The 55672-nt window shown below is 70.6% G+C and carries 54 protein-coding genes, 1 tRNA gene and 1 pseudogene (1 of these 56 cut by a window edge); 29 read left to right on the top strand and 27 right to left on the bottom strand.

From position 1 onward, the window contains the following. A partial coding sequence (locus tag AXK60_RS26320) for a transposase family protein (protein ID WP_175399974.1) occupies positions 1 to 301 on the bottom strand: 301 nt, incomplete at its 3' end. Between the two features lie 139 nt (positions 302 to 440). On the opposite strand from AXK60_RS26320, the gene AXK60_RS09290 reads away from it, so the two are divergent. Next, positions 441 to 1085, top strand: coding sequence for an MFS transporter (locus tag AXK60_RS09290; protein WP_068570873.1), 645 nt, complete (start codon positions 441 to 443; stop codon positions 1083 to 1085). A 13-nt stretch (positions 1086 to 1098) separates the two neighbouring features. On the opposite strand, the gene AXK60_RS09295 is transcribed toward AXK60_RS09290, so the two are convergent. The 3 genes from AXK60_RS09295 to AXK60_RS09305 all read right to left on the bottom strand — a co-directional run bounded on the left by AXK60_RS09295 (position 1099) and on the right by AXK60_RS09305 (position 3750). Next, on the bottom strand, positions 1099 to 1671 hold the full coding sequence (locus tag AXK60_RS09295; RefSeq protein WP_068570874.1) for a TetR/AcrR family transcriptional regulator: 573 nt from the start codon (positions 1669 to 1671) through the stop codon (positions 1099 to 1101). Positions 1672 to 1721: 50 nt separating this feature from the next. Continuing rightward, a complete protein-coding gene (locus tag AXK60_RS09300; RefSeq protein ID WP_068570875.1) occupies positions 1722 to 2591 on the bottom strand; it encodes an esterase/lipase family protein in 870 nt (289 codons plus the stop codon). A 286-nt stretch (positions 2592 to 2877) separates the two neighbouring features. Next, positions 2878 to 3750, bottom strand: coding sequence for a LysR family transcriptional regulator (locus tag AXK60_RS09305; RefSeq protein ID WP_068570876.1), 873 nt, complete (start codon positions 3748 to 3750; stop codon positions 2878 to 2880). 70 nt (positions 3751 to 3820) lie between these two features. On the opposite strand from AXK60_RS09305, the gene AXK60_RS09310 reads away from it, so the two are divergent. Next, positions 3821 to 4180, top strand: a complete 360-nt coding sequence (locus tag AXK60_RS09310) for a nuclear transport factor 2 family protein (RefSeq protein WP_068570877.1) — start codon at positions 3821 to 3823, stop codon at positions 4178 to 4180. Between the two features lie 18 nt (positions 4181 to 4198). On the opposite strand, the gene AXK60_RS09315 is transcribed toward AXK60_RS09310, so the two are convergent. Beyond that, a complete protein-coding gene (locus tag AXK60_RS09315; RefSeq protein ID WP_068570878.1) occupies positions 4199 to 4807 on the bottom strand; it encodes a TetR/AcrR family transcriptional regulator in 609 nt (202 codons plus the stop codon). A 73-nt stretch (positions 4808 to 4880) separates the two neighbouring features. On the opposite strand from AXK60_RS09315, the gene AXK60_RS09320 reads away from it, so the two are divergent. The 4 genes from AXK60_RS09320 (at position 4881) to AXK60_RS09335 (ending at position 8466) form a co-directional block, all read left to right on the top strand. Beyond that, entirely contained in the window at positions 4881 to 5780 is a 900-nt protein-coding gene (locus AXK60_RS09320; protein WP_082777932.1) for an alpha/beta hydrolase, read from the top strand. After that, the gene (locus AXK60_RS09325) at positions 5749 to 6570 is read left to right on the top strand and encodes an SDR family NAD(P)-dependent oxidoreductase (RefSeq protein ID WP_244881077.1); all 822 of its coding nucleotides are present in this window, start codon (positions 5749 to 5751) and stop codon (positions 6568 to 6570) included. The genes AXK60_RS09320 and AXK60_RS09325 overlap by 32 nt, the downstream gene beginning before the upstream one ends. Further along, the gene (locus AXK60_RS09330) at positions 6567 to 7220 is read left to right on the top strand and encodes a TetR/AcrR family transcriptional regulator (protein WP_068570880.1); all 654 of its coding nucleotides are present in this window, start codon (positions 6567 to 6569) and stop codon (positions 7218 to 7220) included. The genes AXK60_RS09325 and AXK60_RS09330 overlap by 4 nt, the downstream gene beginning before the upstream one ends. A gap of 67 nt (positions 7221 to 7287) precedes the next feature. After that, positions 7288 to 8466: an oxygenase MpaB family protein gene (locus AXK60_RS09335; protein WP_068570881.1), complete on the top strand. Its 1179-nt coding sequence runs from the start codon at positions 7288 to 7290 to the stop codon at positions 8464 to 8466. A gap of 7 nt (positions 8467 to 8473) precedes the next feature. Here AXK60_RS09335 and AXK60_RS09340 read toward each other — a convergent pair whose 3' ends face one another. The 8 genes from AXK60_RS09340 to uraD form a co-directional block, all read right to left on the bottom strand. Continuing rightward, positions 8474 to 9592: a glycerate kinase gene (locus tag AXK60_RS09340; RefSeq protein WP_068570882.1), complete on the bottom strand. Its 1119-nt coding sequence runs from the start codon at positions 9590 to 9592 to the stop codon at positions 8474 to 8476. Between the two features lie 9 nt (positions 9593 to 9601). Continuing rightward, on the bottom strand, positions 9602 to 11410 hold the full coding sequence (gcl, locus tag AXK60_RS09345; RefSeq protein WP_068570883.1) for a glyoxylate carboligase: 1809 nt from the start codon (positions 11408 to 11410) through the stop codon (positions 9602 to 9604). Positions 11411 to 11452: 42 nt separating this feature from the next. After that, the gene (locus AXK60_RS09350) at positions 11453 to 12334 is read right to left on the bottom strand and encodes a 2-hydroxy-3-oxopropionate reductase (protein WP_068570884.1); all 882 of its coding nucleotides are present in this window, start codon (positions 12332 to 12334) and stop codon (positions 11453 to 11455) included. 27 nt (positions 12335 to 12361) lie between these two features. Further along, complete coding sequence (locus tag AXK60_RS09355) at positions 12362 to 13195, bottom strand: hydroxypyruvate isomerase family protein (RefSeq protein WP_068570885.1); 834 nt, start codon at positions 13193 to 13195, stop codon at positions 12362 to 12364. Between the two features lie 252 nt (positions 13196 to 13447). After that, complete coding sequence (locus AXK60_RS09360) at positions 13448 to 14830, bottom strand: nucleobase:cation symporter-2 family protein (protein ID WP_068570886.1); 1383 nt, start codon at positions 14828 to 14830, stop codon at positions 13448 to 13450. 14 nt (positions 14831 to 14844) lie between these two features. Beyond that, complete coding sequence (gene pucL / locus AXK60_RS09365; RefSeq protein WP_068570887.1) at positions 14845 to 15750, bottom strand: factor-independent urate hydroxylase; 906 nt, start codon at positions 15748 to 15750, stop codon at positions 14845 to 14847. 5 nt (positions 15751 to 15755) lie between these two features. Next, positions 15756 to 16103, bottom strand: a complete 348-nt coding sequence (gene uraH, locus AXK60_RS09370; RefSeq protein WP_068570888.1) for a hydroxyisourate hydrolase — start codon at positions 16101 to 16103, stop codon at positions 15756 to 15758. After that, a complete protein-coding gene (uraD, locus tag AXK60_RS09375) occupies positions 16100 to 16621 on the bottom strand; it encodes a 2-oxo-4-hydroxy-4-carboxy-5-ureidoimidazoline decarboxylase (RefSeq protein ID WP_068570889.1) in 522 nt (173 codons plus the stop codon). The genes uraH and uraD overlap by 4 nt, the downstream gene beginning before the upstream one ends. A 114-nt stretch (positions 16622 to 16735) precedes the next feature. Here uraD and AXK60_RS27365 point away from each other — a divergent pair, with 114 nt between their 5' ends. Then, on the top strand, positions 16736 to 16975 hold the full coding sequence (locus AXK60_RS27365; protein WP_068570932.1) for a thiamine-binding protein: 240 nt from the start codon (positions 16736 to 16738) through the stop codon (positions 16973 to 16975). Beyond that, on the top strand, positions 16972 to 17343 hold the full coding sequence (locus tag AXK60_RS27370) for a helix-turn-helix domain-containing protein (RefSeq protein WP_197466802.1): 372 nt from the start codon (positions 16972 to 16974) through the stop codon (positions 17341 to 17343). Before AXK60_RS27365 ends, AXK60_RS27370 begins: the two co-directional genes overlap by 4 nt. Here AXK60_RS27370 and AXK60_RS09390 read toward each other — a convergent pair. Then, the gene (locus tag AXK60_RS09390; protein WP_068570890.1) at positions 17324 to 17869 is read right to left on the bottom strand and encodes a TetR/AcrR family transcriptional regulator; all 546 of its coding nucleotides are present in this window, start codon (positions 17867 to 17869) and stop codon (positions 17324 to 17326) included. The genes AXK60_RS27370 and AXK60_RS09390 overlap by 20 nt on opposite strands. Positions 17870 to 17940: 71 nt before the next feature. Between AXK60_RS09390 and AXK60_RS09395 the strand changes: the two genes are divergently transcribed. The 3 genes from AXK60_RS09395 to AXK60_RS09405 are packed head-to-tail and all read left to right on the top strand — an operon-like array spanning position 17941 to position 19682. Then, on the top strand, positions 17941 to 18912 hold the full coding sequence (locus AXK60_RS09395; RefSeq protein WP_068570891.1) for an alpha/beta fold hydrolase: 972 nt from the start codon (positions 17941 to 17943) through the stop codon (positions 18910 to 18912). Between the two features lie 39 nt (positions 18913 to 18951). Then, a complete protein-coding gene (locus AXK60_RS09400; protein ID WP_068570892.1) occupies positions 18952 to 19236 on the top strand; it encodes a type II toxin-antitoxin system Phd/YefM family antitoxin in 285 nt (94 codons plus the stop codon). Further along, positions 19233 to 19682 (top strand): type II toxin-antitoxin system VapC family toxin, encoded by a 450-nt coding sequence (locus AXK60_RS09405; RefSeq protein WP_068570893.1) that lies wholly within the window; start codon positions 19233 to 19235, stop codon positions 19680 to 19682. Before AXK60_RS09400 ends, AXK60_RS09405 begins: the two co-directional genes overlap by 4 nt. 3 nt (positions 19683 to 19685) lie before the next feature. On the opposite strand, the gene AXK60_RS09410 is transcribed toward AXK60_RS09405, so the two are convergent. Both AXK60_RS09410 and AXK60_RS09415 read right to left on the bottom strand, forming a co-directional pair. Then, entirely contained in the window at positions 19686 to 20234 is a 549-nt protein-coding gene (locus AXK60_RS09410) for an isochorismatase family protein (RefSeq protein ID WP_068570894.1), read from the bottom strand. Then, a complete protein-coding gene (locus tag AXK60_RS09415) occupies positions 20231 to 21565 on the bottom strand; it encodes a nicotinate phosphoribosyltransferase (protein WP_082777926.1) in 1335 nt (444 codons plus the stop codon). Before AXK60_RS09415 ends, AXK60_RS09410 begins: the two co-directional genes overlap by 4 nt. An 18-nt stretch (positions 21566 to 21583) precedes the next feature. On the opposite strand from AXK60_RS09415, the gene clpS reads away from it, so the two are divergent. Genes clpS through AXK60_RS09465 form a run of 10 tightly spaced genes read left to right on the top strand, consistent with a single transcriptional unit; the run spans position 21584 to position 28483 of the window. Next, positions 21584 to 21931 carry an ATP-dependent Clp protease adapter ClpS gene (gene clpS / locus AXK60_RS09420; protein WP_082777927.1) on the top strand — a complete coding sequence of 116 codons (348 nt, stop codon included), beginning with the start codon at positions 21584 to 21586 and terminating at the stop codon, positions 21929 to 21931. Further along, the gene (locus AXK60_RS09425; RefSeq protein ID WP_068570897.1) at positions 21932 to 22540 is read left to right on the top strand and encodes a DUF2017 domain-containing protein; all 609 of its coding nucleotides are present in this window, start codon (positions 21932 to 21934) and stop codon (positions 22538 to 22540) included. It abuts the gene before it with no gap. Between the two features lie 28 nt (positions 22541 to 22568). After that, positions 22569 to 22991: a M67 family metallopeptidase gene (locus AXK60_RS09430; protein WP_269451168.1), complete on the top strand. Its 423-nt coding sequence runs from the start codon at positions 22569 to 22571 to the stop codon at positions 22989 to 22991. Next, a complete protein-coding gene (locus AXK60_RS09435) occupies positions 22991 to 23269 on the top strand; it encodes a MoaD/ThiS family protein (protein ID WP_068570898.1) in 279 nt (92 codons plus the stop codon). The genes AXK60_RS09430 and AXK60_RS09435 overlap by 1 nt, the downstream gene beginning before the upstream one ends. Before the next feature lie 45 nt (positions 23270 to 23314). Further along, complete coding sequence (locus AXK60_RS09440; protein WP_068570899.1) at positions 23315 to 24286, top strand: PLP-dependent cysteine synthase family protein; 972 nt, start codon at positions 23315 to 23317, stop codon at positions 24284 to 24286. A gap of 33 nt (positions 24287 to 24319) precedes the next feature. Further along, the gene (locus AXK60_RS09445) at positions 24320 to 24976 is read left to right on the top strand and encodes a rhomboid family intramembrane serine protease (RefSeq protein WP_068570900.1); all 657 of its coding nucleotides are present in this window, start codon (positions 24320 to 24322) and stop codon (positions 24974 to 24976) included. 28 nt (positions 24977 to 25004) lie between these two features. Beyond that, complete coding sequence (locus AXK60_RS09450) at positions 25005 to 25766, top strand: cyclic nucleotide-degrading phosphodiesterase (protein ID WP_068570934.1); 762 nt, start codon at positions 25005 to 25007, stop codon at positions 25764 to 25766. Positions 25767 to 25802: 36 nt separating this feature from the next. Further along, a complete protein-coding gene (gene rph / locus AXK60_RS09455; protein ID WP_068536789.1) occupies positions 25803 to 26585 on the top strand; it encodes a ribonuclease PH in 783 nt (260 codons plus the stop codon). Continuing rightward, positions 26582 to 27199: a non-canonical purine NTP pyrophosphatase gene (locus AXK60_RS09460; RefSeq protein WP_068570901.1), complete on the top strand. Its 618-nt coding sequence runs from the start codon at positions 26582 to 26584 to the stop codon at positions 27197 to 27199. Before rph ends, AXK60_RS09460 begins: the two co-directional genes overlap by 4 nt. Positions 27200 to 27226: 27 nt before the next feature. Then, positions 27227 to 28483, top strand: coding sequence for an LCP family protein (locus AXK60_RS09465; protein WP_068570902.1), 1257 nt, complete (start codon positions 27227 to 27229; stop codon positions 28481 to 28483). Here AXK60_RS09465 and AXK60_RS09470 read toward each other — a convergent pair. Next, positions 28372 to 29616 carry a GGDEF domain-containing protein gene (locus AXK60_RS09470; RefSeq protein WP_082777928.1) on the bottom strand — a complete coding sequence of 415 codons (1245 nt, stop codon included), beginning with the start codon at positions 29614 to 29616 and terminating at the stop codon, positions 28372 to 28374. The genes AXK60_RS09465 and AXK60_RS09470 overlap by 112 nt on opposite strands. Positions 29617 to 29731: 115 nt before the next feature. Between AXK60_RS09470 and AXK60_RS09475 the strand changes: the two genes are divergently transcribed. Further along, positions 29732 to 30010, top strand: coding sequence for a hypothetical protein (locus AXK60_RS09475; RefSeq protein ID WP_068570904.1), 279 nt, complete (start codon positions 29732 to 29734; stop codon positions 30008 to 30010). A 56-nt stretch (positions 30011 to 30066) separates the two neighbouring features. On the opposite strand, the gene AXK60_RS09480 is transcribed toward AXK60_RS09475, so the two are convergent. From AXK60_RS09480 to AXK60_RS09490, 4 genes and pseudogenes are all read right to left on the bottom strand, one after another. Beyond that, complete coding sequence (locus AXK60_RS09480) at positions 30067 to 30423, bottom strand: hemophore-related protein (RefSeq protein ID WP_068570905.1); 357 nt, start codon at positions 30421 to 30423, stop codon at positions 30067 to 30069. A 360-nt stretch (positions 30424 to 30783) separates the two neighbouring features. Next, positions 30784 to 30993 carry a cold-shock protein gene (locus AXK60_RS09485; protein WP_068570906.1) on the bottom strand — a complete coding sequence of 70 codons (210 nt, stop codon included), beginning with the start codon at positions 30991 to 30993 and terminating at the stop codon, positions 30784 to 30786. A gap of 605 nt (positions 30994 to 31598) precedes the next feature. Beyond that, positions 31599 to 31721, bottom strand: a pseudogene (locus AXK60_RS27595) (hypothetical protein); the annotation flags it as partial. 14 nt (positions 31722 to 31735) lie between these two features. Continuing rightward, positions 31736 to 31817, bottom strand: a tRNA-Leu gene (locus AXK60_RS09490). 85 nt (positions 31818 to 31902) lie between these two features. On the opposite strand from AXK60_RS09490, the gene AXK60_RS09495 reads away from it, so the two are divergent. Both AXK60_RS09495 and AXK60_RS09500 read left to right on the top strand, forming a co-directional pair. Beyond that, entirely contained in the window at positions 31903 to 32346 is a 444-nt protein-coding gene (locus tag AXK60_RS09495) for a hypothetical protein (RefSeq protein ID WP_068570907.1), read from the top strand. Further along, positions 32343 to 32720 (top strand): DUF3817 domain-containing protein, encoded by a 378-nt coding sequence (locus AXK60_RS09500; protein ID WP_068570908.1) that lies wholly within the window; start codon positions 32343 to 32345, stop codon positions 32718 to 32720. Before AXK60_RS09495 ends, AXK60_RS09500 begins: the two co-directional genes overlap by 4 nt. Positions 32721 to 32789: 69 nt before the next feature. On the opposite strand, the gene AXK60_RS09505 is transcribed toward AXK60_RS09500, so the two are convergent. Continuing rightward, a complete protein-coding gene (locus AXK60_RS09505; RefSeq protein ID WP_244881074.1) occupies positions 32790 to 34574 on the bottom strand; it encodes an AMP-dependent synthetase/ligase in 1785 nt (594 codons plus the stop codon). Between the two features lie 100 nt (positions 34575 to 34674). On the opposite strand from AXK60_RS09505, the gene AXK60_RS09510 reads away from it, so the two are divergent. Next, a complete protein-coding gene (locus AXK60_RS09510) occupies positions 34675 to 36486 on the top strand; it encodes a DEAD/DEAH box helicase (RefSeq protein ID WP_244881075.1) in 1812 nt (603 codons plus the stop codon). Between the two features lie 108 nt (positions 36487 to 36594). Beyond that, positions 36595 to 40812: an AAA domain-containing protein gene (locus tag AXK60_RS09515; RefSeq protein ID WP_068570909.1), complete on the top strand. Its 4218-nt coding sequence runs from the start codon at positions 36595 to 36597 to the stop codon at positions 40810 to 40812. A gap of 15 nt (positions 40813 to 40827) precedes the next feature. On the opposite strand, the gene AXK60_RS26895 is transcribed toward AXK60_RS09515, so the two are convergent. Further along, entirely contained in the window at positions 40828 to 41484 is a 657-nt protein-coding gene (locus AXK60_RS26895; RefSeq protein ID WP_068570910.1) for a hypothetical protein, read from the bottom strand. Positions 41485 to 41633: 149 nt separating this feature from the next. Between AXK60_RS26895 and AXK60_RS09525 the strand changes: the two genes are divergently transcribed. Next, positions 41634 to 42029 (top strand): DUF1016 N-terminal domain-containing protein, encoded by a 396-nt coding sequence (locus AXK60_RS09525; RefSeq protein WP_280512883.1) that lies wholly within the window; start codon positions 41634 to 41636, stop codon positions 42027 to 42029. Here the strand turns inward: AXK60_RS09525 and AXK60_RS09530 are convergent. From AXK60_RS09530 to AXK60_RS09540, 3 genes are read right to left on the bottom strand one after another with little or no spacing between them, the layout of a single operon-like run. Further along, a complete protein-coding gene (locus tag AXK60_RS09530) occupies positions 42026 to 42850 on the bottom strand; it encodes a shikimate 5-dehydrogenase (protein WP_068570912.1) in 825 nt (274 codons plus the stop codon). The two genes, AXK60_RS09525 and AXK60_RS09530, sit on opposite strands and share 4 nt — an antisense overlap. Positions 42851 to 42894: 44 nt before the next feature. Beyond that, on the bottom strand, positions 42895 to 43467 hold the full coding sequence (locus tag AXK60_RS09535) for a DUF3558 domain-containing protein (protein ID WP_244881076.1): 573 nt from the start codon (positions 43465 to 43467) through the stop codon (positions 42895 to 42897). A gap of 21 nt (positions 43468 to 43488) precedes the next feature. Further along, complete coding sequence (locus AXK60_RS09540) at positions 43489 to 43869, bottom strand: hypothetical protein (RefSeq protein WP_068570914.1); 381 nt, start codon at positions 43867 to 43869, stop codon at positions 43489 to 43491. 116 nt (positions 43870 to 43985) lie between these two features. On the opposite strand from AXK60_RS09540, the gene AXK60_RS09545 reads away from it, so the two are divergent. Continuing rightward, positions 43986 to 45311 (top strand): hypothetical protein, encoded by a 1326-nt coding sequence (locus AXK60_RS09545; protein ID WP_217491772.1) that lies wholly within the window; start codon positions 43986 to 43988, stop codon positions 45309 to 45311. Here the strand turns inward: AXK60_RS09545 and AXK60_RS09550 are convergent. Beyond that, positions 45286 to 46104, bottom strand: a complete 819-nt coding sequence (locus tag AXK60_RS09550; RefSeq protein ID WP_082777931.1) for an SIR2 family NAD-dependent protein deacylase — start codon at positions 46102 to 46104, stop codon at positions 45286 to 45288. The genes AXK60_RS09545 and AXK60_RS09550 overlap by 26 nt on opposite strands. Positions 46105 to 46413: 309 nt before the next feature. Between AXK60_RS09550 and AXK60_RS09555 the strand changes: the two genes are divergently transcribed. Continuing rightward, positions 46414 to 55672, top strand: partial view of a type I polyketide synthase gene (locus tag AXK60_RS09555; protein ID WP_068570916.1) — the 5' portion only. The gene runs 38 nt beyond the window's last position; 9259 of the gene's 9297 nt are visible here — the first part of the coding sequence; its start codon is at positions 46414 to 46416; its stop codon lies beyond the right edge, outside the window.

The raw sequence follows: 55672 nt of genomic DNA on the forward strand, positions 1-55672 counted from the left end.
GCCGCGCCGGGACCTCACGTATCCGGTCAGTGAACGTCGCCCGATCACACTCATCGTTCCGGCATCGGTATCGCGTCTTCCACCAGCGCAACCTAATTGGATCATCTCCGTATCGCACATCACGTGGATACGTGACCGAATGATCCTTGACGAAGGTCGAGACGACACCACATGACGGGCACGCAGCAGCATCCGGATCGCAGGTGATCACCTCCACCAGCCGCGTCCTATCCGGCAATGCCGAAACGCTCGTGACCTGCAGACCTTCCAGGCCCAGCAACAACGAAGTAGGCTCGCTCATGCCCCTGGTACTCCTCACCGAAATCGGAATGTGTCGCAACATCCAGATTTCCGGAGACCAGGGGCTCCTCACGTCACCGACACGCCGAAGCCGCCGAAGCCCTGACCAGGCACTGCCCGCTCAAGCTCGAAGAGCCCTGTTGCGGCCGGATCCTCTGCTGCTGGCCCGCGAACTCGGCGCGGGCCACGAGCCCGTCGCCGGCGGGCAGCACACCGGGGTGCGGAGCGCGGCGTACCTCGGCGCGGCGGTGATGGTCGTGACCCAGATCGGGATGACTGCGGTGATGACGATGACCCCGGTGCACATGCAGGCCCATCATCACGGTCTGGGCGCCGTGGGCATGGTGATCGGCCTGCACATCGCGGGCATGTACCTGCCCTCGCCCATCACGGGCGTGCTCGTCGACCGGGTCGGGCGGATGCCGATGGTCGTCGCTTCGGGGGTCGTCCTGGCGGCGGCGGGGCTGCTCGCCGCGGTCGGGTCGGGGGACTCGCTGTGGGCGAACATCGTTGCCCTGGTCCTGCTCGGGGTCGGCTGGAACTTCGGGCTGGTGGCCGGAACCGCGCTGGTGGTCGACGGCACGGAGCTGGGCGACCGGGCGCGGGTGCAGGGCAAGGTGGACGTGCTCATCGCGCTCGCCGGCGCCGGTGGTGGTCTCGCATCCGGCGCGGTCGTCTCGGCGTGGACCTACCCGGCGCTCGGGCTGGGTGTGGCGGCGCTGACCGTCGTCGCGCTCGGCGCCGCCGTCGCACGCTGGCGTCCGGCGGCCCGTCCGGCGCTCTGACCGTGTGGTGGCCTCAGCGGGGTTGTACGAGGCGCCGGGCCGCCTCGACCGCGGCGGCCCGTCTGTCCGCAACCGATCGCTCGGTCTGATCGTGGAGACGCGGGTGCCTGTTCGGAACTGCCTGATCCCGCGCGATGCTGACGAGCATGCCGACGAGCTCTGGGGCGTGCCAGAAATCGTCGATCAATCCCAATGACTGGGCGCGGCGGATCTCCGCGACTTTAGCCCGGAGCATCGCTACGCGCGGGTCATCGGCCGGCAAGGGATCCGTCACTTCCAGTTCCGCCCAGAATTGAAGTCGAGCGTTCTCGGGGTGTTCCAAGAAATCGTCGAACAGCCTGCCGACGTATCCGGGAAGATCGTCGCCGGAGAGTGCGAGGTCGTAGGCTGTGCGACTGATCCATTGACTGGAAACCTCCGCGAACAACTGCTCCTTGCTGTCGAAATAGGCGTAGAGCCGGTCCTTGCTGGCCATCGCGTCCGCGGCGATTCGATTGATCCGCGCGCCCGCCAATCCGTACCGCGCGAACTCGTTTTTCGCGACGGCGAGAATTCTGTCCCGTGTTGCTTGGCCTGCCGCTCGCATGCGCCCCACGATACCTCAGGCTTCCGCGGCGATGCGGACCGGCGCGAGGATCAGCGGGTAGTGCGAGCGTATGCGCGGAGTGCAGGTTCTGCCGGAACCGAATGGCGAGGAATGGACCGGGTGAATTGCTGCAGGTAGTTGTTCGCGATGATCCCGATGTTCTCCTGGATGGCCGGCAAGGTCTTCGTACATGCACTCGCGTTGATCGATGCCTTCTGCAGCGGCCGCCCCGGGTTGGACAGTGTCGCCCGTATCAGGCTCGCCGTGATCGGCAGCCCGACGGCGGTCGCGTGATCGGAGGGGAGCGAGAGCGGGCCGCCGCAGGTCCCCTGCAGGCTGACGTTGGTCACGTTGGGCCCGGGCGGCAACGACTGGGATTCACCGTGGACGCTGGGCTCGACCACATTGCTGAAGTTCAGGTAGAGAACGGTGTAGTTGACCTCCGGATAGGTCATGCCGCCGCGGTTCAGGGTGGAGATGAAGTGCGAATCGGGTCGTTGCTGCCAGAGCGCCGGTGAGCAGAAGGTGTTGATGACTCCGCACCCCAGGAGATTGACGACGGCAGATCCGTGATTGTCGGGGTCGATCCCGATGAGGTTGTCGACCATGTGTCGGGTGTCCGGCCAGAATTTCAATGCCCATCTCGGCAACGGGCCACCGCCTTGGCTCCAGCCCACGATCTGGACCTTCTTGCCGCTCGACGAGTTCATTTTCCGTAGGGCGTGAACAACGTACTCGGCGCTGCGCTGGATGTCCGCATTCGCCTCGTCCGGCAGTGTCACGGAGCAGAAGGGAGTGCCTTCCTCGCGAAAGGCCTTCATCGAGTTCCAGCCGAAGGCCGACTCCGGGGTCGATGCGGTTCCGGGGATCAACAGAACGGGTTCCGGACCGTCCTTGCCGAGCGGCTTCGGGCAATTCATCGCTCGGTCCAGAGCTGCAGTGGGTTCGCTGAGTTCGGGTCCTGAAGGGGCGCCTACTGCGGTCGACGGCGTGAAGAGAGAAGCGAGCAGCACTGCGAGTGTCGCACTTCCCGCGATGCGTGGTCCCTGCCGAATTCTGTGCCGTGTCGGAATCATTGTTCTGTCCTTCCCGAACCAAGTGGTTCGGGAAGGAGGCTACAACGATATCGGCGCATCTGTCATGGGAACGTACGGGAACGCATGGGACGGCGCCGAGCGTTGTGGGCCCGGCCGGGGGGCTCGTCGATCAGGGGGCGAGGTGCTCGCGCAGGGTGCGGGTCATCGCGCCCGCCGCCGCCGACGGTGCCGCCCGCGTCGCGAGGGACAGGTTGGTCCTGGCGGACCGGGCGATCGGCACCGTCGACAAGCCCGGGCGTCCGCCCGCCATCGAGGCCGTGAGGACCGCGACGCCAGCGCCGCGCTCGGCGAGCGCGAGCAGCGCCTCGGGGGAGTGGGCCTGTACGGCGGGGTCGACGACGGTGCGCTCGGCGGCGCAGGTGAGGTCGAGCGCGGTGCGCACGCCCGTGCCGGGCGGTAGGCACAGGACGGTGCGAGTGGCGAGGTCGGCGCAGGTCACGGCGTCGCGGCCGACCCACTCGTGGTCGCCCGGGACGACGGCCGTCAGGGGTTCGCGGATCAGGCGGTGCGCAGTGAGGCCGTCGGGAAGGGGGTGGGCGTGGGCGACGAGGGCGACGTCGAGAGTGTTCGTGCTGAGGCCCGCGATGAGCTCGTCCGAGTTGCCCTCCGCGACCTCGACGGTCACCGTCGGATGGTCCGCGCGGAACGCGGCGAAGCCGGCGAGGTAGCCGGGGATCGTGCAGCCGATGACGGTGCCCAGGCGCACGTGACCGCGGACCACGCCCGTGAGTTCGTCGGCGACCGTCCCGATCGCTGCGACCGCTGCGAGTGCGGCGCGGGCGTAGGGGACGAGCGCCGTTCCCTCGGGTGTCAGCCCGACGGTGCGGGTACCCCGGTCGAGGAGGCGATGGCCGAGCTCGCGCTCGAGCTTCGCGACCTGCGCGGACACCCCGGACTGGGCGACGTGCAGCGCGTCGGCGGCCGCGGTGAAGGAGCCGCGGTCGGCGACGGCGACGAGGTAGCGGAGCTGGTGCAGTTCCATCACTGAAGATGATAGGTCGAATCAGATTCAGCTGTTGGACTTCTTCGCTCGGCGGTCGCAGAGTGGAGTCATGACCGAGAACAGCACACCCCGCCAGCTCGCCGAGACCTACTTCCGCTGCTGGGAGGCGAAGGATTTCGAGCCCCTGCGTCCCCTCCTCGCGCCCGACTGCCGCTTCGCCGGGGTTTTCGGTGTGGCGAACGGACCGGACGAGTTCCTGGCCGGCCTGAACGGCATGGCGCAGGCGACCGACTCGCTCGAGATCCGTGCCCGCCTCGCCGACGATCACGACGTCATCACGTGGTTCGACCTGGGGATGGGCGGAGCCCCGGCGACGGCGGTCGCGAACTGGACGCACGTCGAGAAAGGCCTGATCACCGCGGTGAACGTGACCTTCGACCCCCGCGAGATCCTGGCCGCGTCGGCCTGACCGGCGACCGCGGATCCGCTACCGAGCGCGGATGCCGTCGGTGAGGGTCGCGATGACGGTGCCCAAGAGGAGATCGAGTTCCTCCGGCCCCGCGCCGAGATCGCCCGGCCGCCACGCGAGGGCGAGCACGCCGTTCAGCGCCGCCGACAGGGCGGTGGCGGCGCGATCGGGGTCCAGGTCGGGCCGGGCGGTCCCGGCCGCGACGCCCTTGCGCAGCACTGCGGCGAGCTTCGCGTTCTGCTCCCGGGTGAGCTCAGCGATCCGGGCCACCGCGTCGGGGACGTCCGGCGGCTCCACCAGGATCCGGAACTCGTAGGGCCGCTCCCGCGCGAACCGGGCGTACTCCCTGGCGGCCAACAGGATCGTGGCCTCGGGGTCGCCATCGGTCCGGTAGGCCGCGTCCATGTACGCGCGGTTCTCCTCCATGGCCTGCTCGGCGACGGCGGTGAGCAGCGCGGATCTGCCGCCGACCCGGTTGTAGATCGTCTGCACCGCCACATCGGCCCGCTCGGCCACCGCCTCCAAGGTCATTGCGTCGGCGCCGTGGACGGCGACGATCTCCCGCGCGGCGTCGACCACCGCGCGCCGGTTCGCTGCGGCCTTGCGTTGCGCACGGGTGGGTTCCATGTCCAATACTGTAACCCAAGACATAATTGGAAGGTCTTCCAATTATGGAGGTTATTCCAGTATGGTTCGGAACATGACGCGCACAGACATCACCTTCCGATCCGGATCCGGCACCATCGCCGCCTGGCTGTACCGGCCCGCGGGGGCCGAGGGGGAGCGACGGCCGATCGTCGTCCTCGCCCACGGCCTCGGCGGCGTCAAGGAGGAGCGGCTCGACGCCTTCGCCGAGCGCTTCGCCGCCGCCGGCTACGCCTGCCTCGTCTTCGACTACCGGCATTTCGGGGCCAGCGGCGGCGAGCCCCGCCAGCTGCTCGACATCGGGCGGCAGCTCGAGGACTGGCGCTCGGCGGTCGCCTTCGCCCGCACGCTCGACGGTGTCGATCCCGACCGCGTGGTCGTCTGGGGCACGTCCTTCGGCGGGGGACACTCGATCGTCACCGCCGCGGACGACCCGCGGATCGCGGCGGCGATCGCCCAGTGCCCCTTCACAGATGGGCTCGCCTCGTCGTTCACGATCCCGCCGCTCACGTCGCTGCGGCTCACCGCCGTCGCGCTGCGGGACGCCGTGGGCGGTCTCCTCGGGCGCGCGCCGGTGACGGTGCCGAGCTACGGCGCGCCGGGCACCGTCGCCCTGATGACCTCACCCGACTCCGCGTCGGGCATCGAGGGGCTCCTGCCCGCGGACGGTGGCCGCGAGATCCGTAAGGACATCGTCGCCCGGTTCGCGCTGCAGATCATCCGGCACTTCCCGGGGCGGCGGATCAAGGACGTTCACGCGCCGCTGTTCCTGGCGATCGCGGAGAAGGACACCGTCGCGCCCGCCGGGCGCACGCAGCGGTACGCGGCCCAGGCCCCGAACGCCGAGATCAAGCTCTACGACGCCGGCCACTTCGACATCTACGTGGGCGACGACTTCGAGCGCAACGTCGCCGATCAGCTCGATTTCCTCGCGCGCCACGTCCCCGTCGCCTGATTCGTCCACCTTCAAGGAGAACCATCGTGTACCGACTCGCCGGCCGCACCGTCGTCGTCACCAGGCCGCGGCGCTCGGCGGCGCGGCCGTCGCCCACGGATGGGCCGCCGACGTGCGCGACATCGAGAGCGTCCGCATCGCGATCGATGAGGCGGCAGAGCATTTCGGCCGCATCGACGTGGTCGTCGCGAACGCCGGTCTCAGCTCGATGCTGCCCATGGAGTCGCTCGATCCGGAGGGCTTCGAGCGCGTCATCGACGCGAACCTGAACGGCGTGTGGCGCACCTTCCGCGCCGCGCTTCCGCGGGACTCGCGCGGTTACCTCCTCGCCGTCTCATCGATGGCGGCCTTCGTGCATTCCCCGCTCAACGGTCCGTACACCGCGAGCAAGGCCGGGGTGTGGGCGCTGTGCGATTCGACGCGACTCGAGGTGAGGCACCTCGGCGTCGATGTCGGTAGCGCGCACCCCACCTTCTTCAAGACCCCGATGATGGACGCGGTGCACGAGGATCCCGCCGGACGGAAGCTGTGGGGCGACAACGCCTCCGGTCTCTGGGCGATGATCCCGATCGACGACGTGGTGGAGGCGGTCGTCGACGGGATCGAGCGCCGGTCCGCCATGATCGTGGCCCCGAAGCGCAACGCGCTTGCGGCGCGCATCCTCGGGCTGATCCGGCCGCTCGTCGATCGCATCGGCTTCCCCGGCGACACCGTCCCCGAGGCCATCCGCCTGGCGTCCTCCCCGCAGCGGACGGAGAGGGAGACCGGGGTCGATACGCTGGCCCGATGACCGAGAGCGATGGGCGCCGCTACAGCGGCGTCGCGGCCGGTGCCCGGCGCGAGGAACGCCGGGTCCGGTTCCTCGACGCCGCGCTCACCGTGGTCGCCCGGGACGGGGTGGCAGCGGTGAGTGCGCGCTCGCTGTGCGCCGAGTCGGGCCTGCATGCGCGGTACTTCCGTGAGGCCTTCGACTCGCCGGACCAGGTGCTCACCGAGGCCTTCGACCTTCTGGCCGAGGCGGTCATGGCGCGGGTGGCCGGCGCGATCGGCGCGGTGCCCGACGGTCCGGATGTCCTCGAACGGAAAGTGCGTGCGGGCGTGCGCGGCTCGCTCGCCGCGGTGGACGACGACGACCGGCGCGCCGCGCTGCTCATGAGCGCGGACGTGCACCCCGGCCTGCGCGATCGGCGAGAGGCCCTGATCGACCTGCTCGCGGGTGCCATGGCCGCTCAGGCCGCGGAGATCCTCGACGACCCGCCCGACCCCGCCGACGCTCTGCTGTCCGCGCGCCTGATCGTCGTGGGCGGGATGCACCTGTCCATCGCGGCCGCAGCCGGGCGGATCGACGCGACCGTCGAGGTGATCGAGGAGGTCATGGTCGCCGACATCCTCAGCAACCGCGAGCTCGCGGAGGTGCTGCGGCGGCTTCGCGCGGAGTAGCGGGGCGGTATCGGTTCCGAGAATATTGTGGCTACATGCTGTAGCCAGATTGAGTTACGCTCGGGGCATGACTCTTGCAGCCCCGCGCACCGTCGACAGTCCCGAACGCTTCGACCGCGACCCCGAGTGGGCCGCGGGGACCGTCCGCGTCCTCCGGATCCTCCAGAAGGACCGCCGCCCGTTCACCGCCGAGGAGCTCGACTGGGCGCGAGAAGCGGTGAGCCGCGGCGACGAGCTCGGGAACCGGATGGGGCGGGCGGTGATCGACGACCGCGCGTTCTCGATGCGGGATCTCGACGCCGCACTGGCGTCCGGGACCACGCCGAATCCGGTGCTGCAGGAACTCCTCGACGCTGTCGGCTCCGCCGCGACGCCGTCCTGGGTGGACTTCGCCGCCTGCGAGCGCGGCGCCGCGGTCTGCCGGCGGTCCGGTTCGCTCGGCCTCGACGTGCTCGCAACGGCGTCGCTGATGACCGGCTACACGACCTCCGCGACCACGCGGCAACTCGTGGCCACCGGGCGCCTCGTCGACGGTGTCGACGCGCGCATCCACGAGACCACCCAGTGGTGGTCCGAGATCATCGGCGGCGACGTGCGGCCGCACGGGCGGGCCTGGCGGTCGGCGGTGAAGGTCCGGGTGATCCACGGGCTCGCGAACACGACGCTGCTGCGCCGCGAGGACTGGGACCTCGCCGAGTGGGGCGTACCGATCAACCAGTCGGACCAGCTCGGCACACTGGGGCTCTTCTCGACGACCTTCGTTCTGGGACTGCGTCTACTGGGCATGCCCGTCTCCGCGGACGAGGGGCGCGACGTGATGGCGCTGTGGCGCTACGTCGGCTGGCTGCTCGGCATCGACGAGCACGTCCTGCCCGCGACGGAGGGCGAGGGTCGGCGCCGGATGGTCCAGATCGGCCAGTACACGCCCGGACCGGACGCGGACTCCGCGGTCCTCGGCCGCGCGCTGTACGGCAACTGGGGGCGGCACGCGTACCCGGTCGGGTCGGCGCTCCGGAAGCGCTTCCACCAGCGCTACCTGGGCAGCATCGAGAGCGTGTTCGCGGGGCCGCAGGGCCTGCGCGACCTCGGCCTCCCCGCCGCGATGCCGTGGGCCCTGCCGGTTGCGTGGGCGACGAACCTGCCGGTCCACCTGGCCTCGCGCCTCTCCCCGTCGGCCCGCCGCTGGGCGACGGTCCGCGGCGAGCGGCGGATCGCTGCCTGGTTGCAGCGGAACCGTCCCGCCTGAGGGGAACTCAGGCGGGGCCGTCCTTGGCGATGGTGCGGCCGATCCGCCGGAGCAGATCGGCGGCGTCGGCCATCGATCGTGCAGGATCGGGCTCGAGCTCGGCGAGCGCCAGCGCCCGCTGGAAGCCCGCCCCGTGGATCTGGTCCGCGCTCAGGAGGTTCCGCCCGGACACGGCGATGACCGGGATTCCCGCGGCACGCGCCGCCGCGGCGACGCCCACGGGGGCCTTGCCGTGCAGCGTCTGCTCGTCCAGCGAGCCCTCGCCGGTCACGACGAGGTCGGCGCCGTCGAGCTTGGCGGCGAAGTCCGCCAGTTCGAGCACGATGTCGACGCCGGGGCGGGCGCGCGCGCCCAGCACCGCCATCGCGCCGAAGGCGGTGCCGCCCGCGGCACCCGCACCCGGGACGTCCCGGGCGTCGTGCCCGCCGGCAGCGGCGAGCAGGTCGGCGAAAACCCGCAGCGCGGCGTCGAGTAGTGCCACGTCGCCCGAGGTCGCGCCCTTCTGCGGGCCGTAGATCGCGGCCGCGCCGTCGGGGCCGAGCAGGGGGTTGTCGACATCACAGGCCAGGGTGAACCGGGCCTGCGCGGCCGCCGGGTGCAGGCCCGACAGATCCACCCGCGCAGCCCGGGCCAGCGCCGCGCCGCCGGGAGGGAGCGGCGCACCGTCGGCGTCCGTGATCGTGACCCCGAGCGCCTGGAGCATGCCGGCGCCCCCGTCGGTGGAGGCACTGCCCCCGAGGCCGATCACGATGGCCCGGGCCCCGTCGTCGAGGGCGTGTCGGATCACCGTGCCCAGGCCGAAGGTGGTGGCGCCGAGTGCGTCCGGCACACCGTCGGGCAACAGCTCGAGGCCGACCGCCGAGGCGAGCTCGACCACCGCGGTCCCACCGCCCCGGGCGTACGAGGTGGACACCCGGGCGCCCGTGGGGCCGGTGGTCTCCACTCGGACCCGCGTCCACCCCGCGGCCACCGCCGCGTCGACGGTGCCGTCGCCCCCGTCGGCGATCGGGGCGCGCAGCACCGTCCACTCCGGACGGACCTCGGCGATGCCCCGGGCGAGGGCGTCGACGACCCCGACGGCCGACAGCGAGCCCTTGAACTTGTCGGGCGCCAGCAGCACTCGCATGACGACTCCCTAATCCAGCAGGAGGAGCGCGGTCGGGGCGTCGGCGCCGGCGAGTGCCAGCTCCTCGAACTCGGCGACGTTGTCGAGCTCGGTGCCCATCGCGATGTTGGTGACCTTCTCCAGGATGATCTCCACGACCACCGGCACCTTGTGCTCGCGCGCCAGGGACTGCGCCTTGCCGAGGGTCTCGGCGATGAGCTCGGGGTCGGTCACGCGCAATGCCTTGCAGCCCAGTCCCTCGGCCACCTTGACGTGGTCCACGCCGTAGCCCTTGGGAACCTCCGCGATCGCGGCGTCGTGGGCCTCCGACACGTCGGCGTTGATGTTGTCGAAGCCGAGCTGGACGTGGAAGTCCATGTCGAAGGCGCGCTGCGCCTGGCGGATCAGGCCGAGGTAGGAGTTGTTCACCACGACGTGCACGTAGGGCAGGTTGAACTGCGCCCCGACCGCGAGTTCCTCGATCATGAACTGGAAGTCGTAGTCGCCCGAGAGGGCGACCACGTCGGTGCCGGGCTCCGCCTTCACCACGCCGAGCGCGGCGGGAATGGTCCAGCCGAGCGGGCCGGCCTGGCCGCAGTTGATCCAATGGCGCGGCTTGAAGACGTGCAGGAACTGGCCGCCGGCGATCTGCGAGAGGCCGATGGTGCTCACGTACCGGGTGTCGCGGCTGAAGACCTTGTTCATCTCCTCGTAGACCCGCTGCGGCTTGACCGGGATCTCGTCGAAGTGCGTGCGGCGCTGCATCGTCCGCTTGCGCTCGGCGCAGGACTCGACCCATGCCTCGCGGTTCGGCAGGGTGCCCGCCGAGCGCCGCTCGCGGGCGATCTCGACGAGCTGGTCGAGCGCGGCGCCGGCGTCGGAGACGATGCTGTAGTCGGGCGCGAAGACCCGGCCGATCTGCGTCGGATCGATGTCGACGTGCACGAAGGTGCGTCCCGCGCGGTAGACGTCCAGCCCGCCGGTGTGCCGGTTGGCCCAACGATTTCCGATGCCCAGCACGAAGTCCGAGGCCAGCATCGTCGCGTTGCCGTAGCGGTGCGCCGTCTGCAGCCCGACCATGCCGGCCGCGAGCCGGTGGTCGTCCGGGATCGTGCCCCAGCCCATCAGGGTGGGGATCACCGGAACGTCCAGCAGCTCGGCCAGTTCCACCAGCTTGTCGGAGGCGTCGGCGTTGATGACGCCGCCGCCGGAGACGATCAGCGGGCGCTCCGCGGCCTGGAGCATGTCCAGGGCCTTCTCGGCCTGCGCGCGGGTGGCCGCCGGCCGGTACACGGGCAGGGGCTCGTAGGTGTCCGGGTCGAAGTCGATCTCGGCGAGCTGCACGTCGATGGGCAGGTCGATGAGGACCGGGCCGGGTCGACCCGAACGCATGAGGTGGAAGGCCTGCGCGAACACGCCGGGGACCTGCGCGGGCTCCAGCACGGTCACGGCCATCTTGGTGACGGGCTTCGCGATCGACGCGATGTCGACCGCCTGGAAGTCCTCCTTGTGCAGGCGCGCGACCGGAGCCTGCCCCGTGATCGCGAGGATCGGGATGGAATCGGCCATCGCGGAGTACAACCCCGTGATCATGTCGGTGCCGGCGGGGCCCGACGTACCGATGCAGATGCCGATGTTGCCGGCCGTGGCGCGGGTGTAACCCTCGGCCATGTGCGAGGCGCCCTCGACGTGCCGGGCGAGCACGTGACCGATGCCGCCGTGCGCGCGCAGCGCCGCGTAGAAGGGGTTGATCGCCGCGCCGGGCACGCCGAACGCCTGCGTCGCGCCCTCGAGTTCCAGGATCTTCGCCGCAGCTTCAGCGGCACGCATACGAGCCATGTCAGTACTCCAGTGTGGTTGTGGTCAGGGAAGTTTCGGGTGTCAGCTGCTGCGGCCGGACAGGCGCTCGACGCCGCGCAGCAGCGCGGAGTGGTCGAGGCCGCCGTCGCCGTTGGCGCGGGCCGAGGCCATGAGCTGGGCGACGAGGCCGCCGAGCGGCGCGACGACGCCGGCCTCGCGCGCGGCGGAGGTCACGATGCCGAGGTCCTTGTGGTGCAGCTCGATCCGGAAGCCGGGCTCGAACTCGCGGTCGAGCATCTTCTGCGCCTTCTGGTTCAGCACCGCGGAACCCGCGAGGCCGCCGCCGAGGACCTGCGCCGCGGCCGCGGTGTCGACGCCGTAGGCCTCGAGGAAGATGATCGCCTCGGCGAGGAGTTGGATGTTGCCCGCGACGATGAGCTGGTTGGCGGCCTTGACGGTCTGGCCGGAGCCTGTGGGGCCGACGTGCACGATGGTCTTGCCGACCACGTCGAGGACCGGCTTGGCGGCCTCGAAGTCCGCGGGAGCGCCGCCGACCATGATGGACAGCACCGCGTTCACCGCGCCGGCCTCGCCGCCCGAGACGGGGGCGTCGATGAGCCGGAAGCCGCGCTCGGACGCCTGCTCCGCGAGCCGGGTGGTCACGTCGGGGCGGATGCTCGAGAAGTCGATGATCAGTGCGCCGGAGGGGGCGTTGTCGAAGACCCCGCCCTCGCCCGCGAGGACCGCCTCGACGTCGGGGGAGTCCGGCACCATCACGGCGATGACCTCGGCGTCGGCGACCGCGTCGGCGATCGACTCCGCGGCGCGGCCGCCCGCGTCGACGAGCGGCTTGGCCCGCTCCGGCGTGCGGTTGAAGCCGGCCACGGTGTGCCCGGCGTTCTGCAGGTGCACGGCCATGGGGCTGCCCATGATGCCGAGTCCGATGAAGGCGATGTTCGTCATGAGGAGTTCCTTTGCTGGAAGAGGAGTTCAGGAGGCGGCGACGACGGCGCTGCGCTCGGCGACGGGGAGCCAGGCGAAGGGGTCGCTCTGGCTCTGCTTGTACTCGAGGCCGATCGGGCCGCGGTAGCCGACGCGCTCGAGGTGGGCGAGGTGGCCGTCGAGGTCGAGGGTGCCGGTGCCGGGCTCGCCGCGGCCGGGATCGTCGGCGATCTGGACGTGCCCGATGCGGGCCGCGTAGGCGTCGATCGCGGCGCTCACGTCGTCGCCGTTGACCTGCAGGTGGTAGAGGTCGGCGAGCAGGCGCAGCGCGTCGACGCCCTGCTCGTCGCGCACGCGGTCCATGACCGCGATCGCGTCGGCGGCGGTGAGGAGCGGGTACCGGGGCGCGCCGCTCACGGGCTCGATCAGGACGACGGCGCCGGTGCGCGCCGCGGCGCGGCCGGCCGCGGCGAGGTTCTCCGCCGCGACGGCGTCCTGCTCCTCGGGGGCGACACCGTCGATCCGGTTGCCGTACAGGGCGTTGAAGGCGGGGGTGCCCAGGCGCTCGCCGATCCCGACGGTCACCTCGATGTTGTCGCGGAACTCGGCGACGCGGGCCGGATCGGAGAGGATGCCGCGGTCGCCGTTGGGCATGTCGCCCGCGAAGAAGTTCAGGCCCGTCAGCTGCACGCCGGCGTCCTCGATCGCGGTCACGAAGGCGTCGACCTGGCGGTCGCCGGGGACGGCGGTGGCGAACGGCCACCAGAACTCGACGGCCTCGAAGCCCGCCTCGCGGACGGCGCGGGGGCGCTCGAAGACGGGCAGGTCGGCCAGCAGGATCGAGCAGTTGACCGTGTACTTGGCGGGGGCGTTGGCGCTCATGGGGCTCCTTCTTCAGGCAGGACGTACGGCGGTGCAGGTTCTGGCGAGGTCGATTCGACCTGCTAGCTTTCGCCTGTCGGAAAGATCATTTCCGTACTATGGAATTGTTGCATGTGATGGGAGTCACGTCAACCCCGTTTCGCGGGGTTGGTCCGGGCCGGCCCGGAGACGACGAAGCCGGAGTGCGCGTTGGGGGGTGCACACTCCGGCTTCGGGGCGACGGTGTCGTCGGTCGGGCCGCGACGGGCCGGCTCAGTGGCCGCTGCTGGGCTTCGGCGGATTGCTCCGCTCGTCGGGGACGGCCGCGAACACCGAGACGTCCGGTCTGTTGCCGGCCTTGATCTCGTTGAACAGGAAGTTGAGGACCACCGCGACCACTGCCGCCGCGCTGATGCCCGAGTGCATGATGGTGCCGACCGCGGTCGGGAACTGGTCCCAGAACTTCGGCGCCGCAACGGGGATCATGCCCATGCCGAGCGCGACCGCGACGATCACCATGTTGAGGTTGCCGTCGAAGTCGACGCGGGAGAGCGTCTTGATCCCGCTCGCGGCGACGGAGCCGAACAGCACGATGCCGGCGCCGCCCAGGACCGGGTACGGGATGGCTGCGATCACGCGCCCCACCACGGGAAGGAGGCCCAGGACGGCGAGGATGCCGCCGCCCATCGCCACCACGTAGCGGCTCTTGATGCCCGTCAGGGCGACGAGCCCGACGTTCTGTGCGAACGCGCTGCACGGGAAGGCGCTGAACGCCGGTGCCACGGTCGTCGAGAGCATGTCGGCGCGCAGGCCCGACGCCACCCGCTTGGCATCGACGGGGGTGTTCACGATCTCACCGATGGCGAGGATGTCGGCCGTGGTCTCCGTCATGATCACGAGGATCACGATGGTCATCGAGATGATGGCGCCGATCTGGAAGGTCGGCGTCCCGAAGTGCATCACGGGCGGCAGCGCGAACACGGGACCGGTGCCGACGCGGGAGAAGTCGACCTTGCCGAAGATCGCGGCGATGCCCGTTCCGACCACGATGCCGATGAGGATCGACAGTCGGGATATCGCGCCCTGGAAGAGCCGGCTGATCACCAGGATGATGAGCAGGGTGAGCCCCGCGAGGCCGATGTTGGCGGTCGATCCGAGATCCTTGGCACCCGCACCGCCCATCGACCACGTGAACGTGGTCGGGAGCAGCGACAGGCCGATGACCGTGATGATCGTGCCCGTGACGACCGGCGGGAAGTACCGGATCAGCTTCGCGAAGATCGTCGACAGTGCGAGACCGATGAGGCCCGCGACGATGATCGCGCCGAAGATCGGACGCACGCCGCCGTCCTTGGCGATGGCCGTCATCGTCGAGACGCTCGCGAACGAGAGTCCCTGCACGATGGGCAGTCTCGCGCCGAACGGGCCCACGCCGATGGTCTGCAGGATTGTGGCCAGGCCGCTGACGAACAGGCCGGCGGTCACCAGCAGGCCCATATCGGTGGCGGACAGTCCGGCCGCTCCGCCCACGATCAGTGGGGGAGCGATCACGCCTCCGTACATCGTGAGGATGTGCTGGAGACCGTAGATGAAGGTGCGTCCGAGGGGGAGCTTCTCGTCCTCGGGCCGCTCGACGGTGGCGCTGGCGGTGGTCATCGTCTCAGTCCCTACTAGCAGAATCCGGGAACGCCGTGCCACGCCGAGCCCGCCTCGGGGGCGTCGTCGCGGACGACGCTCGCCTCGATGAGGCCGTACGGGCGGTCGGCGGCGATGAAGACCTCACCCGGGTTCTCCACGCCGAACGGCGAGAGGTCCACGAGGAAGTGGTGCTTGTTCGGCGCCGAGAACTTGATCTCCGCGACCTCGGGGTGCTGCTCGAGCACCGACTCACCCATGCCGTACAGGGTCTGCTGCAGGGCCTTGCTGTGGATCTCCGCGAAACGCTGCAGCAGGATCGCGCGGATCGAGGCGAACGAGGCGTCCCAGTCCACGTCGGTGTGCGCGTAGCGCCACTTGGCCACCAGCGAGGTCGCGAGGATCCGGTCGTCGGTCTCCTGCAGCGTCGTGTACTTGTCCTTGAGGAACCCGTGGAATTCGGAGCCGGTCGACTTGAGCAGCGTCAGGTCGTGAATGCCCGTGACCACGTTGGCCTTCCGGTCCGCCCCGCGGCCGTCGATGTTGACGATGGTCGAGCGGATGCCGCCGCCCGAACGGACGAAGGCGTGATCGTGGTCCTGGCCGTCGACCTGGATGCGGTCCCACGGGTACTCGTGCACCTCGATCCGGGCGCCGTCGGCCTTGGGCGTCGAGTCGATGAAGTGACCGCCGAGGGTGAGGGCGTAGTCCTCGATGGCGCCCACGCCCTTCTCCTTGGCGAAGGCGAAGGCGGTGTTCTTCTGAGTGTCGGTGGGCAGCACCGCGGCCTGGTCGCCGCTGCGGTGCGCGTCCGTGAAGTCGCCGCGGAGGGCGGACGAGACGTTCAGGTCGCGGATCGTGTGGCGGGCAGTGTCGCGGTAGACCCGCATCACGCGGTTCTCGGCCTTGCCGTACTGGTTGGGGCCCAGGTGGATTGCCATGATGGTCAGCTTCCTTTGTAGGTGGAGTAGTGGAACGGGCTGAGCAGGAGGGGGACGTGGTGATGGGGCACGGCGCCGTCCTGCGCGATGAGACTGAAGGTGATGGCGACCTCGGGGAAGAAGTTCTCCTGCCCGGTGGTCGCGGCGTAGCCGGCGACGTCGAAGGTGAGCCGGTAGACGCCGGGCGTCAGGTCGTCGGGGCCGAGGTCCTTGACGCGTCCGTCGTCGTCCGTGACGCCGTGCGCCACGGGGTCGACGGTGCCGCCCGGGCTGATCCGGTCCATCCGGACCGGTACGCCGGCCGCCGGGACACCGCGCGCGGTGTCGAGGACGTGAGTGGTGACGGTGCTCATGAACGCCTCTCTGTGAGTTCGTCTTCCAGATCCAGGACGCGGGCCAGGCGGCGCAGTGCGATGCCGCGCAGCTCACCCGCCGTGGCGACCGCCTCGGTGGCGTCGTCGTTCTCGAGCCGCTGCTGCAGCTTCGCCAGTACCGTCTGCGCATCGAGACCGGCGGCGTTCACCAGGAAGACGCGATCGAACCGCGCCTCGTACGCCTGGTTGCCGGCCAGGAGGGCCGCCCGGGTCTGCTCGTCGGTGGCGACGCTCGACTGCTCCTTGCGCGACCACGCGGCCTCGGTCGAGGCGCCCTGGGCGCGCTCGCCGATCCGGGGGTGGGCGGCGAGCGCGCGATCCACGTCGGCCGGGGTGAACGCGCCGGCGGCGGTGCCGGCGACGCGCAGGGCCTCCCCGGTGTCGGCGTAGGGCCGGCCGGCGAGCACCGTGTCCGCCCACGAGGGCACGTCGCAACACGCGAGGAGGGTGGCTCGGAGTTCGGCGCGATCCGCCGAGTTGAAGCCTTCGAGGTCCATCTGACCTGCCTTCTTTCGGTCTGCGGAAGAAGTTTTCCACTAATCGAAGAATGACATGTGAGCTGCGTCACGTCAACAGTTTGTTGAAAAATTGTTGCGGGCTACCATCGGGTGGTGCGTCTGACAGCGGAGTTCACCAGCGAACCCTTCCACGGGGAGGGCGAGGTCCCACCGCACGCGGAGCGCGCCGTGGAGGCTCTGCGCGAGGCCGGGCTGGAGCACGATTTCGGTCCGCTCGGCACGTCCGTCGACGGCGAGGCGAACGCGGTACTGGAGGCCCTTCGCGATGCTCTGACCAGGGCGTTCGCGAGTGGAGCGACGCGGGTCACCGTTCAAGTGGATCGCCTGCCGTGACCGAGTCGGTGCATCCGCTCGTCGCCGCGGTGCGGGAGCTCGTCGACCGGCTCGACGGCGAGATCGTCGGCGCGGAGGGGCTCCGGACCGGTGACGTCCCGCTCGTCTGGGAGGGAGAGACGGTCGCGGGGGTGCGGCTGCCGTCGGCGGACGTGCCCGTCGGGGATCTCGACGGTCTCCTTGCGAGCCTCGCGGATGAACTGGGGGCGCCCCTGAACCGGCTGGACCGCGGCGAGAAGCAGCGCGCCGTCCGGCTCCTCGAGGAGCGTGGCGCGTTCTCCTACCGCAAGTCGGCGGAGGTGGTCGCCGAAGCGCTGGGCGTTACTCGGTTCACCGTCTACAACTACCTCAACCGGATCCGCGGCTGACCTCGATCAGCCCACGGATCGCGGCGTCGGCCACCGCGGCCGGCACCAGCCCGATCAGGGTTCGGTACACGTACCCGTCCGCCGCGGCGAGGAGCAGACGCGCGCGATCGCGATCGCCGTCGAGTAGTGCGGTGGCGAGGTCCTCGGTGCCGCGGAGCGCCTCGCGGACGATCTCTCGCAGGCCCGGATCGGTGATGGCTTCGGCGAGGTAGGCGTACCAGACCTTCGCGCCGAGCCGCTGCGTATCGTCGCCCGGGATGGCGTGCGTGAGGAGGGTGAGCAACGCCTCGCACGGGTCGTCCGGAACGGGGTGGGCCCACGCGGCGAGGGCCAGGTACGAGGTCAGGGCGTGCCGGAGGATCGCGCTGCGGGTGGGGAAGTAGTGCTGGATGCGGCCCATGCTGATGTCGCCGCGCGTGGCGATGCGCCGCAGCGTCACCGCCGCGATGCCCTCCTCGGCGATGATCGTCCACACGACCGCGTCGATCTCCGCGCGCCGCTCCGCGTGGTCCACCTGTTTCGGCACCCGCCGATCGTAGCAATGCGGGTGCATCGCGACTCCGTTACAATGCGTATGCATTGCAAAGGAGGTGGTTCATGACTCGCCGTGTACGTCGGGCCGTCGCGGTCGTGCTGGCGGCGACGGCGGTCCTCGCGGGCGCCGGCGCGTACCTCGTGAAGGACCCGAGCCCCGTCGGGTACTGGCGGACCGCGGCGGCGCGCGAGACCTATCTGGAGGCGTACCGTCGGGCCTTCCTCGACCTGCCCGCGCCCACCGGGACCTGGGACGTGCGCACTGATTTCGGGGTCGTGCGGGCGTACCGGTTCGGGGCGCCGACGCCGGGGCGGGCACCCGTGGTGCTCGTGCCGGGGAGGTCGTCGGGCGTGCCGATGTGGGCGGACGTGCTCGCCCGCCTCCGCGATCGGGAGGTCTTCGCCATCGACGCGCTGGGCGACGCGGGGATGAGCGTGCAGGACCGGCCGTTCGGCGGTGCCGCGGATCAGGCGGCGTGGCTCGACGAGACGCTGGCGGGGCTCGGCCTGAGCCGCGTGCATCTCGTCGGGCACTCCTTCGGGGGATGGAGCGCCGCGAACCTCGCTGTCCGGTACCCGCAGCGGGTGGCGACCCTGACCCTGTGGGAGCCGATCCTCGTCTTAGCGGGGCTGCGGTGGCAGATGTACGTCGCGACCCTCCCGTCGGCCCTGCCCTTCCTGCCGGAGTCGTGGCGGCGCAAGGGGCTCGAGTCGATCGGCGGCGCCGAGGGCGGCGATGCGACCGGGAGCGCCATCGGCGCCATGATCGATGCCGGGGCCGCGGGGTACCGCGCCGCGCTGCCGACGCCCGAGCAGCCCGACGGTGCCGCCCTCGCCCGACTGACCATGCCCGTCTTCGTAGGACTCGGGGCGCGCAGCGCCGTCACCGACACCGCGGCCGCCGCGCGGGTCGCCCGGACACTCCCGAACGCGACGGTCCGGGTGTGGCCGGAGGGCACGCACTCCCTGCCCATGCAGTACGCGGACGAGTTGTTGGCCGAGCTGTCCGCGCTGGAGGCCCGTCGACCGAATTGACTTGTTGTACGCCTTCGTACAGCGACGTACAATGAGTGCGTGACCACCGTCAGTGCGAGCGAGGCGCGGCAGACCCTGCCCGCGCAGTTGGACCGTGTCGAGGCGGGGGAGCAGGTGCGGATCACGCGGCACGGACGGGTGGTCGCCGTGCTCGTCTCGCCCGATGCGCTGCGTTCGCCGCGTGCGGCGGCTGCGTGGGCGGCCGCGGACGCGATCGGTGCGCGCCTGGAAGCGGCCCGGCGGCGCCCCCTCAGGCCGGGAATCTCCGTCGAACGGGCGGATGAGCTCGTCCAGGAGATCCATGCGGACCGGCAGGCACGGTGAACCCACTCGTCGCCTTCGACGCAGACGTCCTCATCTACGCCGGACAGCTCGGCCACCCGTTGGGACGCCGGATCGTGCGGCTGTTTCCCGACGCGCCCGACGAGATCGCAGGAGTGGGGTCCCTGGTCCTCCTGTCGGAAGTCCTCGCGAAACCCATGCGCCTCGATCCCGCTTCCGCGGATTCGCAGCGACTCCTCGAACTGGTCGGTCGGCTCGACCTCTATCCCCTCGATGACTCGACGGCGCAGCTGGCACTCACGCTCGCGATCGCGTACAAGCTCAAAGCCGCGGACTCGGTACACCTCGCGACGGCGATCGTCGCGGGGGCCGATCGGTTCCTGACCAACAACCGCAAGGGCTTCCCGAAGACGATCACCGAGATCGACATCGTCTACCCGGACGACATCCCCGATCCCGACGAATCCGACGGCGTTCCCGCGCAGTGATTCTCAGGTCACCGTGATGCCGGCGGCGGCGAACTCCGCCAGGGCCGCCTCCGTGGAGGACTCCGCGACGCCCGCGGTGTAGTCCGCGAGCACGCGCACCGTCAGGCCCGCGGACCGCGCGTCGAGGGCCGTGGCGCGCACGCAGTAGTCGGTGGCGATGCCGACCACGTCGACCGACGAGACGCCGTGCGCCGCCAGCCATTCGGCGAGGGCGGCGCCGTCGGCGTCGTGGGCCTCGAAGCCCGAGTACGCGGCCGAGTACGCGCCCTTGCTGAACACCGGGACCCGCAGCGGCAGCCGCAGATTCGGGTGGAACGCCGCGCCCTCGGTGCGCGCCCGGCAGTGCACGGGCCAGGAATCCACGAAGTCCGGGGTCGCGGAGAAGTGCGCGCCGGGATCGATGTGCCAGTCCCGGGTGGCGACGATCGTCGGGTACCGGTCCAGCAGGTCGTCGTGGATCGCGCGGGCCACCGCGGCGCCGCCGGCCACCGCCAGCGACCCGCCCTCGCAGAAGTCGTTCTGCACGTCCACGACGATCAGTGCGGTGCTCACCGCCGCTCCTCGAACCGCGTCGCGATGGCGGGCTCGCCGTTCGACAGGCCCAGCCCCTCCCAGGGGAGGCTCACGAGCGCCTCCCGCAGGTGCGTGCGGGCGTCCTCGAGGCCGGGCAGGCCGTCCACCTGGTCGCCGCCGCGGACCAGCGGGATCTGCAGCGGCGTCGCGGTCAAGTGCGCGGGCACCGTCGGTGTCGCGCCGGGCCGGAACAGCACCTCCTCGACGATCGTGCCGGTGCTGCGCGCGAGCCGGACCGCACGCTTCTCCCCGCCCTGGGTCTCCTTGTGCGAGCTGCGCTTCGCGACCGGCAGGCCGTCGACCTCCACGAGCTTGTAGACCATGCCCGCCGTCGGCGCGCCCGAGCCGGTGACCAGCGAGGTGCCGACGCCGTAGACGTCGATGGGCTCGGCGCGCAGCGCGCCGATGGCGTACTCGTCGAGGTCCCCCGACACCACGATCTTCGTCCGCGTCGCGCCCAGGCCGTCGAGCTGTGCCCGCACCTGGCGGGTGATGATGCCGAGATCGCCCGAGTCGATCCGCACGCCGCCGAGCTCGGGGCCCGCCGCGCGGACGGCGCGGTTGACACCCTCGGTGATGTCGTAGGTGTCCACCAGCAGCGTCGTGCCGGCGCCCTGCGCCGCGACCTGGGCCGCGAACGCGGCCTCCTCGTCCGGTCCGTCCGGGCCCGTGTGCAACAGGGTGAACGCGTGCGCCGCCGTGCCGCCCGACGGTACGCCGTAGGTCCGGGCGGCCTCCATGTTCGAGGTGGTGGTGAAACCGGCGAGGTACGCCGCGCGGGCCGATGCCACGGCGGCTCGTTCGTGCGTGCGCCGCGAACCCATCTCGATGAGCGGCCGGCCCGCGGCCGCGGACACCATGCGCGCCGCGGCGGAGGCGATCGCGCTGTCGTGGTTGAGGATCGACAGGATCAGCGTCTCGAGGATCACGCCCTCCGCGAAGCTCGCGCGCACCGTCAGGAGCGGGGAGCCCGGGAAGTACAGCTCGCCCTCGCGGTAGCCGTCGATCTCGCCGGTGAAGCGGTAGTCCCGAAGCCACGCCAGCGTGTCCGCGTCGAGGAAGCGCTCGACGACCGCGAGCTCGTCGGGCCCGAACCGGAACCGGCGCAGCTCGTCGAGGACGCGGGCGGTGCCCGCCACGACGCCGTACCGGCGTCCCGTCGGCAGGCGGCGCGCGAACACCTCGAAGACGCACGGACGGTGCGCGGTGCCGTCCTTGAGCGCGGCCGCCAGCATCGTCAGTTCGTACTGATCGGTGAGCAGGGCGGAGCTCCGCGAGGGGGAGCCGGCCCCGTTTTCATCTACCGTCACACTGGGTACCCTAGAACCATGACCGACAGCAGCGCAGCGGCCCCGGGAAGTGCCGGTGGTCCGGGCGGAGGTTCCACTGCTGCCCAGCCCGGTACGTCGGCGGTGCTCGAGCGCAAGACCGACGAGGCGATCGACAAGCCCTGGGTCACCGTCGTCTGGGACGATCCGGTGAACCTCATGTCGTACGTCACCTTCGTGCTGCGGAAGCTGTTCGGGTACAGCACCGACAAGGCCAAGGAACTGATGATGCAGGTGCACACGGAGGGGAAGGCCGTGGTCTCCACGGGCGACCGCGACAAGGTGGAGGGTGACGTCCGCAAGCTGCATGCGGCCGGTCTGTGGGCGACGATGCAGCGCGACAGCTGAGTGCGTAACTGGCAGGTCAAGCGAGGCGTGCGCGGCGATGCCCGCTTCGTCTCGAAGATGGATCCGGAGGAGGTCGGCCTCGTCCGGTCCCTGGTCGGCTCCCTGATCGAGCTGTTCGACGAGCGCGAGGACTCCGCCCCGCACGACGAGCTGGCCGAGCTCACCGGACTGCGGACGGGGCACTCCGAGCCGCCCCCGGAGACGGTGCTGCGGCGCCTGCTGCCCGACTTCTACCGGCCGGACGCGAACGCACCGGGCGCCGAAGGGGCCCCGTCGGGCGAGTTCGCCGAGGACCTCAACGCCGCGCTCCGCTCCCTCAACGAGCCCGAGGTGATCGACGCGAAGCGCGCCGCGGCGCAGACCGTGCTCGCCACCCTGCCCGAACGGGCCGGCACCGTCACTCTCACCGAGGACGAGGCGCAGGACTGGCTGACCTGCGTCAACGACCTGCGCCTCGCGCTGGGCACGCTGCTCGGCATCACCGCGGACCTGCCGGACGGGCCGTCGTCGGACGACCCGACGCGCGCCGGGCACGTGGACGTCTACCACTGGCTCTCGGCACTGCTCGACGTGCTGGTCTCGGTGATGCTCGACCGCGAGCCGGAATAGGCCGCGCCCGGGCGCGGTTGCAGGGTGCGTGACGGGCCTGCACATCCGGCGTGAGCTGGTGGAGACGATGATCGCCCACGCGCGCCGCGACCACCCGGACGAGGCGTGCGGCGTGATCGCCGGGCCCGAGGGCTCCGATCGGCCCGAGCGCCTCGTCGAGATGCTCAACGCCGAGCGTTCGCCCACCTTCTACCGGTTCGATTCGGGCGAGCAGTTGCGCGTCTGGCGCGGCATGGACGAGCGCGACGAGGAACCGGTCGTGATCTACCACTCGCACACCGCCACCGAGGCGTACCCCTCGCGCACCGACGCGCGGTTCGCGTCCGAGCCGAACGCCCACTACGTGCTGATCTCCACCCGGGACGAGCTGGGGCCCGATGCGGAGGTCCGCAGCTACCGCATCGTCGATGCCGTGATCACCGAAGAGCCCGTCCACATCGAGGAGGACTGATGTCCGTCACCGTCTCCATCCCGACCATCCTGCGCCCGCTCACGGGCGACGCGAAGCGCGTGCCCGCGTCCGGGGCCACGCTGGGGGCCGTCATCGACGATCTCGAGACCCGCCACACCGGGATCAAGGACCGCCTCATCGCCGACGGGGCGCTGCACCGGTTCGTCAACGTCTACGTCGATGACGAGGACGTGCGGTTCACCGGCGGGCTGGACACTCCCGTCGCCGACGGCGGCACCGTCACGGTGTTGCCCGCAGTAGCCGGGGGTTCCCGGTGAGCCCCGCGGCGCAGTCCCGTCGTGCCCTGCTTGCCCGCTGCGCCGGTGGCTAGGTTCGACTCCCTCCTCGATTCGCTCGGCGGGACGCCGCTGGTCGGGCTGCCGAGGCTCTCGCCCCGCTGGGAGGGGGCCGACGGTGCGCCGCATGTCCGGCTGTGGTCCAAGCTCGAGGACCGCAACCCGACGGGGTCGATCAAGGACCGCCCGGCACTGCGGATGATCGACGAAGCCGAACGCGACGGTCGGCTGCGCCCGGGCGACACGATCCTCGAGCCCACCTCGGGCAACACCGGGATCAGCCTGGCGATGGCCGCGAAGCTCAAGGGCTACGGGCTGGTGTGCGTGATGCCCGAGAACACCTCGGCCGAGCGGCGGCAGCTGCTGACCATGTACGGCGCGCGGATCGTCGACTCGCCCGCGGCCGGCGGCTCGAACCGGGCCGTGGCGGAGGCGAAGAAGCTCGCGGCCGAGCATTCCGACTGGGTGATGCTCTACCAGTACGGCAATCCCGCCAACGCCCGCGCGCACTACGCGGGAACCGGTCCCGAGCTGCTCGCCGACCTACCCGAGATCACTCACTTCGTGGCCGGTCTCGGCACCACCGGCACGCTCATGGGCACCGGCCGGTACCTGCGCGAACACGTGCCCGGCGTGCAGATCGTCGCGGCCGAGCCGCGGTACGGCGAACTGGTCTACGGACTGCGTAATCTCGACGAGGGCTTCGTTCCCGAGCTGTACGACGAGTCGGTGCTCACCCGCCGGTTCTCGGTGGGCTCCTACGACGCCGTGCGCCGCATGCGGCAGCTGATCGACGAGGAGGGCGTCTTCGCCGGGGTCTCCACTGGCGGCGTGCTGCACGCCGCGCTGGGCGTCGCGAACAAGGCGCTAACGGCAGGGGAGCGGGCCGACGTGGCCTTCGTCGTCGCCGACGCCGGATGGAAGTATCTGTCGACCGGCGCGTACGACGGTACGTTGGAGGATGCGGAAGAGGCCCTCGAGGGCCAGCTCTGGGCCTGATCGGCCCGAGCCCGCTCGCGCGAGGAGGTCGCCATGACGGTTCCCAGCAACGACGGTGCGCCGCGCTCCCTCTCGGCCCGGGTCGCCGGGAGCACGGCGGGGCGCTCGGCCGTCCTGATCGTCGTCTTCGTGGCGGCGCTGTGGCTGCTCGAGGGCATCGACACCGTACTCGGCAACTCCCTGGACCAGTGGGGGATCCACCCGCGCTCCGGGGAGGGCGTGATCCGGGGAGTCGTGATGGCGCCGCTGCTGCACGGCGGGTGGGAGCACTTGGCCGCCAACAGTGTCCCGGCCCTGATCCTCGGCTTCGTCGGCTTGGCCGCGGGCGCGGGCCGGTTCCTGATCGCCACCGTGATCATCTGGCTGGTGGCGGGTGCCGGAGTCTGGCTCACGGGCGGTACCGGCACCGTCGTGATCGGACTCTCCGGTGTTCTGTTCGGGTGGATGACATACCTGGCGCTGCGCGGACTGTTCACGCGCAGGGCGCTCGACATCGTCGTCGGCGTGGTGCTCATGGTTCTCTACGGCGGCATGCTGTGGGGTGTTCTCCCCGGTCAGCCGGGTGTTTCGTGGCAGGGGCACCTGTGGGGAGCGATCGGCGGCGTCATCGCCGCGGTGCTCGTCGGCCGCCGCGGCCGTACCCGCCCGGGAGCGGGGAATTCACGGCAGGTCGGCGCGATCGCCACGTGACGATCGCGGATCTGGCAGCATGAGCTTCATGCGTCTCACCATCCTCGGGTGTTCCGGCAGCGTCGGCGGTCCACGGGCGGCCTGCTCGGGCTACCTCCTGGAGGTGGACGGACACGAACCCGTGGTCATGGATTTCGGCCCCGGGGTCCTGGGCGAGTTGCAGCAGCGAGTGGATCCGAACACCGCCACGGTGATGCTCTCGCATCTGCACGCCGATCACTGCCTCGACCTGCCCTCCCTGCTGGTGTGGCGCCGCTACCATCCGACGCCCGCCGCCGGCCGCGCGCGTCTTATCGGGCCCGCCGACACCCCCGAGCGGATCGGCCGCGCCTCCGCCGAATCGGCGGCGATGCTCGACGACATCTCCGACACCTTCGACTTCTCCGCCTGGACCGAGGGGGAGGACCTCGCGATCGGTGGCTTCACCGTGCGGCCCTTCCGCATGTTCCACCCGCCGGAGTCGCACGGCCTGCGGATCACCGCGCCCAGCGGCAAGGTCCTGGCTTACACCGGTGACACCGGCGTGTGTGAGAACCTCGTCGAGGTGGCGCGCGGCGCCGACGTCCTGCTCGCCGAGGCCAGCTGGACCCACGACCCCGCGAACCGACCACTCGGGGTGCACCTTTCGGGCGTGGAGGCGGGGCAGGCCGCCGCGGACGCCGGCGTCGGTCGCCTGCTGCTCACCCACATCCCGCCGTGGACCTCGCGCGAGGCCGTGCTCGCGGAGGCCCGCTCCGTCTACGACGGCCCCGTCGACGCGGTGACGGGCGGCGACGTCTTCGAGCTCTGACGACGCCGGCGCCGTCGTAGGCGATAGGCTGGGCGCGTGAGCAGACGCGCAGACGGCAGGGCCGACGACGAACTCCGCCCCGTGACCATCACCCGGGGATTCACCCAGAACCCCGCCGGCTCGGTGCTGGTGGAGTTCGGCAACACGAAGGTGCTGTGCACCGCCAGCGTCGAGCTGGGGGTGCCGGGATGGCGCCGCGGCTCGGGGCAGGGGTGGCTGACCGCCGAGTACTCGATGCTCCCCGGTGCCACCCATGAGCGCAGCCGCCGTGAGTCCACCAAGGGCAAGGTGGGCGGGCGCACCCACGAGATCTCCCGGCTGATCGGCCGGTCGCTCCGCGCGTGCATCGACCTCGCGGCCCTGGGCGAGAACACGATCGCCATCGACTGCGACGTCCTGCAGGCCGACGGCGGCACCCGGACCGCGTCGATCACCGGCGCGTACGTCGCCCTGTGCGACGCCGTCACCTACCTCGGCGCGGCGGGCAAACTGACCGACCCGCAGCCGATCTCGTGCGCCATCGCCGCCGTCTCGGTGGGCGTCGTCGACGGGCGCGTCCGGCTGGACCTTCCGTACGAGGAGGATTCGCGCGCCGAGGTCGACATGAACGTCGTCGCCACCGACACCGGAACGCTGGTCGAGGTGCAGGGCACCGGCGAGGGCGCGACCTTCGCCCGCACCACGCTCGACTGGATGCTCGACTCCGCGATCGCGGGCACGGAGAAGCTGTTCGCCGTGCAGAAGGAGGCGCTCGCGGCGCCGTACCCCGGCGTGCTGCCGGAGTTCGAGGGCGAACAGAAGAAGAAGTTCGGTCAGTGACCGCCCGCTTGTTGCTCGCGTCCCGGAACGCAAAGAAGCTGCGCGAGTTGCGGCAGGTGGTGGCGGACGCGGGCATCGTCGGCCTCGAGGTCGTCGGCCTCGATGAGGTCGAGCCCTTCGAGGAGTTGCCGGAGGACGCACCGTCGTTCGAGGGCAACGCGCTGATCAAGGCCCGGCAGGGGTACGAGCGGACCGGCCTGCCCTGTCTCGCGGACGATTCGGGGATCTGTGTCGACGCGCTGAACGGCATGCCCGGCGTACTGTCCGCCCGCTGGTCCGGGCGCCACGGCGACGACCCGGCGAACACCGCGCTGCTGCTCGCGCAGCTCTCCGATGTGCCCGCCGAGCGGCGGGGCGGGGAGTTCGTCTCCGCGTGCGCTCTCGTCTCCGATTCCGGGGAGTCGACGGTGCGCGGTGTCTGGCGGGGCACGATCCTGCGCGAGCCCAGGGGGGACGGTGGCTTCGGCTACGACCCGGTGTTCCTTCCGGAGGAATCGACGGTGACGGCGGCCGAAATGCCCCCGGAACAGAAGAATGCCGTGAGTCATCGTGCGCGAGCACTGAGTTCGCTGGTCGATCCTCTCCGAGAGCTGGCGGCGCGCGTCCCGGAGTAAGTCGGTGCGGCACGGTACCGTGGCGTCGTGAGCAGCAGACCGTCGTCGGGCCGCGGTGCCCGTGTGGCCATCGCGCTGCTGTCCGTGCTCGTGCTCGCCGTCACAGGCACCGTCTGGTGGAGCACGAACCTCGTGATCGGCGGCTTCAACGTCTCCCGCGCCCTGGCCGAGGCGAAGGTGGCGAAGTCCACCGGCGGTGCCAAGAACATCCTGCTGATGGGCCTCGACACCCGGAAGGACCAGAACGGCGACGATCTGCCGTCCGACATCCTCCAGCAGCTGCACGCCGGTACCAGTGACAACGGCGGCTACAACACGAACACCCTGATCCTCATGCACATCCCTGCGGACGGCAAGAAGGTCACGGCCTTCTCCATTCCGCGCGACGACTACGTCACCTTCGCCGGCGTCGAGTCGCGGAAGAAGGGCAAGATCAAGGAGGCCTACGGCACCCGCAAGGCGGAGGTCGAGGACGAACTGGTCGCGCAGGGCGTGAGCGATCGCAAGGAACTCGAGAGCAAGGCCAGGGAGTCCGCGCGCGCCGCGACCATCGCCACCGTCGGGAAGCTGGTCGGCGTGCCGATCGACCACTTCGCCGAGGTCAGCCTCGTCGGCTTCTACGACCTCGCGCAGACCCTCGGCGGTGTCGAGGTGTGCCTCAACAATCCGGTGCGCGACAGCTACTCCGGTGCGGCCTTCCCCGCGGGGCGGCAGAAGCTGAGCGCCGCGCAGTCGCTGGCGTTCGTCCGCCAGCGGCACGGGCTCGCCGACGGTGACCTCGACCGCACGCACCGGCAGCAGGCCTTCATCGCGGGTGTCATGGTCCAACTGCAGAAGCAGGGCGTGTTCGGTGACGTGCGCAAGCTGCAATCGCTGATCGCGGTGGCGCAGAAGGACGTCGTGGTCTCCGACGGATGGAACCTGCAGGAGTTCGCCCAGCAGGCGGGCCAGATCGCCGGCACGAACCTCACGTTCACGACGCTGCCCGTGCGCGGCTACGCCACCGTCAACGAGCAGGCGGTGAACATCATCGATCCCGCGGCCATCCGCGCGCAGGTGCAGAAGGCCTTCGGGCAGTCGGTGCCCGGCGGCGACGAGTCGGCCGACTCGGACGAGTCCTCGAGCTCGTCGGCGGCGTCGGACGGCACCACGCAGGCGCCGCACCCCGTCGGCTACACGCAGCCCGCTTCGCCGGCGACGACCGTCTCATCCACCCCGTCCGACGGTCCCACGCCCGACGCCGGAACCACCCTGCGGGGCGGCCAGATCCCCTGCGTGGACTGAGTGTCGGCGACGACGGTGTCGCCCGTGCGTTTGGCGGCGTACATGGCGCGGTCGGCGCGGCGCATGAGTGCTTCGATCCCGCCGGCGTGCGCGACCCGGGAGACACCGTCGACCGCCACACCGATGCTGGTGGAGACCCCCGCACCGGTCTCGTCGGACCAGAGCCGGATCGCACGCCGGATGTCCTCGGCGGCGACCCGGTAGTCCTCCGGCCGCAGTCCCACGAGCAGGGCTGCGAACTCGTCCCCGCCGAGCCTCCCGACGAGGTACTGCAGGCCCGCCAGACGTTGGTGCATGATGTCGGCGACGGCGATCAGTACGGCGTCGCCCTGCGCATGCCCGAGGCGGTCGTTCACGGACTTGAAACCGTCGAGATCCAGCTGGAAGGCGCCGACGTGATCGTCGGGATTACGTGCCTGTTCGGACAGCCGCATCGATGACCGGCGGAGGAAGCCGCGCCGGTTGAGGGCGTCGCACAACGCGTCGGATTCGGAGACCGTGGCGTCCTGCGACAGGAAGGCGGTCCCGATCTGCACCGCCCAGGGCACACCGATGACCGTCGTCATGACGATGATGGCCTTGATCACTGCGAGCACCGCGCCGTGCGTGCCCCACAGCAGTGGGACGAAGTAGGCCAACGACGCGACCGCCAGCGTGGACTGCGCGACGAACACGCCGGGCGGCAGCATGAACGCCGCGAAGGTGGCCGTGAGCGCCAGGGTGGTGAGCCCGAAGGCGCCCGCCATCGGATCGGCGTCCGTGGTCGCGACGAGGACGATCATCACGTTCGACGTGAACACGAAGACGGTCGCCGTGCGGAGCGCGGGCGTAGGAGGGAGTTGCCATCGCAGGGCCCACCCGAACGCGACCACTGCACCGGCGACCTGCACGGTCACCGAGTAGGGGGTGCGCTCGGTCGCGCTCAGGAGCAGCGCGACCGCGGTGCCGCCGAGCACCGCGGCGCACACGCTCACCACGAGCAGGAAGCCGCGCCGGAGGCCGCGGGTGGTGAAGTACTCGATCCGTCGGTCGTAGTCCGGGCCGCCCTCCCACCACGTGACCGTGATGTTGCGGATCGACGCGCGAATCACGCGGAGGTGGCGCTTCGCCCACCGCTGGACGGAATTTCGCATCGATGGATTCTAGCGTTGCGATGGCGGGAACCCGGAAGGAGCCCGCGCGCGGGCGGCGGCAGGGGCGGTAGGTTCGGATTCGTCCGTTTTCGTCGAAAGTGAAGAGGTGCCGCGCATGACAAGCTCCACAACCGGAATCCGATTCGCCGCGGCCGTGCTCGCCGTCGCGTTCGTCCTCGCCGGATGCACGAAGCAGGGCGGCGACACCACCTGTGAGAACTACCAGAAGATGTCCGATTCGGACCAGCGTGATCAGGTGACGAAGCTGTACAAGGACAAGCACGGCGACGAGCCCTCGGCCATCGTCGTCAGCGGCCTGCAGCAGCAGGCGATCCTGTACTGCAAGACCGCGGGGAAGCCGGACGCGAAGATCAAGGAGATCCCGATCTCCTGAGCGCCCACACGGCGAAGGCGCCGGCTCGCGGGAGCCGACGCCTTCGTGGTGCGGGGTCAGTACTGCGAGCAGGTCTTGGCGACCGTCGCGATCGTGCTGTTGATCTTCGCCTGGTTCTGCTGGTAGTACGCGGCGAGCTGCGGGTTCTGACGTCCCAACTCGTGAATCCGTGCGTTCCGTTCCGCCGGCGGCAGGGCGAGGATCCGCTGCGCCTCGGCCCGTCCGCCCGGCAGTTGGTTCACCATCGTTTGCGCCTCGGGCGCGACCGCGACGGTTGCGCGTTCGACCTGGGCGACGGTGCAGTTCGTCCCGGGGACCGGGTCCGACGGTGCCGCCTGCGCCATCGCGGCAGGGGCCAGGACGAGCGCTCCGGCCGCGCCGGTGGTGGCGGCGATCTTCCAACGAGTGAGCATGGTGTTCTCCTTTCGTCGTCGCCCGGATGCATCGGTGGATGCCGATCCGGGCCACATCGCCGAACGTACCGCGATGAATCTGAGTTCGGGCCAAGAGAATTCACAGGTAACGCCGGTTCGCAGCGGGAGATCGTGCTGCGCGGGGTGTCTGTCCAGGGGAATCACGGCTGAGAAGGGGACCGAAGTAATCGGCCGAAAAACTTGCCGCCAAGCGGGGTGTGATCGATTCGCCAAGGTGTGTTCCTGGTGATGCGGTGGAGCCGGTTCACGACGATGAGGGGGTAGACGAGCGCGGAAAGAAGCAAGGGGCTGAATGGTCTTAGACCACTCAGCCCCTCCGCTTGACCCGACCCGCGAGTCTCAGACGGTCTGCACCGCGACGGCCTGCGGGCCGCGATCGCCAGCCTCTTCCTCGAAGCTGACGCGGTCATTCTCGTTGAGGCTGCGGAAGCCGCCGTTGCCGAGGATGCCGGAGAAGTGGACGAAGAGGTCCTTGCTGCCGGAATCCGGGGTGATGAACCCGAAGCCCTTCTCGGCGTTGAACCACTTGACGGTGCCCTGCTTAGCCATGCGACTACTCTCCTGAGTATCAAAAGTGTTGCAAGACCGAGTGTTTCGATCTTGGGTATTGCGGAGGTACGCAGAAACAAGGCCACCGGAACTACTCACGGAGTCAAGAATGTGTCCGCCGCGGAAAATCTTCGCGAAACGAGCCACCAAGAAAATCAACCGACTTCACAGTAGCAGAAACATCGGTCAGCGGCTAGGCCTAGAGCGATCTGCAGTCGATCGTAGGGTCAGCTCATGCTCCACGCGAGGAGCGCGGCGACCGCGGCTCCGAGGATCCACGGCCACCTGCGGCGGCCCTTGGGCTCGACCTTCTTGTCTTCAGTCATGTTCTTTCCCAACGTAATCGGCTTCTAGTGCATCAGATGGTGTTGCGGTGTTGCGCTTGTGGGGATGCGTGCAGGGGGCGGAGAGACCCGGCGCCCGAATCAGGATGGGGCGACATGGGGCCGGGCCTCGTGGCGCTCCCCGGGCCGATTCCAAGGTCGGCGCCCTGTGGGTGTCACCTGCGCACCACGGCGCTCCTTCAGCGTAGCCCTGCAGCGGGGTTCGTGCAGGTGTGCTGCACCGATGACAGATTCAGGTACGCCAGGTCCGTCGCACGCGGTTCACGACGGCGGGGGAGTATGCGAGGGCCTCGGGCCGGTCCAAGACCGGTTGACCAGCTGCACATGCCGCACCGGCGTCGCGTCCGACTGGGACCGGATCGCGTCCTCTTTCGTCCCGCGCTGCTGCCACCACGCGGTGCGCCCGGGGAGACTTGAACTCCCACACCCTGAGGTACTGGAACCTAAATCCAGCGCGTCTGCCAATTCCGCCACGGGCGCGTGCGACAACGGACCGTACCCGCTGCGGCGCAGGTCACGATACCGGTTTTCGGACGCCGTCGCCGCGACGGGTACCGTCGAGGGCGTGAAACGTCGTCGCCACCGTCCCGCGCTGATCGCGTTCGTCGTGGTCGCCGCCCTGGCGTGTCTGGCGCTCGGCTGGTGGCAATGGGGACGGTTCGAGTCGACGGCAGGTTCCGCCCGCAACCTCGGCTATGCGATGCAGTGGCCGCTGTTCGCCGTCGCCTTCGTCTGGGGTTACAAGCGGTTCGTGCAACTCGAGGACGAGGCCGAGCTGCAGGAGCAACTCGAAGCGGAGGAGGCCGGCGCACCTGCCGAGGTCCGGCCCGCACCGAAGTCCGCCGTGCCGGTCGCCACGAAACTCACCGCGATCCCGGAGGGATTCCTGCCGAGCCGGGCGATCGCACCGTCGGCCCTGGACACCGCACCCGACGACGCTGCGCACGACGAGTACAACCGTCTCCTCGCCGACCTGGCGACGAGCGAGAAGATCGAGGAGAAGAAGTGACCGAGGCACCCGTGACCTCCGCCGAGAAGCTGGCGGCGAAGCGCCGCGATCAGGTCGGTAGCGCGCTCAAGCGGTATCGGTTCATGGCGACCCTCACGGGCGTCGTCCTGCTGATCTTCTGCGCCGAGATGATCTACAAGTACCTGCTGGCGAAGGCGTTTGGGTGGGAGAGTCCGGCATGGCTCTTCTACTTCGGGGCCGTCCACGGTTGGTGTTACTTCATCTACCTGCTCGTCACCCTGGATCTGGGATCGAAGGTCCGGTGGCCTGCGAAGCGCTTCCTGCTCACGCTGCTCGCCGGCACGATCCCGTTCGCGTCGTTCTACTTCGAGAAGAAGAACTCCGACGAGATCCGGGCCACGTTCGACCTCTGACGCGCTGAGACGAGAAACGCCGCCCACTCCCGATGCCGATGGAGTGGGCGGCGTTCGCGTATCCGAAGGTCAGCCGTAGATCTCGGCGATGTCGGCGGCGCGCTGATCCATCACCACGTTCCGCTTGACCTTGAGCGTCGGCGTGAGCTCACCGCCGTCGATGCTGAAGTCGGTGGTGAGCACGCGCCACTTCTTGACCTGCTCGGCCTTGGAGACCAGCGAGTTCGCGGTGTTCACAGCGGAGGTGATCTCGGCCTGGAGAGTCTCGTTCGCGACGGCGTCCTCGATCGAGGTGTCCGCGGGCAGCCCGTGCGCCGAAAGCCAGCCGGGCAGCGCCTCCGCGTCGACGGTGATGAGCGCCGCCACGAAGGGCTGCTTGTCGCCGAGGAGCATCGCCTGCGAGACCAGCGGGTGCTGGCGGAGCGCGTCCTCGGTCTGCGCGGGCGCGATGTTCTTGCCCGCCGCGGTCACGAGGATCTCCTTCTTGCGGCCGGTGATCGACAGGTAGCCGTCGGCGTCCAGGGAGCCGAGGTCGCCCGTGTGGAACCAGCCGTCCTGCAGTGCGTCGGCAGTGGCCTCGGGCAGGCCCCAGTACCCGCCGAAGACGACGGGGCCGCGGAGCAGGATCTCGCCGTCGTCGGCGATCGCCACCTCGTTGCCCGGGACGGGTCGTCCGACGGTGCCGACCCGCTGCTCGGTGGGCGTGTTGCAGGTGATGGCCGCGCTGGTCTCGGAGAGGCCGTAGCCCTCGTAGACGGTGACGCCGGCGCCGCGGAAGAAGTGGCCGAGGCGGGCGCCGAGCGGGGCACCGCCCGAGACGGCACACGTGCAGTTGCCGCCGAGCGCCTCACGGAGCTTCGAGAAGACGAGCTTGTCGAAGAGGGCGTGCTTGAGCTTGAGCACGAGTCCGGCGCCGCCGGCCTCCTGTGCCTTGCTGAACTCGATGGCCGTCTCGACCGCGGCGTTGAAGATCTTGCCCTTGCCGCCCTCCTCGGCCTTGGCGCTCATCGTGTTGTAGACCTTCTCGAAGACCCGGGGCACGCTGAGGATGTAGGTCGGCTTGAGCTCGCCGAACAGCCCGGTCAGGTTCGACAGGTCGGCGGTGTGGGCGACGCGGATCGAGTGCTGTACGGCCGCGACCGAGATGGCGCGGGCGAAGATGTGGGCCAGCGGCAGGAACATCACCGTGCTGGCGTTCTTCCCGGCCATCTTGTCGAGGCCCTCGTGGATGGCGTCGTACTCGCTGAGCAGGTTGTCGTGCGTGAGCACCACGCCCTTCGGCTTGCCCGTGGTGCCCGACGTGTAGACGAGGGTCGCCTCCGCGGCGGCCTCGACGGCGGTCGCGCGGGCGAGGTAGTCCTCGTCCGTGACGCCGGCACCGTCGGCCACGAGGGTGTCGACGAGGCCCTCGTCGATCACCCAGACCTGCGTGCCCGCGGGCACACCGTCGGTGATGCGGTCGGCGGTCGCGCGCGAGTCGGTGATGAGCGCGATCGACGCGGAGTCGGAGAGGATGTGCTCGACCTGGGCCGCGGAGTTCGACTCGTAGACCGCGACCGTCGAGCCGCCGACGGACCAGTTCGCGTAGTCGAGGAGCGCCCACTCGTACCTGGTGGGGCTCATGATCGCGATCCGGGTTCCGGGCTCGACGCCCCGGGCGATCAGGCCCTTGCCGACGGCCGTGATCTGCTCGTTGAACTGCGCGGCGGTGACGGGGGACCAACCGGAACCGGACGGGCGCAGGAACAGCTCGGTCGACGGCGCCGACGCGGCCAGTTCGCGGACCCGGGTGGTCAGGTTGTCGGACGGTGCGTGGGTCCTGGTCGGTTCCGTGGACTCGATGCGCAACTTCATCTCCTCATGCAGATAGTGGAATGCCCACAACCTATCGGAGGATGTCCGAATCCGATAGTGTTTCGCGTGCACGACGGATACCGCATATGCTGGGGAAACAATGTCTGATGAATTCGGTGCCGAGAGCACTGCCCCCGCCGCTGTCGTCAACGACGCGCAGGCTCCGGAGAACGAACCCGAACCCGTGACCTTCCTGGACCTCGGGATCGATGAGCGCGTCCTGCGCGCCCTCGCCGAGGTCGGGTACGAGAATCCGTCGCCCATCCAGGCCGCCACCATCCCGCCGCTGCTGTCCGGCAAGGATGTCGTGGGCCTGGCGCAGACGGGCACCGGTAAGACGGCCGCGTTCGCCGTCCCCGTCCTGTCCAAGATCGACGGCGACAGCCGCAAGCCGCAGGCACTGGTGCTCGCGCCCACCCGTGAGCTGGCGCTGCAGGTGTCCGAGGCCTTCGGCAAGTACGCCGTGCACATGCCGAACGTCACCGTCCTGCCGATCTACGGCGGTCAGAGCTACGGCGTGCAGCTCTCGGGCCTGCGCCGCGGCGCGCAGATCATCGTCGGCACCCCCGGCCGCGTGATCGACCATCTCTCCAAGGGCACGCTCGACCTGTCTAACCTCGAGTTCCTGGTGCTCGACGAGGCCGACGAGATGCTCACCATGGGCTTCCAGGAGGACGTCGAGCGGATCCTCGCCGACACTCCCGAGTTCAAGCAGGTCGCGTTGTTCTCGGCCACCATGCCGTCGGCGATCCGCAAGATCTCCAAGAAGTACCTGCACGATCCGGTCGAGGTCACCGTCAAGGCGAAGACCGCGACGGCGTCGAACATCACGCAGCGCTACCTGCAGGTCGCGCACCAGCGCAAGCTCGATGCGCTCACCCGCATGCTCGAGGTCGAAGAGTTCGACGGGATGATCATCTTCGTCCGCACCAAGTCGGCCACCGAGGAGCTCGCCGAGAAGCTGCGCGCCCGCGGGCACGCGGCGGCCGCGATCAACGGCGACATCGTGCAGGCGCAGCGCGAGCGCACGATCGGCCAGCTCAAGGACGGCAAGATCGACATCCTCGTGGCGACCGACGTCGCGGCCCGCGGCCTCGACGTGGAGCGGATCAGCCATGTCGTGAACTACGACATCCCGCACGACACCGAGTCGTACGTGCACCGCATCGGCCGCACCGGCCGCGCCGGCCGCAAGGGCGACGCGTTGCTCTTCGTCACGCCCCGCGAGCGGCACCTGCTGCGCGCGATCGAGAAGGCCACCCGGCAGCCGCTCACCGAGATGGGCCTGCCGTCCGTCGAGGACGTCAACGCGCACCGCGTCGAGAAGTTCGGCGATTCGATCACCGAGAACCTCACCAACGATCACCTGCAGATGTTCCGCCGGCTCATCGAGGACTACGTGGGCGCCAACGACGTGCCGCTGGTCGACGTCGCGGCGGCGCTCGCGCTGCAGTCGCGCGACGGTGCCTCGTTCCTGCTGAAGCCCGACCCGCCGGAGCGTGAGCGCAATGCGCGCGACCGCAAGGATCGTGACATCGGTGACCGCGACAGCCGGCCCTCCCGCGGGCGGGACCGCGACAGCGATCGGGAGCCGTCGACCCACCGGAAGACGGGGCGCCCCATGGTTCCGTACCGGATCGCGGTCGGGAAGCGGCAGCACGCGACCCCGTCGCAGATCGTGGGCGCCATCGCGAACGAGGGCGGACTGCGGCGCAGCGACTTCGGTCACATCAGCATCCGACCCGACCACAGCATCGTCGAACTACCCGACGACCTGGGGCGCGACATCTTCGACGCGCTGGAGCGAACCCGCATTTCAGGGCAGCTGATCAACCTTGAACTCGACCCCGGCGCACCGTCGGGGCGGCCGAGCGGGGGGAAGCAGCGCTTCCGCGCGGGCCGGAAGAGGTAATGACCGCTCGGCGTACGCGCCGACGTGTATTAACCTTTAGTCAAGGTATAGCCCGGCCGGGCCGTACCGAGTGTCGGCTGCCGCCGACCCGAGGGACTCGAGGAGCGCATGACCGCCGCCGGTGATCAGGGCGACGGCCCGGACGGGCGTCGCGATCGCGTCGTCCGCCTGTTGCAGTACTTGGACGAGCTGATCCGGTCCCGCTCGGCGGTCGCTCGCGACCTCGACGATCACCTCGCCGTGCTGCCGCTCACCGGCGATGGCGCGCTGACCGACACGTGGGACGCCGACGCCAAGCCCGGGGCGACCATCTTCACCGTGCCGCGGGACGACGCCCCCGATTCGCCGCACGCGCGACTGCTGCGCGTGTTCGACGAACTGGGCGACCATCCCGAGTCGGTCGAGCTGGTGCTGGCCTCCGGGCTGCTCACCGCCCGCGACGGCGACACCGCCATCCGCGCCCACCTGCTCACCCAGCCCGTGCTGCTCGAGCGCGACCGACGCGGCAAGAAGCTGACGGTCGTGCTGCCGCGCGACTCCGTGCCGCGCGTCGAGGACTCGCTGCTGCTCGCGGGCCTGCCCTCGTTCGACCTGTCCGGCTCCGCGGAGCTGCAGACCTCGCTCCGCGAGACCGCCCGCACGGTGCTCGACCCGGCGTGCGAGGAGTTCACCGCGACCTGGCTCGGCGCCGCGTCGCGCGATGGGGGAGCGAGTATCGATTTCGCCCCTGCGCTGGTGCTGCGCACCCGTGGATCCGCGCCGCTCCTGGGCTTCTACGACGCGATGAAGGCCGACGTCTCCGATCCCGATCGGCCCGTGCCGATCGGCCTCGCGCAGCTCGTTGAGGGCGTGAGCTCCGAGGAGCGGATCCGGCAGCTCGCCGTCGACGGTGCGATGAGTCCGCTGGACCTGCTCGACGAGGCGTACTACGTCCTGCCCTCGAACGTCGAGCAGCGGGACATCCTGGCGCACATGGGTGCCGACTCCGGCGTCGTCGTCGAGGGGCCGCCGGGCACCGGCAAGACGCACACCATCGCGAACCTGCTCGCCGCGCTGCTGGCGAAGGGCCAGCGGGTGCTGGTCGTCTCCGAGAAGGCGCAGGCGCTCGCCGTGCTCGAGGACAAGCTGCCGCCGGAGGTGCGCCAGCTCGTCGTGTCGGTCACCGATGTCACCAAGGACGGCTCGGCGTCGCTCGCCGCGTCCGTCACCGAGATCGCCACCCGCAAGTCCACCTACTCCGAGGCCCTCGCCGACGCCGAGCTCCGGGACCTGCGCGCCAAGCGCGACCGCGCCGTCGCCCGCCGAGAGGACCTGGTACGCGAGGTCTGGTCGCTGCGCACCGCCGAGACCGAGGACTCGGACTGGCTGACCTCCGCGTACTCCGGCAAGCCGGCCGAGATCGTCGCGCAGGTCCGACGGGACGCCGAGAAGTACTCGTGGCTGCCCGGCCCCGTCGACGGTGCCGTGCCCCCGCTCGACACCCGGGAGTTCGACCGGCTCGTCGCGCTCCTGCGCCGCAACGACGAGCTGTTCTCGCGCCGGCTGACCCACAACCTGCCAGACCTCTCGGAGATCCCCGACGTCGACGACCTCGAGCAGCTGACCGGCCGCCTCGCGGACTCGCCCCTCGCCGACGGCGGCGACAGCGCGCTCGCCCACGTGCTCGGCGGCGTCGACGCCGACCGGCTCACCGTGATCCGCGCCCGCGCCGACCTGATCCGCGAGCTCGTCGACCGGGTGCGGCGCTACCCGCCGTCCGCGCAGTTGCTCGCCGAGGACATGCTCATCGGCGACCGCGCGCACCTAGCGACGCGGCTGACCGGGCTCGAGGAGCAGATCGCCACGGCGCGCAACGCCGACGGCGAACTCGACGGCGCCACCGTCGAACTCAGCGACACTCCGGACGCCAACGACCGCGCCGCGATCGAGGACTACTCCCGGCACCTCGCGGCCGGCAATGTCGCGCGCAAGCGGTTCCGCCGGCCCGAGCAGAAGGCCTTCGAGGAGACCGGGCTCGGCATCGTCGTCGACGGTGCCGAGGGGGCGGACGGCAAGCACCTGCGGTCCGCGGCGATGCACCTGCGGGTCGAGGACGTCATCGGGCGGGTCGGCGACGTGCTCCGCGCCCTCGGGCTCGAGGCGCCCGCCACCGACCCGTCCGGCCGCACCGCCACCCGCGGCCGCAGCGAGCGGCTGAGTCAGGCCGCGGATCAGCTGCTGCGTGCTCGCACGGTGGTGCGCCTGGTGTCCGAGCGCGACCGGCTCGTCGAGGCGATGCAGGCGATCTCGGAGCACGCCCCTCGCCCGAAGGACCTCACCGAGACGGAGCAGACCGCGAAGCAGGTGGTGGCGATCTCCGCCGCCGCGGGCGCCCGCGACGCGCACAGCCGGCTCGATGCCGTGCGGGTGCGGGTGCAGGAGATCGTGGAACGCGGACCGTCGCCGGAAGGTGACGCGATGGTGGCGGCGTTGCGCCAGTACAAGTTCGGTCCGATCCGGGACGCGCGCCGGGCGTGGGACGCCGCCCGGACCGACCGCGACGACCGCGGCGGCCTCGACCTGCTGGCGCTGCGCCTGCGGACCAAAGCGCCCGCACTGTTCGACCTGGTGGCCCGCACCGCCGACGATCCCGTCTGGGACGCGCGCGTACCCGAGCTGGCCGCGGCCTGGTCGTGGCGCCGCGCCGTCTCGTGGGCCGCCTCCCGCGTGCACCCCGGCGACGACGCCCAACTCGAGGCCGATCTGCAGGCCGCGGAACAGGACGTCGCGCACTACACCACCCGGATCGCGACGGCGAGTGCGTGGCGGCAGTGCTTGCGGCGCATGACCTTCGACGAGATCCAGGCGCTCCACGCCTACCGTGACCACGTGTCGTCGATCGGCCGCGGATCGGGTCGGCACGCCGAACGCTTCCGGGTCGCGGCGCGCGACGCGATGCGCCAGGCGCAGTCCGCGGTGCCGGCGTGGATCATGCCGATCTCGCAGGTCGTGGCGTCGATCTCGCCGGAGCGCAACGCCTTCGACGTCGTGATCGTCGATGAGGCCAGCCAGGCCGACATCACCAGTTCCTTCCTGCTGTGGCTCGCCCCGCGCGTGATCGTGGTCGGCGACGAGAACCAGTGCGCGCCCTCGTCGTTCACCGGCGTCAGCCTCGACGAGGTCTTCGACCGGCTCGACGCTCAGCTTCCCGACATCCCGCCCTATCTCCGCGACTCGCTGACCCCGCGGTCCAGCCTGTTCACCTTGCTGCGCACCCGCTTCGGGCACACGGTGCGGCTGCGCGAGCACTTCCGGTGCATGCCGGAGATCATCGACTTCTCCTCACGCCAGTTCTACAGCGACGCGCCGCTGATCCCGGTGCGGCACTACGGCGCCGACCGTCCCGTACCGCTCCGCGTCATGCACGTCCCGAAGGCGAAGGTCGTCGGCGAAGGGGCCCGGATCAGCAACCCCACCGAGGCCCAGGCCATCGTCGACCAGCTGGTCCGGTGCTTCGCCGATCCTCTGTACGCGGGCCGCAGCTTCGGCATCATCGTGCTGCAGGGGCAGGGCCAGGTCGACGAGCTGTACCGGCGCCTGCGCGAGGCGATCGACCCCGACGAGTGGGACGCCCGGCGCCTGCGCGTGGGCACGCCGCCCGACTTCCAGGGCGACGAGCGCGACGTGATGATGCTGTCGATGGTCGTCGCTCCGGACTACCGGTTCCGCTCGCTGACGGGCCGGGACTTCCAGCGCCGGTTCAACGTCGCCGCGTCGCGCGCCCGCGACCAGATGTGGTTGTTCACGTCCGTCGACGAGCAGGACCTCAAGCCCTCCGACCTGCGTGCCTCGCTGCTGCGGTACGTCACGCGCGCCGATGTCGAAGTGGCGCAGCCGATGCCGGCCGACGTGCCGGCCGACCGGCGCGTCGAGCCCTTCGACAACCTCTTCGAACAGCAGGTGTTCGTGCGGCTGCGGGACATGGGGTACCACGTGAACCCGAAGGTCGTGGTGAACAACCGCGCCATCGACCTCGTCGTCACCGGCGAACAGGGCAAGCTCGCGGTCGAGTGCGACAGCGCCGACTTCGCCTCGACGCCCGAGCAGGCCCGGTCCGACATCGAGCGGGAGCGGGAGCTCCGACGGTGCGGCTGGGAGTTCGTCCGCATCCGCGAGTCCGTGTTCGCGACCGACGCCGACGCGGCCATGGCCGTCGTGCTCAAGGCCCTGGACCGACGGGGCGTGCATCCGTTGACCCTGCAGCGGGCACTCACCGTCGGCGAGCGGGCGGCCGACGGTTCCGTGGAACTGTGGGAGCCCGTGGGGCTCGACATCGACACGGAGTGACCGAGACGGCTCCGACTAGCGCAGGTGGGTCGAGAGGGTCTGCACGGCCGGCTTGAGGACCTTGTCGCGCCAGTCGTCGTTCGAGGTGCGCTCGGTCTCGGTGCTGACCTCGAAGTAGAACCGTCCGGACCGGCACATCGCTTCGATGACGCTCTCGGTCCGCACATCGCAGCGCTGCGGGCCCCAGGCCGACCCCACGTCGAGGTGCTTGCCGTGCGTCGAGAGCTGCTCGTCGTAGTACTGCGCGATGTTCGCGGGCGTCGAGATCGCCGGGAGACTGACCTTGAGGAAGGTCAGTCCCTTCAGATCGTGCTCGTTGGGGAGGGTGAAGCTGTACGCGCAGGTGCCCTTCGGGAGCACGCCCCCGGACGATCCGCCCGACACCGACAGATCGGGGTTGACGGTGCCCAGACGCCCGAGGAGGGTGATCTTCTTCGGTTTGCGCGTGATGTCGGTCGCCTGCGGCAGGATCGCGGTGATCTCCTGGTCGGTGAGCAGCGTGCACGTGTCGGGCCACTGGGAGAAGGGGACCTCGCCCGCGGGGACCGAGATCGGTGCGCCCGTGGTGATCGGGGAGCCGAACGTGATGTCCGGCGTGCTGCTGCAACTCGCGACGGCCGTGGTCGCGACCAGCGATGCAGCGACCATGGCGATCGAGTACGTGCGATTCATGAGTCGAAAGATACTCGGTCGCGTGCGGTCGTTGCACGGGTGTACTGGCACATCGGGCGGGAGATTCTGGAGCGACAGGCGGCGCAGGGGTGGGGAGCCAAGGTCATCGACCTGCTTGCTCATGACTTGCGAGTGGCCTTCCCCCCGACATGAAGGGCTTTTCTGGTCGAAACCTCCGCTACATGCGTACCCTCGCGAGGTCCTGGGACCAGGCGGCAATTGTGCAACCGCCGCTCGCACAATTGCCGTGGTACCACCACCTCGCGCTTATCGAGAAGTCGAAGGGCGCCGTGGACCGTCTCTGGTACGCCGCGACCGCAGTTGAGCGCGGGTGGTCTCGGAACGTGCTGGTTGACCAGATCGACGTGCGACTCATGCAGCGGCAGGGGCTGGCGGTGACCAACTTCGAGGCCACCTTGCCTGCACCGGAATCCGCGTTGGCCAGGGAGTTCTTGAAGGATCCGTACGTCTTCGAGTTCCTCGGGCTGGGGGCGGAGGCGGAGGAGCGGGCGATCGAGAAGGCGATGGGCGACCCTGCCGACTAAGAGCGCGAGTACTCCGAGGCGCGGCGCACCAGGTCCGGGTCGGGACGGACGCCGGTGTAGAGCACGAACTGCTCGGCGGCCTGCAGGGCGATCACCTCGGCGCCGGTGATCACCGTCGTGCCGGCCGCCCGTCCGGCGCGCACCAGTGGCGTCTCCGGCGGCATCGCCACCACGTCGAAGACGGTGTCGGCGGCCTCGATCAGCGCCGCCGGGAACGACAGGTCGTCGGCGGCCGGGCCGCCCGCCATCCCGACGGGCGTCGCATTGACGAGGACCCGGGCACCGTCGGGCGCGGTGGTCGAGTGCCGGAAGCCGTACTGGCCCGCGAGCGCGGTGCCCGCCTCGGCGTTGCGGGCCACGACCGTCACGTCGGCGCAGCCGCGATCGCGTAGCGCCGCGACCACGGCCTTCGCCATGCCGCCGGAGCCGGCGACCGCTGCGGGCAGCGCCGGGTCGACCTCGTTCGACGCGAGCAGCGACGCGACCGCCGCGTAGTCCGTGTTGTACGCGTGCAGCACACCGTCGACGTTGACGATCGTGTTCACCGAGTCGATCGCAGTCGCCGACGGCTCCATGACGTCCACCAGCTCGATCACCGCCTCCTTGAAGGGCATCGAGATCGCGCACCCGCGGACGCCCAGCGCCCGTACCCCGCCGATCGCGGCCGGCAGATCGGTGGTGGTGAAGGCCTTGTAGAAGTAGTTCAGGGCCAGCTCGCGGTACAGGAAGTTGTGGAACCGGGTACCGATGTTGCTCGGCCGGCCGGACAGCGACATGCACAGGACGGTGTCGCGGTCGGGCATGGCGATCGTGTCGTTCATCCCGCTCACCCTAATCCGCCCGCAGCCCGGCCGTGGTCGGCTCGCTATGGAGCCTTGGTGATGGCGAGGGACGCGAACGCCACCGCGCGTGCACATTCGACGGTGCGTCCGGGGGAGGGGTTGGTCGACGCGGCGGTCGTCGTGACAATGGATTCATCTGACGCGAATGCCGCGATGCAGTAGTTGTTCTCGATGGCGATCGCGAGATGGCGCCCGTGCACAATGTGGTCGGTCTGCCAAGGGAGCGAGTTCATGTAGCGCTTGTAGTCGTCGAGGGTCATCTCGCGACCAACGACTTGTGAGTAGTCTCCGCCTCCCCGAGCGACCGTGTAGTCGTTCGCGCGCCAATGGCAGCCGCGGTAGTTGGCCGAGTCCACCTTCGCGGCGTCCTCGATAGAGGTGGGGTTGATGTCGAGCGCACGGAGCTCGGATTCGGTGTACGCGGCGCAGGGTTCGAAGCTCGTTCCATCGGTGCGATCGTTGGTGCGCTCCTTGATCGTCGGGTTGAACGGCAGCGGTCTGGGTGCGGTGCGCGAATTTCCTGCGGCGATCGGCTCACCTGAGATGGTGACGGCACAGCCACTAAGAACGAGAGCACTACTGACCGCGATCGCCACGACGACTGCCTGGTGCCGCATCTAGTTGCCGATCAGCCGATTGATCTGCTCCTCGCTGGCGCCCTCGGTGCGGAGGATCCACCGGCCGATCTCGCGGTAGGTGGATGCCAAGGACCGAGCTTCGGCGGCCTGGGCGAGAAACGTGTTGTGAATCGACCGGTCGTGATCGACGGCACCGAGGCGGATGTTGTACGTCGCAGCTTCGCCTTCCACCGTCGGGCCTAGGTGGTTGGTGAGTCCGACGTCACGCATCTCTCGTGCTGCCGTTGCAAGTCGATCCGCGTGGCGCTCCAAGGCACGGGCGAGCTCCTCCTGCGGGTTCCCGTCGGACACCATGTTCGGACGGCCCGCGATCCCGTCGCGCGCGTCCTCGATGATGTCCGTCATCTCACCGCCGGCCATGGCGACCTCCTCCGCGTCGGGGCGCCTCCGACGAGCGCTCCTATCAATTGGACGCACCAGCCCACTGATCGGTTCCACCCGGGATTCGACCGGCACGGGAACCGGACGGGCAGCTGGTGCGTCCAATGAACATGGAGGGTTTTCGCAACATCGGCAGCACCGCGTTCGAGGAGATGGCGGCGTCGGAGATCCGGGCGATCGCCAGGAAGCTGTCGGGCGGCGGCATCGCGGCGGACGCCCGGGCCATCGGCCAGGCGGGGGTCACTCACGCGCAGAGCGTTGCTGAGCTGGAGCGGGACGTCGCTGCGCTGGTTCCGCGGTGGAAGGGCGAGGCGGCGGACGCGGGCTTCCAACAGGTCGGCCGGTTCGCGACGGCGTCGTACCTCGTCGACAAGGAGATCGCCGGGACTGTGCGGCAACTGACCGGCCTGTCGAGCGCCGCGACGGAGACCACCGCGAAGTTCAGCGAGCTCGCGGATCCGGGGAGCGCCGCGAGGGCCGGGGGCGCGGCCAGGAGCGGCGTGGGTGCCGGGGTCGCCGCCGAGCTGCGGGCGACGTACACGACCCCGGTCCAGGCGGACGCGGCCTCGATGCCGCTCGGCGCGGAGGTCACCCGGATCGGTTTCGGACGGGACGCCGAGCGCAGGGGCGATCGGTCGCCGACGGTGGAAGCTCCGTCGGCGGGCGACGACACCCCGTCGGTCGGCTCGGGCGCAGGCGAGGGCTCAGGCGAGGGTGACGGAACGACGGGAGGGGGCGGCGCACCGTCGGGCACGGAGAACGAGAGTGTCGGCACGGGGACCGGCCCGGTCGAGACGAACAACGCGGAGGAGGGGAACGCCGCCGACAGGACGGGGCCGGGGCAGGGCGGTGACACCGGAACCGGCACGGGCGGCACGGGGACGGGAGCAGGCACCGGGACGGGCACGCCGACGGCGGCAGACCCCGTCGGGGCGGGAACGGACCCGCTCGCCGACGACCCCGCCGGGACGGACCCGGTCGAGGAGCGCGGGTCCGGGCTGCTCAGCCCGGCCGCGACGGTGCCCTTCACACCCACGTCGCGGACCGTCGTCGGGGGAGTGGGCACGCGCACGCCGGACCTCACCCGGTCCGCGTCGCCGTTGGGACTGCGGCAGGACGCGACCGCCCTCCGCTCGGCCACGACGACGGCGGCGGGCACCGGCGCCCCGACGACGGGCGGCGCGCGACCGGCCTCGGGGCCCTACGGGATGCCGCCGGCGGGTGGCGCCGGACAGCGCGGCCAGGGCGATGGCCGACACCGCGTGCCCGCCTACCTGATCGACCGCCGCAACGGCGAGGAGCTGGTCGGGGACATGCCGTTGGTCGGGCCGGGAGTCATCGGGCAGTGGCGGTCCGACGGTGCGCCGGAACCGGCCCGGCCGCCCGCTCCGCCGGTCAGGACGGAGCAGGCTCCGCGCTGACGGCGGCGACCAGCGCGGGCAGTGTCGTGGCCGCGGAGCCCCGCCACACGTGGGTCGCCCTGTCACTCAGGGGCGTGGCGGCGGGATTGATCTCGATCACCGGGATCCCGGTCTCCAGGGCCAGCTCGGGCAGCCGCGCGGCGGGGTGGACGAGGCCGGACGTCCCGACCACCAGCACCACGTCGGCGGTGAGCACCGAGGCCTCCGCCCGGGCCCAGGCGTCCATCGGGAGGGACTCGCCGAACCACACGATGCCCGGCCGCACCGGGGAGAGGCAGTGCATGCAGGTGGGCGGCGAGGTGCGCAGCTCGGGTGCGACGTCGGCACTGTCGGGCAGGAAGGCGTCCGCGCCGAGATAGGGGGTGCCGCAGTGCTCGCAGCGCGGGGCGAAGAGGCTGCCGTGCAGGTGTGAGACCGTGCGCGAGCCGGCGCGCTCGTGCAGGTCGTCGACGTTCTGCGTGGCGATGGAGACGGCCCTGCTCGCGGCGAGCTCGGCGAGGGCGATGTGACCGTCGTTCGGATCGGCGCGACGCGCCACATGCGCGCGCCACTGGTACCAGCCCCAGACCAGGGCGTTGTCGCGCGACCAGCCGTCGACCGAGGCGATCTCCTCGGGGTCGTACTGCTCCCAGAGCCCGGTCTGCGCCTCGCGGAAGGTGGAGATGCCCGACTCGCGGCTCATGCCCGCACCGGTGAGCACCGCGACGGTCTCGGCGGAACGCACGAGCTCGGCGACGGCGGGCGGCACGGGCACTGCGGCGGGACGATCGGAGGGGCGCATGCCGGGCTGCATCGGCTCAGCCTACCCAGCGGCGCGTCGGCTTCTGTGATGGTAACGATTCGATAACAACTGCTACTCGCGGGAAACATCGGTGATCGCCGTCACGTGCCGGAAGACCTGCATGGATTCACGCGTGTATCAGCGTTCGGATACACCCGTGAATCGATATCTCCAAGCTACTCGCGGGTATACCCACTGGTTGCAAATCCGCACGTCAGAGGTATCGCGAAACCTGTGGTCTCATGGAATACGGGTTTTCCGCGGGCCTGCCGCGGACGTGCCGTCAAAACGGCGCGCAGTGAGCTGATCCGAGGGAGATTCATGACTGTCGACGATTTCGTCACCGCGAACACGCGTGCGGCCAAGGGCCCGCGGAGCAACGACGCACTGGTCGACAGGTTGGCAGCGGGGGAGCAGTACGCCCTGACCTTCGGCGGACAGGGCGGCCCGTGGCTGCCCGGCCTCGTCTCCCTCCTGGAGCAGACCGGCCTCGCCGACGATCCCGAGTACCGCGACCTGTTCGACGGCTTCGTCGCGCGTGCGGACAGCGCGCTCGAGCCGGTCCGTGCGGAGTTGCTGCGCGCCCAGGCCCTGACCTTCGACCCGATGCGCTGGCGCGATGCGTCGATCGCCGCCTCCGAGGCCGAGACCCCCGACGAGGAGGGCGAGGAGTCCGCCCCGGCCGCGGCCGGTGCGCGCCGCGTCCTCGCGCCGCAGGTCGACGGTGCCGTCTTCTCCGTTCCCGGCGTGCTGTTCAGCCAGCTCGTGGCCCTGTACGGCCTCGAGGCCCAGGGCCTCGACCCGTGGGACGTGCCGCCCGTCGCCGTCATCGGCCACTCGCAGGGCCAGCTCGCCGTCTCGGCGTTCGCCTCGCGCGGCAACGAGGGCGACCTGCTCGCCATCGCGCGCCTGATCGGCGCCGCCGGCCGCGTGGTCGCGCGACGCCGGGGCCTCGTCGCCCTCGGCGGCGCCACCCCGATGATGTCCGTGGCCGGCGTCCGCCAGGACAAGCTCGAGGCCCTGCTCGCCGACTTCACCGCCACCGTCGCCTTCGACGCCTGCGGCCCCGTGCTCGCGGTGCGCAACAACCGCAACTCCTTCGTGCTCACGGGCACCCCCAAGCTGCTCGCGGGCTTCCGCGAGTTCTGCGAGTCCGTCGCCGAGACCGAGGAGGCGGACCGTAAGGAGAAGCTGACCGGCGGCGCGGCGTTCGCGCCGAAGTTCGAGGACGTCGCCGTCGACATCGGCTTCCACCACCCCGCGCTCGCCGAGGGCGTCGCGCTCGTCACCGAGTGGGCGCAGCGCTGCGGCCTCGACGCCGAGGTCGCCGGCCGCCTGGCCGCGGCCGTGCTCGTCGAGCAGGTCGACTGGGTCGCCGATGTCGAGGGTGCGATCGCCAAGGGCGCGCGCTGGCTGATCGACCTCGGCCCCGAGGACATCGCCACCAAGCTCTCGGCCGCCCCCGCACGCGGCCGCGGCGTGGGCCTCGTCCCCGCCACCACGCTCCGCGGCGCCCGCAACCTGTTCTCGCCCGGCGGCGTGCCCGAGCTTCCGCTCGCGTGGTCGGAGTTCTCGCCCCGCGTGGTCTCGCTGCCCGACGGCCGCACCGTGCTGTCCACCCGGTTCACCGAGCTCACCGGCCGCAGCCCGATCCTGCTCGCGGGCATGACCCCGACCACCGTCGATCCCGGCATCGTCGCTGCGGCCGCCAACGCCGGCCACTGGGCCGAGCTCGCCGGCGGCGGTCAGGTCACCGAGCCGATCTTCGCCGACAACGTCGAGAAGCTGACCGCGCTCCTCGAGCCGGGCCGTGCCGCCCAGTTCAACTCGCTGTTCCTCGACCCCTACCTGTGGAAGCTGCAGCTCGGCGGCAAGCGGATCGTGCAGAAGGCCCGCGCGGCCGGCGCCCCGCTCGACGGCGTGATCATCACCGCCGGCATCCCCGAGCTCGAGGAGGCCACGGCCCTCGTCGAGGAGCTCACCGACGTCGGCATGCGCCACGTCGCCTTCAAACCGGGCACCGTCGAGCAGATCCGCCAGGTGGCGCGCATCGCCGCCGAGGTCCCGCAGTACCCCGTCATCGTGCACGTCGAGGGCGGCAAGGCCGGCGGCCACCACTCCTGGGAGGACCTGGACGAGCTGCTGCTCGCCACCTACGCCGAGCTGCGCGACCGGAACAACGTGGTGCTCGCGGTCGGCGGCGGCATCGGCACGCCCGAGCTGGCGGCCGAGTACCTCTCCGGCGAGTGGTCGCGCAAGTACGGCGCCCCCGCCATGCCGGTCGACGGCATCCTGGTCGGCACCGCCGCGATGGCCACGCTCGAGGCCACCACCTCGGACGATGTGAAGCGTCTGCTCGCCGAGATCCCCGGCACCCCCGCGTGGATCGGCGCCGGACACGCCGGCGGCGGCATGGCCTCCGGCCGCAGCCAGCTGGGTGCGGACATCCACGAGATCGACAACACCGCGTCCGCGTGCGGTCGCCTGCTCGACGAGGTCGCCGGTGACGGCGAGGCCGTCGCCGAGCGCCGCGACGAGATCATCGCGGCGATGGCCGGCACCGCCAAGCCCTACTTCGGCGACGCCGACGCGATGACCTACGCGCAGTGGCTCGAGCGCTACCTCGAGCTGTCCGTGGGCACCCGCGAGCAGGTCGCCTCCGCCGACCCGAACGCCTTCGGCGACTACGGCTGGCTCGACATCACGCACCAGGACCGGTTCCTGTCGATGCTGCACCGCGCCGAGGCCCGCCTGGCCGACGAGGACCGCGGCCCCATCGAGACCGCCTTCGCCGACGTGACCGCCACCGACGACGCCTACGCCGCGCTCGAGCAGCTGCTGCAGCGCTACCCGGAGGCATCGTCGACCCGCCTGCACCCGGCCGACGTGCCCTACTTCGTCTCGCTCTGCCGCACCCCCGGCAAGCCGGTCAACTTCGTGCCCGTCGTCGACAAGGACGTCCGCCGCTGGTGGCGCTCCGATTCGCTGTGGCAGGCGCACTCGCCGCGGTACTCCGCTGACGAGGTGTGCATCATCCCCGGCCCCGAGGCCGTCGCCGGAATCACCCGTGTCGACGAGCCCGTGGGCGACCTGCTGAACCGGTTCGAGGCCGAGCTGGTGCGCCGCCGCATCGGTGAGGGCGCCGTCGCGCCGGCCGTCGCCGGCCGTCGCGTGGTGCCGGGCGTCGAGTCCGTGCCGCTGGCGCGGGCCCTCGCCGCCACCAACGTGCTCTGGGCCGGTCGTCTCGTGCACAGCCCGATCGCGCGGCTCGGCGCCGGCAGCACCTGGACCACCTCGGCCGACGGTGACTCCGCCTCGGCCGTGCAGTCGACGACCGGTGCGCGCATCGTCGTGACCGGGCCGAACGCCGTCGTGCTCCAGGTCCCGGTCTCGGGCACCGAGCTCGTCATACCGATCCAGGTGCCGGACAGCTGCGCCGACGGCGGCGTGCCCGTCATCGAGCTCGGCGAGGCCAGCGAGGCCATGTCGAAGCTGGTCGCCCTGGCTGCCGCAGGCGATCTGCCCGCCGTGTCCGACGGTGCCGCCGTCGTCGACTTCGAGTTCCGCGCCGAGGATGCCGCCGACCATGCGGCGATCACCGCGGACAGCCTCCCGGTCGGCCTCTCGGCGCTCTACGGCGACGAGCAGCTGGCCGTGCCGGACGCCTTCGTCGGCCTGTGCTGGCCCGCGTCCTTCGCCGTGGTCGGTGCCGCCACCACGGCCGAGGGCCGCCCCGTCGTCGAGGGCATGCTCGACCTGGTGCACCTCGATCACGCGATCGAGCTCGCCGGCAACCCGGCCCCCGGTGCCTACCGCGCCACGGCGCGTCTCGAGGACGTGACCGCCACCGACATCGGCACCGTGGTCACCGTCGGCATCGACGTCCGGACGCCGGGCGCGGACGCCCCCGCGGTGGTCATGACCGAGCGGTTCGCGATCCGCGGCCGCACCGGCTCCGCCGAGCTGGCCGACCCGCAGCCCGCGGGCGGAGCGCGCGGCGAGACCGCCACGGAGACGCCGCGCAAGCGCGTCCGCCAGGCGGTCGTGAACGCCCCGCAGGACATGAGCGGCTTCGCGGCCGTGTCCGGCGACCACAACCCGATCCACACCTCGCAGGTCGCGGCGAGCCTCGCCGGCCTGCCCGGCCCGATCGTGCACGGCATGTGGCTCTCGGCCGCCGCGCAGCAGGTGGCGTCCGCCTCCAACGGCGATGTGATGCACCGCAAGATCCGCGGCTGGACCACCCGCTTCCTGGGCATGGTCCTGCCGGGCGACGAGGTGCAGTTCACCGTCGAGCGCGTCGGCATCGACCGCGGCGGCGAGCTCCTCGAGGTCACCGCCCGCGTCGGCGACGACCTGGTGATGGCCGCCTCGGCCGTCGCGTTCCCCGCGGTCACCGCGTACGTCTTCCCCGGGCAGGGCATCCAGGGCAAGGGCATGGGCCTCGCCCAGCGCTCGCGCAGCAAGGCCGCCCGCGAGGTCTGGGACGCCGCTGACGCGCACACCCGCGAGCACCTCGGCTTCTCCATCCTCGCCGTGGTCCGCGACAACCCGCTGTCGATCCGCGCGAACGGCACCGTCTACAGCCACCCCGACGGTGTGCTGTACCTGACCGAGTTCACCCAGGTCGCGATGGCGACCGTGGCGTGCGCGCAGCTGGCCGAGCTCACCGAGATCGGTGCCCGCGTGGACGATCCGATCATCGCGGGTCACTCCGTCGGCGAGTACAACGCGCTGGCCTCGGCCGGCGTCCTGCCGCTCGGCACCATCCTCGAGACCGTCTTCCACCGCGGCCGCATCATGCAGCAGCTGGTGCCCCGCGACGAGCAGGGCCGCAGCCCGTACGCGATGGCGGCGCTGCGTCCCGAGCTGTTCGACGTCGACGACGCCGAGCTCACCAACTGGGTCGAGGGCAACCTCGAGGGCGCCGACGAGTTCGCCGAGATCGTCAACCTCAACCTCCGCGGCGCGCAGTACGTCGTGGTCGGCAACAGTGCCGGCCTGGCCGCGCTGGAGAAGGCGATCGCCGAGCGCACCGGCAGCCCGAAGGCCTTCCAGGTGGTGCCCGGCATCGACATCCCGTTCCACTCGTCGGTGCTGCGCGACGGCGTGCCCGAGTTCGCGGCGCGCCTGCAGGAGCTGGTGCCCGCCGAGTTCGACTACACCAAGCTGGTCGGCAAGTACCTGCCGAACCTCGTCGCACGCCCCTTCGAGCTGACGGCCGACTTCGCGCTGTCCATCCTCGACGTGGTGCCGAGCGAGCCGGTGCGCGAGCTCGTCGCCGACTGGGAGCGTGCCGCCGCGAGCCCGATGCAGACGGCCCGCACGCTGCTCATCGAGCTGCTGGCATGGCAGTTCGCGAGCCCCGTCCGGTGGATCGAGACGCAGGACCAGCTGCTCATCGACACCGATCACGGCGGCCTCGGCGTGGAGCGCTTCATCGAGGTGGGCCTCGCGTCCGCTCCGACGCTCGCGAACCTGGCCAGCCGCACGCTGGCCCTGGCCTCGTACCAGCGGGCCGCCGCGACCGTGCTCAACGCCGAGCGCGACGCGGCCAAGGTCTTCGCGACCGACGAGGACGCCCCGGAGGACGACGGTGCCGACGCGACCGAGGACGCCGCGCCCGCCGCGGCCCCCGTCGCCGCGGCGCCGACCGCGGCCCCCGTGGCGAGCGCACCGTCGGGCGGCCCCCGCCCGGCCGACCTCGGCTTCGACGCCGCGGACGCGACGCGCGCCATGATCGCGATCTGGACCAAGATGCGTCCGGACCAGCTGGAGAAGACCGACACCATCGAGACGCTGTGCGACGGCGTCAGCTCGCGCCGCAACCAGCTCCTGCTCGACCTGGGCAGCGAGCTCAACCTGGGCGCCATCGACGGCGCGGCGGAGGCCGACCTGCCGACCCTGGCCGGCACCGTCACCAAGCTGGCGCGCACCTACAAGCCGCTCGGCCCGGTGCTCTCGGAGACCGTCGGCAACCAGCTGCGCAAGCTGCTGGGTTCGACCGGCAAGCGCCCGAACTACATCACCGAGTACGTGACCGGCACCTGGGAGCTGGGCCCCGGCTGGGCGCAGCACACGGTGCTCGCGCTGGCCACCGGAACCCGGGAGGGCGCGTCCGTCCGCGGCGGCGACCTCGCGACGCTGCTCGACGGTGCCGTGTCCAACGCGGCCGCGCTCGACGCGCTGATCGACCGCGCGGTCGCCGAGGTCGGCGCCGCGCAGGGCGTGCCCGTGGGCAAGCCCTCCGCCGGCGGCGGGGGCGGCGGCGCCACCGTCGACGCGGCGGCGCTCGCCGAGTTCACCTCCGCGATCACCGGCCCCGACGGTGCCCTGGCGGCGTCGGCCCGCGTGCTCCTGAGCAAGCTGGGTCTCGAGGACGAGCAGGGCGGCCTGCCGTCGCTCGACGACGAGTCGGAGCGGCTCGCCGCGCTCATCGCCACCGAGCTCGGCGACGACTGGGCCAGTGCCGTCGCGCCGGCGTTCGACGCCAACAAGGCCGTCCTGCTGGACGACCGCTGGGCCAGCGCCCGCGAGGACCTGCTCCGCGTGTGGAACATGGATCCGTCGACCTTCCCGACCTACAGCAAGCACATCCTGGAGACCGCCAAGGGCGCCGGCAAGGCGCTCCTGGACCAGGCGCGCTGGTGGGAGCGCAAGGCCATCGAGGTCGGCCGCACGGAGCACGCCGCGGCCTACAAGTTCCTGGCGGAGCTCGCCGAGTCGACGCCGGAGCCCGGCATCTACGACGGCGAGGTCGCCGTGGTCACCGGCGCGTCCGCCGGATCGATCGCGGCAGCGGTCGCCGGACGTCTGCTCGCGGGCGGCGCCACCGTCATCGCGACGACGAGCCGGCTCGACGACAAGCGCCTGACCTTCTTCAAGGAGCTGTACCGCACGAGCGCCCGCACCGACGCGGCGCTGTGGGTGGTCCCGGCCAACATGTCGAGCTACGCCGACGTCGACGCCCTCGTCGAGTGGATCGGGGAGCGGCAGGCCGAGACGGTGGGCCCGTACACGGTGGTCCACAAGGAGGCGCTGAACCCGACGCTGCTGTTCCCGTTCGCGGCGCCCCGGGTGTCGGGCGACATGTCCGACGCCGGCCCCCGCGCCGAGCTCGAGATGAAGATCCTGCTGTGGTCGGTGGAGCGGCTGATCGCCGGTCTCGCCGCGATCGGCAAGGACGTCGACCTGGCGTCGCGGCTGCACGTGGTGCTGCCGGGCTCGCCGAACCGCGGCATGTTCGGCGGCGACGGTGCCTACGGCGAGGCGAAGGCCTCCCTGGACGCGCTCGTCACCCGCTGGAATGCGGAGAAGTCCTGGTCGGAGCGCGTCACGCTGGCCCACGCCATCATCGGCTGGGTCCGCGGCACGGGCCTCATGGGCGGCAACGACCCGCTCGTCGAGGCCGTCGAGGCCGCCGGCGTGCGCACCTGGTCCACCTTCGAGATGGCCGACAAGCTGCTGGCCAACGCCAGCCCCGAGGCGCGGGAGCGGGCCGCGACGGCCCCGCTGTTCGACGACCTGACGGGCGGCCTGGGCGGCGTCAACCTCGACATGAAGGCGCTCGCCGAGCAGGCCATGGAGGCCCGTCTGGCCGAGGCCGCGGAGTCCGAGGACGACGGTGCCATCGCCGCTCTGCCCGGTGCCCCGGTCGCGACGCTGGGCGATCCGAACTGGGGCGCGATCGACGCGCGTCCCGAGGACATGGTCGTCATCGTCGGCGCCGGCGAGGTCGGCCCGTACGGCAGCTCGCGCACTCGGTTCGAGATGGAGGTCGACGAGCGTCTCTCGGCGGCCGGCGTCGCGGAGCTGGCGTGGGTGACCGGCATGATCACCTGGGAGAACGACCCGGAGCCGGGTTGGTACGACGCCGAGTCGGGCGATCTGGTGCCCGAGGCCGAGCTGGCCGACAAGTACCACGACGCGGTCGTGGAGCGCTGCGGCATCCGCGAGTTCAGCGACGACGGCGACATCATCGACAAGACCGCGCCGCTGCTGGTGTCGGTGTTCCTGCCGGACGACATGTCCTTCGTGGTGGCGAACGAGGCCGAGGCCCGTGCGTTCGTCGACGCCGATCCGGAGAACACCCGCGCGGTGCCGATGGAGTCGGGGGAGTGGAACGTGACCCGCAAGGCGGGCACCGAGATCCGCGTGCCGCGCCGCACCAAGCTGCTGCGCAGCGTCGGCGGCCAGATCCCGGACGGTTTCGATCCCCAGCACTGGGGGATCTCCGCCGAGATGACGGAGTCCGTCGACCGGCTCGCGATCTGGAACCTGGTGGCCACCGTCGACGCCTTCATCTCCGCTGGCTTCGAGCCGGCCGAGCTGATGGAGTACGTGCACCCCTCGCACGTCGCCAACACGCAGGGCACGGGCATGGGCGGCATGAGCTCGATGCGCGACCTGTTCATCAACACCCTGCTCGGCGAGCCGAACCAGAACGACATCCTGCAGGAGGCTCTGCCGAACGTCGTCGCCGCGCACGTGGTGCAGAGCTACGTCGGCAGCTACGGCGCGATGATCCACCCGGTGGCGGCGTGCGCCACGGCGGCGGTCTCCGTCGAGGAGGGCGTCGACAAGATCAAGGTCGGCAAGGCCCTGTTCGCGGTGACCGGCGGCTTCGACGACCTGTCGATCGAGGGCATCACGGGCTTCGGCATGATGCAGGCCACCGCGGACAGCGAGAAGATGCTGGCCAAGGGCATCAGCCCGCGCCGCTTCTCCCGCGCGAACGACCGCCGTCGCGGCGGCTTCGTCGAGTCCAACGGCGGCGGCACGGTGCTGCTGGCCCGCGGCGACATCGCGGCGAAGATGGGCCTGCCCGTCCTCGGCGTGGTGGCGTGGGCGCAGAGCTTCGGCGACGGCGTGCACACCTCCATCCCGGCCCCCGGCATGGGCGCGCTGTCCGTGGCCGCCGGCGGCCCGGAGGCGCCGATCGCCCGCAGCCTGCGGCAGCTGGGCGTGTCCGCCGACGACGTCTCGATCATCAGCAAGCACGACACGTCGACCAACGCGAACGACCCGAACGAGGCGAACCTGCACGAGCGGATCGCCGACTCGATCGGCCGCAGCGAGGGCGCACCTCTGTTCGTGGTCTCGCAGAAGTCGCTGACGGGCCATGCGAAGGGCGGCGCCGCGGCGTTCCAGCTGATCGGCATGTGCCAGATGCTCACCGAGCAGGTGCTCCCGCCGAACCGCAGCCTGGACTGCGTCGACGACGAGATGCAGAAGTACCCGCACCTCGTCTGGCTGCGCGAGACGCACCGGTTCGACGACACCTTCCGCCCGAAGGCGGGCCTGCTCACCTCGCTCGGCTTCGGCCACGTGTCGGGGCTCATCGCGGTCGTGCACCGCGACGCGTTCCTGGCCTCGCTGGACGAGCAGGCGCGGGCGGAGTACCTGGCGACGGCGCGCGAGCGCGAGGTCGCGGGTCGGCGCGCGGTGCTGTCGGCGATGTGCGGCCGGTCCGACCTGTACCGCAAGCCCCCGGCGGGCCGACGGTTCGGCGCGGACGCCTCCTCGGAGGTCACGGACCGGAACGAGGCGGCGCTGCTGCTGGACGACAGTGAGCGTCTGG

Source organism: Tsukamurella pseudospumae (assembly GCF_001575195.1).
GTDB classification, from domain to species: domain Bacteria; phylum Actinomycetota; class Actinomycetes; order Mycobacteriales; family Mycobacteriaceae; genus Tsukamurella; species Tsukamurella pseudospumae.

What these genes read in the sequence shown, in the direction of transcription:
- AXK60_RS09295 (WP_068570874.1), bottom strand. Translation starts at nt 1,671, where the DNA reads ATGCGAGCGGCAGGCCAAGCAACACGGGACAGAATTCTCGCCGTCGCG.
- AXK60_RS09300 (WP_068570875.1), bottom strand. Translation starts at nt 2,591, where the DNA reads ATGAATTGCCCGAAGCCGCTCGGCAAGGACGGTCCGGAACCCGTTCTG.
- AXK60_RS09305 (WP_068570876.1), bottom strand. Translation starts at nt 3,750, where the DNA reads ATGGAACTGCACCAGCTCCGCTACCTCGTCGCCGTCGCCGACCGCGGC.
- AXK60_RS09310 (WP_068570877.1), top strand. Translation starts at nt 3,821, where the DNA reads ATGACCGAGAACAGCACACCCCGCCAGCTCGCCGAGACCTACTTCCGC.
- AXK60_RS09315 (WP_068570878.1), bottom strand. Translation starts at nt 4,807, where the DNA reads ATGGAACCCACCCGTGCGCAACGCAAGGCCGCAGCGAACCGGCGCGCG.
- AXK60_RS09320 (WP_082777932.1), top strand. Translation starts at nt 4,881, where the DNA reads ATGACGCGCACAGACATCACCTTCCGATCCGGATCCGGCACCATCGCC.
- AXK60_RS09330 (WP_068570880.1), top strand. Translation starts at nt 6,567, where the DNA reads ATGACCGAGAGCGATGGGCGCCGCTACAGCGGCGTCGCGGCCGGTGCC.
- AXK60_RS09335 (WP_068570881.1), top strand. Translation starts at nt 7,288, where the DNA reads ATGACTCTTGCAGCCCCGCGCACCGTCGACAGTCCCGAACGCTTCGAC.
- AXK60_RS09340 (WP_068570882.1), bottom strand. Translation starts at nt 9,592, where the DNA reads ATGCGAGTGCTGCTGGCGCCCGACAAGTTCAAGGGCTCGCTGTCGGCC.
- gcl (WP_068570883.1), bottom strand. Translation starts at nt 11,410, where the DNA reads ATGGCTCGTATGCGTGCCGCTGAAGCTGCGGCGAAGATCCTGGAACTC.
- AXK60_RS09350 (WP_068570884.1), bottom strand. Translation starts at nt 12,334, where the DNA reads ATGACGAACATCGCCTTCATCGGACTCGGCATCATGGGCAGCCCCATG.
- AXK60_RS09355 (WP_068570885.1), bottom strand. Translation starts at nt 13,195, where the DNA reads ATGAGCGCCAACGCCCCCGCCAAGTACACGGTCAACTGCTCGATCCTG.
- AXK60_RS09360 (WP_068570886.1), bottom strand. Translation starts at nt 14,830, where the DNA reads ATGACCACCGCCAGCGCCACCGTCGAGCGGCCCGAGGACGAGAAGCTC.
- pucL (WP_068570887.1), bottom strand. Translation starts at nt 15,750, where the DNA reads ATGGCAATCCACCTGGGCCCCAACCAGTACGGCAAGGCCGAGAACCGC.
- uraH (WP_068570888.1), bottom strand. Translation starts at nt 16,103, where the DNA reads ATGAGCACCGTCACCACTCACGTCCTCGACACCGCGCGCGGTGTCCCG.
- uraD (WP_068570889.1), bottom strand. Translation starts at nt 16,621, where the DNA reads ATGGACCTCGAAGGCTTCAACTCGGCGGATCGCGCCGAACTCCGAGCC.
- AXK60_RS09395 (WP_068570891.1), top strand. Translation starts at nt 17,941, where the DNA reads ATGACTCGCCGTGTACGTCGGGCCGTCGCGGTCGTGCTGGCGGCGACG.
- clpS (WP_082777927.1), top strand. Translation starts at nt 21,584, where the DNA reads ATGACCGACAGCAGCGCAGCGGCCCCGGGAAGTGCCGGTGGTCCGGGC.
- AXK60_RS09435 (WP_068570898.1), top strand. Translation starts at nt 22,991, where the DNA reads ATGTCCGTCACCGTCTCCATCCCGACCATCCTGCGCCCGCTCACGGGC.
- AXK60_RS09445 (WP_068570900.1), top strand. Translation starts at nt 24,320, where the DNA reads ATGACGGTTCCCAGCAACGACGGTGCGCCGCGCTCCCTCTCGGCCCGG.
- AXK60_RS09450 (WP_068570934.1), top strand. Translation starts at nt 25,005, where the DNA reads ATGCGTCTCACCATCCTCGGGTGTTCCGGCAGCGTCGGCGGTCCACGG.
- AXK60_RS09470 (WP_082777928.1), bottom strand. Translation starts at nt 29,616, where the DNA reads ATGCGAAATTCCGTCCAGCGGTGGGCGAAGCGCCACCTCCGCGTGATT.
- AXK60_RS09475 (WP_068570904.1), top strand. Translation starts at nt 29,732, where the DNA reads ATGACAAGCTCCACAACCGGAATCCGATTCGCCGCGGCCGTGCTCGCC.
- AXK60_RS09480 (WP_068570905.1), bottom strand. Translation starts at nt 30,423, where the DNA reads ATGCTCACTCGTTGGAAGATCGCCGCCACCACCGGCGCGGCCGGAGCG.
- AXK60_RS09485 (WP_068570906.1), bottom strand. Translation starts at nt 30,993, where the DNA reads ATGGCTAAGCAGGGCACCGTCAAGTGGTTCAACGCCGAGAAGGGCTTC.
- AXK60_RS09505 (WP_244881074.1), bottom strand. Translation starts at nt 34,574, where the DNA reads ATGAAGTTGCGCATCGAGTCCACGGAACCGACCAGGACCCACGCACCG.
- AXK60_RS09510 (WP_244881075.1), top strand. Translation starts at nt 34,675, where the DNA reads ATGTCTGATGAATTCGGTGCCGAGAGCACTGCCCCCGCCGCTGTCGTC.
- AXK60_RS09515 (WP_068570909.1), top strand. Translation starts at nt 36,595, where the DNA reads ATGACCGCCGCCGGTGATCAGGGCGACGGCCCGGACGGGCGTCGCGAT.
- AXK60_RS26895 (WP_068570910.1), bottom strand. Translation starts at nt 41,484, where the DNA reads ATGAATCGCACGTACTCGATCGCCATGGTCGCTGCATCGCTGGTCGCG.
- AXK60_RS09525 (WP_280512883.1), top strand. Translation starts at nt 41,634, where the DNA reads ATGAAGGGCTTTTCTGGTCGAAACCTCCGCTACATGCGTACCCTCGCG.
- AXK60_RS09530 (WP_068570912.1), bottom strand. Translation starts at nt 42,850, where the DNA reads ATGAACGACACGATCGCCATGCCCGACCGCGACACCGTCCTGTGCATG.
- AXK60_RS09540 (WP_068570914.1), bottom strand. Translation starts at nt 43,869, where the DNA reads ATGGCCGGCGGTGAGATGACGGACATCATCGAGGACGCGCGCGACGGG.
- AXK60_RS09550 (WP_082777931.1), bottom strand. Translation starts at nt 46,104, where the DNA reads ATGCAGCCCGGCATGCGCCCCTCCGATCGTCCCGCCGCAGTGCCCGTG.